At 73.9% G+C, this 57,671-nt stretch carries 42 protein-coding genes, 1 tRNA gene, 4 pseudogenes and 1 riboswitch (1 of these 48 running past the window's edge); of the genes and pseudogenes, 20 read left to right on the plus strand and 27 right to left on the minus strand.

Annotated features, from left to right (window positions below):
- Window positions 1-71: 71 nt before the first annotated feature.
- Window positions 72-1,103 carry an L-glyceraldehyde 3-phosphate reductase gene (mgrA, locus tag ACUN9U_RS15010; RefSeq protein ID WP_445485816.1) on the minus strand — a complete coding sequence of 344 codons (1,032 nt, stop codon included), beginning with the start codon at window positions 1,101-1,103 and terminating at the stop codon, window positions 72-74.
- Window positions 1,104-1,214: 111 nt separating this feature from the next.
- Between mgrA and ACUN9U_RS15015 the strand changes: the two genes are divergently transcribed.
- From ACUN9U_RS15015 to ACUN9U_RS15030, 4 genes are all read left to right on the plus strand, one after another.
- Window positions 1,215-2,213 carry an alpha/beta fold hydrolase gene (locus tag ACUN9U_RS15015; protein ID WP_445485817.1) on the plus strand — a complete coding sequence of 333 codons (999 nt, stop codon included), beginning with the start codon at window positions 1,215-1,217 and terminating at the stop codon, window positions 2,211-2,213.
- Window positions 2,210-3,283 (plus strand): alpha/beta fold hydrolase, encoded by a 1,074-nt coding sequence (locus ACUN9U_RS15020; RefSeq protein WP_445485818.1) that lies wholly within the window; start codon window positions 2,210-2,212, stop codon window positions 3,281-3,283. Before ACUN9U_RS15015 ends, ACUN9U_RS15020 begins: the two co-directional genes overlap by 4 nt.
- The gene (locus ACUN9U_RS15025) at window positions 3,276-4,058 is read left to right on the plus strand and encodes a 3-hydroxybutyrate dehydrogenase (protein WP_445485819.1); all 783 of its coding nucleotides are present in this window, start codon (window positions 3,276-3,278) and stop codon (window positions 4,056-4,058) included. Before ACUN9U_RS15020 ends, ACUN9U_RS15025 begins: the two co-directional genes overlap by 8 nt.
- Window positions 4,059-4,278: 220 nt before the next feature.
- Window positions 4,279-4,602: a DUF4333 domain-containing protein gene (locus tag ACUN9U_RS15030; RefSeq protein ID WP_445485820.1), complete on the plus strand. Its 324-nt coding sequence runs from the start codon at window positions 4,279-4,281 to the stop codon at window positions 4,600-4,602.
- A gap of 49 nt (window positions 4,603-4,651) precedes the next feature.
- On the opposite strand, the gene ACUN9U_RS15035 is transcribed toward ACUN9U_RS15030, so the two are convergent.
- Both ACUN9U_RS15035 and ACUN9U_RS15040 read right to left on the minus strand, forming a co-directional pair.
- Window positions 4,652-5,572, minus strand: a complete 921-nt coding sequence (locus tag ACUN9U_RS15035; RefSeq protein ID WP_445485821.1) for an oxidoreductase — start codon at window positions 5,570-5,572, stop codon at window positions 4,652-4,654.
- Window positions 5,573-5,582: 10 nt separating this feature from the next.
- Entirely contained in the window at window positions 5,583-7,487 is a 1,905-nt protein-coding gene (locus ACUN9U_RS15040) for a Na+/H+ antiporter (protein ID WP_445485822.1), read from the minus strand.
- A gap of 170 nt (window positions 7,488-7,657) precedes the next feature.
- Here ACUN9U_RS15040 and ACUN9U_RS15045 point away from each other — a divergent pair.
- Window positions 7,658-7,730: transfer RNA gene (locus ACUN9U_RS15045), tRNA-Lys, on the plus strand.
- 70 nt (window positions 7,731-7,800) lie between these two features.
- The gene (locus ACUN9U_RS15050; protein WP_445485823.1) at window positions 7,801-8,025 is read left to right on the plus strand and encodes a hypothetical protein; all 225 of its coding nucleotides are present in this window, start codon (window positions 7,801-7,803) and stop codon (window positions 8,023-8,025) included.
- Here the strand turns inward: ACUN9U_RS15050 and ACUN9U_RS15055 are convergent.
- Window positions 7,939-8,952 (minus strand): annotated as a pseudogene (locus tag ACUN9U_RS15055) (tyrosine-type recombinase/integrase); the annotation flags it as partial. The gene ACUN9U_RS15050 and the pseudogene ACUN9U_RS15055 overlap by 87 nt on opposite strands.
- A 1,581-nt stretch (window positions 8,953-10,533) precedes the next feature.
- Between ACUN9U_RS15055 and ACUN9U_RS15060 the strand changes: the two are divergent.
- The 8 genes and pseudogenes from ACUN9U_RS15060 to ACUN9U_RS15095 all read left to right on the plus strand — a co-directional run bounded on the left by ACUN9U_RS15060 (window position 10,534) and on the right by ACUN9U_RS15095 (window position 18,906).
- Window positions 10,534-11,664, plus strand: coding sequence for a glutathione-independent formaldehyde dehydrogenase (locus ACUN9U_RS15060; RefSeq protein ID WP_445485824.1), 1,131 nt, complete (start codon window positions 10,534-10,536; stop codon window positions 11,662-11,664).
- A gap of 77 nt (window positions 11,665-11,741) precedes the next feature.
- The gene (locus ACUN9U_RS15065; protein WP_445485825.1) at window positions 11,742-12,314 is read left to right on the plus strand and encodes an ester cyclase; all 573 of its coding nucleotides are present in this window, start codon (window positions 11,742-11,744) and stop codon (window positions 12,312-12,314) included.
- Window positions 12,315-12,628: 314 nt separating this feature from the next.
- A pseudogene (locus ACUN9U_RS15070) lies at window positions 12,629-12,838 on the plus strand (DJ-1/PfpI family protein); the annotation flags it as partial.
- Between the two features lie 97 nt (window positions 12,839-12,935).
- Window positions 12,936-13,421, plus strand: a complete 486-nt coding sequence (locus ACUN9U_RS15075; RefSeq protein WP_445485826.1) for a helix-turn-helix domain-containing protein — start codon at window positions 12,936-12,938, stop codon at window positions 13,419-13,421.
- A gap of 315 nt (window positions 13,422-13,736) precedes the next feature.
- Window positions 13,737-14,624 (plus strand): annotated as a pseudogene (locus tag ACUN9U_RS15080) (dihydrodipicolinate synthase family protein).
- Between the two features lie 342 nt (window positions 14,625-14,966).
- Window positions 14,967-17,801 carry a GAF domain-containing protein gene (locus tag ACUN9U_RS15085; protein WP_445485827.1) on the plus strand — a complete coding sequence of 945 codons (2,835 nt, stop codon included), beginning with the start codon at window positions 14,967-14,969 and terminating at the stop codon, window positions 17,799-17,801.
- Window positions 17,802-17,951: 150 nt separating this feature from the next.
- Window positions 17,952-18,479 (plus strand): STAS domain-containing protein, encoded by a 528-nt coding sequence (locus ACUN9U_RS15090; protein WP_445485828.1) that lies wholly within the window; start codon window positions 17,952-17,954, stop codon window positions 18,477-18,479.
- A 199-nt stretch (window positions 18,480-18,678) separates the two neighbouring features.
- On the plus strand, window positions 18,679-18,906 hold the full coding sequence (locus tag ACUN9U_RS15095) for a hypothetical protein (protein ID WP_445485829.1): 228 nt from the start codon (window positions 18,679-18,681) through the stop codon (window positions 18,904-18,906).
- A 214-nt stretch (window positions 18,907-19,120) separates the two neighbouring features.
- On the opposite strand, the gene ACUN9U_RS15100 is transcribed toward ACUN9U_RS15095, so the two are convergent.
- From ACUN9U_RS15100 to ACUN9U_RS15110, 3 genes are all read right to left on the minus strand, one after another.
- Window positions 19,121-20,044 carry a GGDEF domain-containing protein gene (locus ACUN9U_RS15100; protein WP_445485872.1) on the minus strand — a complete coding sequence of 308 codons (924 nt, stop codon included), beginning with the start codon at window positions 20,042-20,044 and terminating at the stop codon, window positions 19,121-19,123.
- A 1,371-nt stretch (window positions 20,045-21,415) separates the two neighbouring features.
- Complete coding sequence (locus ACUN9U_RS15105; protein WP_445485830.1) at window positions 21,416-22,660, minus strand: hypothetical protein; 1,245 nt, start codon at window positions 22,658-22,660, stop codon at window positions 21,416-21,418.
- An 84-nt stretch (window positions 22,661-22,744) separates the two neighbouring features.
- The gene (locus ACUN9U_RS15110; RefSeq protein WP_445485831.1) at window positions 22,745-23,923 is read right to left on the minus strand and encodes a type III PLP-dependent enzyme; all 1,179 of its coding nucleotides are present in this window, start codon (window positions 23,921-23,923) and stop codon (window positions 22,745-22,747) included.
- A 263-nt stretch (window positions 23,924-24,186) separates the two neighbouring features.
- Here ACUN9U_RS15110 and ACUN9U_RS15115 point away from each other — a divergent pair, with 263 nt between their 5' ends.
- Entirely contained in the window at window positions 24,187-26,940 is a 2,754-nt protein-coding gene (locus tag ACUN9U_RS15115) for a putative bifunctional diguanylate cyclase/phosphodiesterase (RefSeq protein WP_445485832.1), read from the plus strand.
- A 282-nt stretch (window positions 26,941-27,222) separates the two neighbouring features.
- On the opposite strand, the gene ACUN9U_RS15120 is transcribed toward ACUN9U_RS15115, so the two are convergent.
- Window positions 27,223-28,185, minus strand: coding sequence for a manganese catalase family protein (locus ACUN9U_RS15120; RefSeq protein WP_445485833.1), 963 nt, complete (start codon window positions 28,183-28,185; stop codon window positions 27,223-27,225).
- 705 nt (window positions 28,186-28,890) lie between these two features.
- Here ACUN9U_RS15120 and ACUN9U_RS15125 point away from each other — a divergent pair.
- The 3 genes and pseudogenes from ACUN9U_RS15125 to ACUN9U_RS15135 all read left to right on the plus strand — a co-directional run bounded on the left by ACUN9U_RS15125 (window position 28,891) and on the right by ACUN9U_RS15135 (window position 30,915).
- Window positions 28,891-29,232 (plus strand): annotated as a pseudogene (locus ACUN9U_RS15125) (YciI family protein).
- A gap of 145 nt (window positions 29,233-29,377) precedes the next feature.
- The gene (locus ACUN9U_RS15130; RefSeq protein WP_445485834.1) at window positions 29,378-30,613 is read left to right on the plus strand and encodes an EAL domain-containing protein; all 1,236 of its coding nucleotides are present in this window, start codon (window positions 29,378-29,380) and stop codon (window positions 30,611-30,613) included.
- 131 nt (window positions 30,614-30,744) lie between these two features.
- Entirely contained in the window at window positions 30,745-30,915 is a 171-nt protein-coding gene (locus ACUN9U_RS15135; protein WP_445485835.1) for a DUF1059 domain-containing protein, read from the plus strand.
- 107 nt (window positions 30,916-31,022) lie between these two features.
- On the opposite strand, the gene ACUN9U_RS15140 is transcribed toward ACUN9U_RS15135, so the two are convergent.
- The 8 genes from ACUN9U_RS15140 to ACUN9U_RS15175 all read right to left on the minus strand — a co-directional run bounded on the left by ACUN9U_RS15140 (window position 31,023) and on the right by ACUN9U_RS15175 (window position 40,995).
- Complete coding sequence (locus tag ACUN9U_RS15140; RefSeq protein WP_445485874.1) at window positions 31,023-33,485, minus strand: SpoIIE family protein phosphatase; 2,463 nt, start codon at window positions 33,483-33,485, stop codon at window positions 31,023-31,025.
- Window positions 33,486-33,971: 486 nt separating this feature from the next.
- On the minus strand, window positions 33,972-35,030 hold the full coding sequence (locus tag ACUN9U_RS15145; RefSeq protein WP_445485836.1) for an ATP-binding protein: 1,059 nt from the start codon (window positions 35,028-35,030) through the stop codon (window positions 33,972-33,974).
- Between the two features lie 939 nt (window positions 35,031-35,969).
- A complete protein-coding gene (locus tag ACUN9U_RS15150) occupies window positions 35,970-36,863 on the minus strand; it encodes a hypothetical protein (protein WP_445485837.1) in 894 nt (297 codons plus the stop codon).
- Complete coding sequence (locus ACUN9U_RS15155; protein ID WP_445485838.1) at window positions 36,860-37,216, minus strand: STAS domain-containing protein; 357 nt, start codon at window positions 37,214-37,216, stop codon at window positions 36,860-36,862. The genes ACUN9U_RS15150 and ACUN9U_RS15155 overlap by 4 nt, the downstream gene beginning before the upstream one ends.
- A 427-nt stretch (window positions 37,217-37,643) precedes the next feature.
- Window positions 37,644-38,000, minus strand: coding sequence for a hypothetical protein (locus ACUN9U_RS15160; RefSeq protein WP_445485839.1), 357 nt, complete (start codon window positions 37,998-38,000; stop codon window positions 37,644-37,646).
- Between the two features lie 191 nt (window positions 38,001-38,191).
- Window positions 38,192-39,082: an NAD(P)H-hydrate dehydratase gene (locus tag ACUN9U_RS15165; protein WP_445485840.1), complete on the minus strand. Its 891-nt coding sequence runs from the start codon at window positions 39,080-39,082 to the stop codon at window positions 38,192-38,194.
- The gene (locus ACUN9U_RS15170; protein ID WP_445485841.1) at window positions 39,069-39,842 is read right to left on the minus strand and encodes a histidine phosphatase family protein; all 774 of its coding nucleotides are present in this window, start codon (window positions 39,840-39,842) and stop codon (window positions 39,069-39,071) included. Before ACUN9U_RS15170 ends, ACUN9U_RS15165 begins: the two co-directional genes overlap by 14 nt.
- A gap of 97 nt (window positions 39,843-39,939) precedes the next feature.
- Window positions 39,940-40,995 (minus strand): ATP-binding protein, encoded by a 1,056-nt coding sequence (locus ACUN9U_RS15175; RefSeq protein WP_445485842.1) that lies wholly within the window; start codon window positions 40,993-40,995, stop codon window positions 39,940-39,942.
- Window positions 40,996-41,243: 248 nt separating this feature from the next.
- Between ACUN9U_RS15175 and ACUN9U_RS15180 the strand changes: the two genes are divergently transcribed.
- Entirely contained in the window at window positions 41,244-43,862 is a 2,619-nt protein-coding gene (locus ACUN9U_RS15180) for a SpoIIE family protein phosphatase (protein WP_445485844.1), read from the plus strand.
- A 21-nt stretch (window positions 43,863-43,883) separates the two neighbouring features.
- Here ACUN9U_RS15180 and ACUN9U_RS15185 read toward each other — a convergent pair whose 3' ends face one another.
- From ACUN9U_RS15185 to ACUN9U_RS15225, 9 genes are all read right to left on the minus strand, one after another.
- The gene (locus ACUN9U_RS15185; protein ID WP_445485845.1) at window positions 43,884-44,903 is read right to left on the minus strand and encodes an iron-containing redox enzyme family protein; all 1,020 of its coding nucleotides are present in this window, start codon (window positions 44,901-44,903) and stop codon (window positions 43,884-43,886) included.
- The gene (locus ACUN9U_RS15190; RefSeq protein ID WP_445485846.1) at window positions 44,900-45,109 is read right to left on the minus strand and encodes a CDGSH iron-sulfur domain-containing protein; all 210 of its coding nucleotides are present in this window, start codon (window positions 45,107-45,109) and stop codon (window positions 44,900-44,902) included. Before ACUN9U_RS15190 ends, ACUN9U_RS15185 begins: the two co-directional genes overlap by 4 nt.
- A gap of 149 nt (window positions 45,110-45,258) precedes the next feature.
- The gene (eat, locus tag ACUN9U_RS15195) at window positions 45,259-46,668 is read right to left on the minus strand and encodes an ethanolamine permease (RefSeq protein WP_445485847.1); all 1,410 of its coding nucleotides are present in this window, start codon (window positions 46,666-46,668) and stop codon (window positions 45,259-45,261) included.
- 127 nt (window positions 46,669-46,795) lie between these two features.
- Window positions 46,796-47,896 carry a glycine cleavage system aminomethyltransferase GcvT gene (gcvT, locus tag ACUN9U_RS15200; RefSeq protein ID WP_445485848.1) on the minus strand — a complete coding sequence of 367 codons (1,101 nt, stop codon included), beginning with the start codon at window positions 47,894-47,896 and terminating at the stop codon, window positions 46,796-46,798.
- A 40-nt stretch (window positions 47,897-47,936) separates the two neighbouring features.
- A complete protein-coding gene (locus tag ACUN9U_RS15205) occupies window positions 47,937-48,665 on the minus strand; it encodes a gamma-glutamyl-gamma-aminobutyrate hydrolase family protein (RefSeq protein ID WP_445485849.1) in 729 nt (242 codons plus the stop codon).
- On the minus strand, window positions 48,662-49,441 hold the full coding sequence (locus ACUN9U_RS15210; RefSeq protein ID WP_445485850.1) for a 3-oxoacyl-ACP reductase: 780 nt from the start codon (window positions 49,439-49,441) through the stop codon (window positions 48,662-48,664). The genes ACUN9U_RS15205 and ACUN9U_RS15210 overlap by 4 nt, the downstream gene beginning before the upstream one ends.
- A 29-nt stretch (window positions 49,442-49,470) precedes the next feature.
- Window positions 49,471-50,844 (minus strand): aldehyde dehydrogenase family protein, encoded by a 1,374-nt coding sequence (locus ACUN9U_RS15215; RefSeq protein WP_445485851.1) that lies wholly within the window; start codon window positions 50,842-50,844, stop codon window positions 49,471-49,473.
- 10 nt (window positions 50,845-50,854) lie between these two features.
- Entirely contained in the window at window positions 50,855-52,219 is a 1,365-nt protein-coding gene (locus ACUN9U_RS15220; RefSeq protein WP_445485852.1) for a glutamine synthetase family protein, read from the minus strand.
- A 45-nt stretch (window positions 52,220-52,264) separates the two neighbouring features.
- Entirely contained in the window at window positions 52,265-53,035 is a 771-nt protein-coding gene (locus tag ACUN9U_RS15225; RefSeq protein WP_445485853.1) for a FadR/GntR family transcriptional regulator, read from the minus strand.
- Between the two features lie 142 nt (window positions 53,036-53,177).
- Window positions 53,178-53,276: riboswitch (glycine riboswitch) on the plus strand.
- Between the two features lie 66 nt (window positions 53,277-53,342).
- On the opposite strand from ACUN9U_RS15225, the gene gcvP reads away from it, so the two are divergent.
- Window positions 53,343-56,252: an aminomethyl-transferring glycine dehydrogenase gene (gcvP, locus tag ACUN9U_RS15230; protein ID WP_445485854.1), complete on the plus strand. Its 2,910-nt coding sequence runs from the start codon at window positions 53,343-53,345 to the stop codon at window positions 56,250-56,252.
- Window positions 56,253-56,328: 76 nt separating this feature from the next.
- Here the strand turns inward: gcvP and ACUN9U_RS15235 are convergent, their stop codons facing one another.
- Together ACUN9U_RS15235 and ACUN9U_RS15240 are read right to left on the minus strand one after the other, a co-directional pair.
- On the minus strand, window positions 56,329-56,997 hold the full coding sequence (locus ACUN9U_RS15235; protein ID WP_445485855.1) for a methionine ABC transporter permease: 669 nt from the start codon (window positions 56,995-56,997) through the stop codon (window positions 56,329-56,331).
- On the minus strand, window positions 56,997-57,671 hold the 3' portion of the coding sequence (locus tag ACUN9U_RS15240) for a methionine ABC transporter ATP-binding protein (RefSeq protein WP_445485856.1). Its footprint extends 381 nt past the window's final position; 675 of the gene's 1,056 nt are visible here — the last part of the coding sequence; its start codon lies beyond the right edge, outside the window; it ends in the stop codon at window positions 56,997-56,999. Before ACUN9U_RS15240 ends, ACUN9U_RS15235 begins: the two co-directional genes overlap by 1 nt.

Consider the following 57,671-nt stretch of genomic DNA (forward strand, 5'->3'; position numbering starts at 1 on the left):
CCGGGCCCCCCCCGGCGCCGCCCGCCCCCCGGCGCCCCCCCCCCCCCCCCCCCCCCCCACGGGAGGAGGGGTCAGTCGCCGGCCTCGCGGGCGCCGGCCCACAGGTCGACTCCGGACTCCACGGCGTGCTCGTCGATGGCGGCCAGCTCGTCGTCGCTGAACTCGACCTTGGCCGCGGCCGCGACGTTGTCCTCGACCTGCTGCACGCTGGAGGCGCCGAACAGCGCCGTGGTGATGCGCCGGTCGCGCAGCACCCACGAGAGCGCCATCTGCGCGAGCGTCTGCCCGCGCCCGGCGGCGATCTCGTGGAGCGCCCGCACGCGGGCGAGGTTCTCCTCGCTGAGCATGTCCATGCCGAGGGAGGACCCGCGCGAGGCGCGCGAGCCCTCGGGCACCCCGCCGAGGTACTTGTCGGTGAGCAGCCCCTGGGCGAGCACGGTGAAGGGGATGCAGCCGACGCCCTCGCGCTCGAGCACGTCGAGCAGCTCGGACTCCACCCAGCGGTTGAGCATCGAGTAGGAGGGCTGGTGGATGAGCAGCGGCGTGCCGAGCTCGCGAAGCAGCGCCGCCGCCTGCGCGGTGCGCTCGGGCCCGTAGCTGGAGATGCCCACGTAGAGGGCCTTGCCGGCGCGGACGGCGTCCGCGAGCGCCGTCATGGTCTCCTCCAGCGGCGTCTCGGGGTCGGGCCGGTGGTGGTAGTAGATGTCGACGTAGTCCAGGCCCATGCGCTCCAGGGAGGCGTCCAGGCTGGCGCGCAGGTACTTGCGCGAGCCGTGGTCGCCGTAGGGGCCCGGCCACATGTCCCAGCCGGCCTTGGTGGAGATGACCAGCTCGTCGCGGTAGGGCCTGAGGTCGGTCCTCATGAGCTCGCCGAAGTTCTTCTCCGCCGAGCCGTAGGGGGGCCCGTAGTTGTTGGCGAGGTCCATGTGGGTCACGCCGAGGTCGAAGGCGCGCCGCACGATGGCCCGCTGGCCCTCCAGCGACCTGTCGTCGCCGAAGTTGTGCCAGAACCCCAGGCTGACCAGCGGCAGGTCGAGGCCGCTGCGCCCGCAGCGGCGGTAGGTCATCGTCTCGTAGCGGTCGTCGGCGGCGGTGTGCGGCATGCCTTTCATCGTTGCAGAGGCCGTCCGGCCGGCGCCCCCGCGTACCGCGCCGGGCACCCGGTCGCGCGAGGGGGGTGCCGCCAGGCGCACCGGGCGCGCCAGACTGCGCCCGTGCTCACCGGTGCGCGCACCCCCCGCCCCTGGCAGGGCCTCGCCCTGGGCGGCCTGTCCTGGGCCGACGACGACGACGGCGGGGGCGGCGGCCTCGTGGTGGCCGTGCACGGCATCACCGCCAGCGCCGCGGCGTGGACGGCGGTGGCGCCGCGGCTCCTCGCCGCCCCGGGCGCCGCGGCCGTGTCCGCCGTCGTCGCCCCCGAGCTGCGCGGCCGCGGCGCGAGCCGCCACCTGCCCGGTCCCTGGGGCCTGGCGCGCCACGCCGACGACCTCGCCGCCGAGGTCGCCGCGCTGCTGGACGCCGCCGGCGGCCGCCGCGCCGCGCTGGTGGGGCACTCCATGGGCGCCTTCACCCTCGCCGCGCTGGCGACGCGCCACCCCGGCCTGCTGGACCGGCTGGCCGGGACCGTCCTGGTCGACGGGGCGCTGCCGCTGGAGGCCCCGGCGGGCAGCAGCCCCGCGGCAGCGGCGTCCGCAGCGCTCGGCCCGGCGCTCGCCCGGCTCCAGCGGACCTTCGCCGACCCCGCCGAGCACCGCGCGCTGTGGGCGGCCCACCCCGCGCTGCAGAGGGTGCCGGTGGACGTCGTCGACGCCTACGCGGCCCGGGACCTCGTCGAGGTCGACGGCGGCGGCTGGCGGGTGCCGGTCGTGAGTGACGCCGTCACTCAGGACATGGCCGACCTGTACGAGCCCGACCTCGTCGTCCCCGGGCTGGAGCGCCTCGCCGCCCGCGGTGCACCGCTGCTGACGTGCCCCCGCGGCCTCGACGACGGCGCCCCCCTGTACTCCGCCGGCCTCCTGGCCCGCTGGCGCGAGCGGCTGCCGGGCCTGCGCGTCACCGAGGTGGCGGGCACCAACCACTACTCGGTGCTCTTCGCCGACGCGGCCGCCGGCGCCGTCGCCGCCGCCGTGCTGTCCACCCTCACCGACCACCCCGACCACACCGGCTCCACCGACCAGCACGCCGCCGCGCCCGCCCACCAGGAGGTCCGATGACCAGCTCCCCGCGCGCCGTGCACCCGCTCGACGCCACCACCTCCCGGCTGCGGGTGCGCGGCCTGGACACCGGCCCCGCCGACCAGGTCGACCGCGTGGTGGTGCTCGTGCACGGCAACCTCTCCAGCTCGGAGTTCTTCCGCCGCCAGCTCGAGGCCCTGCCCGAGGGGTGGCGCGGGCTCGCGCCCGACCTGCGGGGGTTCGGCGGCACCGACCCCGAGCCCGTCGACGCCACGCGCGGCGTGCGCGACTACAGCGACGACGTGCTGTCCCTCCTGGACGCCCTGGGCGTCGGGCGCGCCCACCTGCTCGGCTGGAGCCTGGGCGGCGGTGTGGTGGCCCAGGCCGCGCTCGACAGGCCGGGCGCCGTCGCCTCCCTCGTGCTCGTCGACCCGGTCTCCCCCTACGGCTACGGCGCCACCCGCGCTGACGGCTCCCGGCTGGGGGAGGACGACCCCGGAGCCGGCGCGGGCCTGGCCAACCCCCGGCTCGTGGAGCTGCTGGCCGCCGGAGAGCGCGGCGCGGAGGACCCCAGCTCACCGCGCAACGTCATGAACGGCCTCTACTTCGCCCACGGCTTCCGCAGCCCCGACGAGGAGGCGCTGCTCACCGCGCTGCTCTCCACGCGCACCGGCCCCGACCACTACCCCGGCGACGCCGCCCCCGCCGGCAGCTGGCCCGGCACCGGCCCCGGCGCGCGCGGGGTGCTCAACACCCTGGCCCCCCGGCACTTCGACGTCTCGGGCCTGTCCTCGCTGGCCGACGACGACGGCCGCCGCCCCCCGGTGCTGTGGGTCCGCGGGGAGCACGACGCGATCGTCAGCGACGCCGCCGCGCTCGACCTCGCCGTCCTCGGGGGAGCCGGTGTGGTGCCCGGCTGGCCCGGGGCGGACGCCTACCCGGTCCAGCCCATGGTCAGCCAGACCCGCGCGGTGCTGGACGCCTACGCCGCCAGCGGCGGCTCCTACCGCGAGGTGGTGCTGGACGCCGGCCACAGCCCGCACGTGGAGCGGCCGGAGGACTTCGCCGCCGCGCTCCACGAGCACCTGCGGGCCAGCGACCGTGCCTGACGCCGCCGCTGGCGCCGAGCGGCACCTGGAGGGCCAGCGCGCCGTGGTCACCGGCGCCGCCAGCGGCATCGGTGCGGCCTGCGCCCGGTCCCTGGCCGCCGCGGGCGCGTCCGTCGTCCTGCTCGACAGGGCCGAGGAGGCCCTGCGCGCGCTCGCGGAGGAGCTGGGCGGGCGGGCCGTCGTCGTCGACCTCTCCGACACCGCGGCGCTCCCGGGCGTGCTGGAGCGCGCCGAGCTGGACTGCGACGTGCTGGTCAACAACGCCGGCGTCCAGCACGTGGCGCGGGTGGAGGACTTCCCGCCCGAGCAGCTCTCGCTCATGCTCCGGCTGATGCTGGAGGCGCCGTTCCTCCTGGCCCGGGCTGTCCTGCCCGGCATGTACTCGCGCGGACGGGGACGGCTCGTGCACATCGGCTCGGTGCACGGCCACCGCGCCTCGCCGTTCAAGGCGGCGTACGTGGCGGCCAAGCACGGGCTGGAGGGCCTGTCCAAGACCATCGCGCTGGAGGGCGGCGACCGCGGCGTCACCTCGGTGGTGGTGTGCCCCGGCTTCGTGAGGACGCCGCTGGTGGAGGCGCAGATCGCCGCCCAGGCCCGTGAGACCGGGGTGCCGGAGGACCGGGTGGTCGAGGACGTGCTGCTGCACATGGCGGCGGTCAAGAGGCTGCTGGAGCCGGAGGAGGTCGGGGCGACCGTGGCGTGGCTGTGCCGGCCCGAGGCGGCCTCCATGACCGGCACGTCGGTGCTCATGGACGGCGGCTGGTCGGCGCGCTGAGGAGGCCGCCGGGGACCGCCGCCGGGGACCGCCGCCGGGGACCGCCGCCGGGGACCGCCGCCGGGGACCGCCGCCGGGGACCGCGGCGCTGGCCGGCGGAGGTCGCGGACGGCTGCAGGTGGCTCGCAAGCCGGGTGCAAGCCGGTGGGGACAGCCTCTGGTCACCACCCGGGGGCGACCGCCCACCGGAACGGCCCACCGCAGACCCGGAGGACCCGTCATGTCCCGCACCGCCACCCGCCGCGCCCTGGTCACCACCGCCGCCGCCCTGGGGGCCACCGCCCTGCTGGGCGCCTGCTCGTTCAGCGCCAGCGTCGGCACCCCTGACTACGCCGGCTCGGACCTGGCCACCGACGTCACCAGCACCCTGCAGGCGCAGTACCCCGAGTCGACCTTCGACGGCATCAGCTGCGAGGACACGCCCACCGTCGAGGAGGGGGAGACCACCGCCTGCCACGGCGTGGTCGACGGCGCTGACATGGACTTCACCGTCAACTGGAAGGACTCCGAGGGCACCTTCGCCATCGACGCCGTCGCGGCCTGAGCGCGCCGGGCGGCGCACCGCCGAGCACCGCACCGCCGAGCAGCGCGGGTCACCGGGCTGCTGCGCGCTCCAGCGCGTCGACCCCCGTCAGGCGCGCGCTCAGGGCCCACAGGTCGGCCGCGAGGTCCAGGTCGCTGGCGAGCGCGGTGCGACCGACCAGCCGCGGGGCGCCGCGCACCTCGCCCGGGCCCGACGGGCCGGTGAAGGAGCCTCCCGGCAGGTCCGCGGTGGCCGCCAGCAGGGTCGGCAGCGCGCCCGCGGCGGCGCTCTGGGCGAACAGGCGGTTGCCCACCCCGGCGAGCCGGTCGCCCAGGGGGTTGCCGCTGCGGCCCTGCAGGTTCGTGGCGGCCCAGCCGGGGTGGGCGGCGAGCACGCGCTGCAGCGACCCGGTGGCGGTGAGCCGGCGCTGCAGCTCCAGCGCGAACAGCAGGTTGGCCAGCTTGCTCTGCGCGTAGGCCGCCTGGGCGCGGTAGGGGCGGCGCTCCCAGTTGAGGTCGTCCAGGTCCACCCTCCCGGCCTTGTGCACCAGGGAGCTCAGGACGACGACGCGACCGTCCGGCGCCAGGTGCGGCAGGAGCCGGCACACGAGCGCGTGGTGGCCGAGGTGGTTGGTGCCCACCTGGCTCTCGAAGCCGTCAGCGGTGCGCGAGAACGGCACCAGCATGATCCCGGCGTTGGCCACGAGGACGTCGATGCGGCGCTGCGCCTCGTCCTGCTGGCCCCACTCCTGCGCGAAGTCGGCGGTGCTGGCGAGGTCGGCCAGGTCGAGGCGGCGCACCTCGGTGGTGCCCGGCAGGCCCGCGGCCACCCGCTCGCCCTTGGCGGTGTCGCGCACCGCCAGCACCACCCTGGCGCCGCGGGCGGCGAGCTCGCGGGCCGTCTCCACCCCCAGACCGCTGCTGGCGCCGGTGATCACCACCGTGCGTCCGCTCTGGTCGGGGATCTGCGCTGCGCTCCAGGGCGTGGTCACACCGCAGACGCTAGTCCGCCAGCTCGTCGGCGTAGCACCAGCGCCAGGCCTCGCCGGCCTCCACGCTGCGCATCACGGGGTGCCCGGTCCGCTGCCAGTGGGACTGCGCGTGCTGCTGCGGCGAGGAGTCGCAGCACGAGACCGCGCCGCACTCCAGGCAGCCCCGCAGGTGCACCCAGGAGGTGCCCTCGCGCACGCAGTCCCCGCACACCGCGGTGTCCTCGAAGCGGCGCGTGCGCGGGGCGCGCCGCAGGTGCTCGCAGCCCGGGGTCGGCACGGCGGCGCCCACCAGCGGCTCGGCCCGCTGCTGCGGCGGCACCGCCGGGCCGTGCTCGGTGGTGCGGCTGACCCTGTCGACCAGGGACTCCTCCAGGTCGAGCTGGGCCAGCGCGGCGCGCAGGACGTGGTCGTCGTAGCCGCCGGTGCGGCGGGCGTCGAGGATGGCCCCGCGCTCGGCGGCGAGCATGAGCAGGCGCAGCCGGCGGTACTCCGCGGAGGGCGTCGCGCGCTCCTCCTCGGCCGGGCCCAGCCGCTCCCACGCCGCGTCGACCCGGCCCCTGGCACGCCGGCGCAGCTGCTCGGCGACCGGCGCCGAGGGGCCCTCCCCCGAGGCGACCACCTCGTCCAGCCGCGCCAGCCCGGCGCGCGCCGCACCCTCCAGCAGCACCGCCTCCGCGAGGGCGTCCTCGGCGGGGTCCGGACCGCGCAGCCCGAGCCGGCGCACCAGCAGCGGCAGCGTCAGGCCCTGCACCAGCAGCGTGCCGGCCACCACGGTGAAGGCGGCCAGCTGCAGCAGCGGCAGCTCCGGCGCCGCGGCGGGGACGGCGAAGGCGGCGGCGAGGGTGACCACGCCGCGCATGCCCGCCCACCCGACCACGAGCGCCTCGGCGCTGCTCCAGCGCGTGCCGCCGGATGCCAGGCGCGGCGCGACCCGGGAGACGGCGGCGGCCGCCAGCAGCAGCAGCACGCGCACCACCACGGTGACCGCGAGGACCAGCAGGCACACGCCGACGGCCGAGCCCGCCGACCTGCCGCTGCCGGCCACGGCGCGCAGCAGGCCCGGCAGCTGCAGCCCGATGAGGAGGAAGACGCCGTTCTCCAGGAGGAAGGCGATGGTCTTCCAGGTGGTCGTCTCCACCACCCGGGTGGTGGCGCTGCGCAGGCGCGCCGAGCTGCGGGCCAGCAGCAGCCCGGTGGTGACCACCCCGAGCACCCCCGAGCCGTGCACCTCCTCGGCGGCGAGGTAGGCCGCGAAGGGCGCGACGAGGGAGACGACCGTCACCATGACCGGGTCGTCGAGGTGCGCGCGCACCCACGACAGCACCAGGCCGACGACGGCGCCGGCGCCCACGCCCCCCACCACGAGCACGAGGAAGTCGAGGGCGACGCCGCCCGTGCTCACGCTGCCCGCCAGGGCGCCGCTGGCCGCGGCGAGCAGCGCCAGCGCCGTGGCGTCGTTGACCAGGCTCTCGCCCTCCAGCAGCCGCGTCAGCCGGCGCGGCATGCCGATGCGCCGCGCCACGGCCGTGGCGGCGACCGCGTCGGGCGGGGCGACCACGGCCCCCAGGGCGAACGCCGCGGCCAGCCCGACGGCCGGCAGCACGAGGGCCACCGCGGCACCGACGGCGGCGGTGGTGACCACCACGGCGCCCACCGACAGCAGCAGGACGCCGGTGACGTCGCGGCGCAGGTCGACCAGCGACAGCTGCACCGCGGCCGCGTACAGCAGCGGAGGCAGCAACCCGGTGAGCACCAGCTCCGGCTCCAGCCGCAGCTCCGGGACGCCGGGGACGGCACCCAGCACGGCTCCCACGACGACCAGCACCAGCGGCGTCGACCAGCCCAGGCGCTCGCACAGGCGCGCCACCGCCAGCACCACCGCCACGACGCCCAGCAGCACCGCTGCTGTGATCACTCGGCCTCCTCCGTGGTCCCCCGGCCGCAGCGGCACCACGTCCCGCTGCGCGCCGGCCACGGCTGTTGCCCGCGGCCACCGCACAGGCTGCACGCCGCACGCCCCGGCTGCACAGGCCCCCGGGCCGACGACGTGCTGCGGAGCCTCGCCGTGGGAGCATCGAGGGGCCAGGGCCTCTAGCTCAACTGGCAGAGCAGCGGACTTTTAATCCGCGGGTTGTGGGTTCGAGCCCCACGGGGCCCACCGTCTGACCAGCACTTTCGCGCCCCCTGGGCTGCCGCGAGCCTCCGGGGACGGGCGATGTGGTCACACGATGGTCACGATCTTGGTCACGGCGGCGCGGGACCAGCGCCGCGGCGCGCTCGGCGGCGTCGCGCCCGACGCCAGGCAGCAGGTGGCTGTACGTGTCGGACGTGAGGGTGATCGAGGAGTGCCCGAGCCGCTTGGAGACCACGGCGATCGGCACGCCCGCGGCGAGCATCAGCGAGGCCTGACCGTGGCGGAGGTCGTGCAGTCGGATGCGGCGAAGGCCGGCTGACGCGGTCAGCTCCGCGAAGCGCGTCGTGACGTGGTTGGGCAGCACCGGGGTGCCGTCCTCCCGGGCGAAGACGAGCCCGTGGTCGTTGTACGCGTCGGCCCACAGCGCCTTCTCGGCGTCCTGGCGCAGACGGTGCTCGAGCAGTAGGCCGAGGGTGGCGGAGTCGAGGTCGACCAGGCGGTGATCGCCACTGGCGGTCTTGGGAGGGCCGAAGGCGATGCCGCGGTGCCCTTGCTCGCAGGAGGGACAGGGGTGCTGCCGCCCGTCCTCGACCTGCAGCACCTGCTGGCGGACCGTGATGACGCCACGCGGGGTGTCGAGGTCGGTCCACCGCAGCCCGAGCGCCTCACCGCGGCGCAGGCCCGTCGCGGCCATCACCTCGAACAGCACGCCAAGACGGTCGTGCGTGGCGTGGTCGAGGAAGGCCCCGAGCTCAATCGGGTTCCACGGGACGACGCGGGGCCGGGTGACCTTGGGCAGCTCGAGGTCAGTGGCGGCGTTGAAAGCGACCAGCCGCCTGCGCTTGGCGCTGGCCAGGGCCGAGCGCAGGGTGGCGCGCACGCGCTGCACGGTGGCCGGCCCGGCCGGCGGGCGTCCGGAGCCGGTTGGTCGCATCACCAGGGCCAGGGCTTCCTCGACGTGGACGTGCCGCAGCTCGCCGAGGCGGAGGTGCCCGATGGTGGGGATGAGGTGGGTTCTGACGTGCTGCCGGTAGGAGCGCAGGGTGGTGGGCCGCAAGCCGCTGGCTTCCTTCGCCTCCAGCCAGCGCAGGAGGTAGGCCTCGACCGTCAGGCCTGTGTCGTGGGTAGCCGTTCCTCCGGCCACCCCGTCGACGAGAGCGGCGAGCGCGGCCTCGGCCTCTCGGCGCGTCGCGAAGCCGCCGCGCTTGACCTGGCGCCGCAGCTGCCAGCGACCGCCCGAACCCATTCCGGGGCCGAGGTCTGCGACGAAGCACCAGGAGCCGTGGTCAATGCGGCACGACTTTTTCCGGCCCCGAGCATCTAATTCTTGAGGACAGGCACAGCGCTTGAAAACAGAACCCTTCACACCGCCCCCTCTGTGCTTTGCACATGGACGCCCATGCCCCTGATCAGCGATGACCCACCTTGACGAAGTCCCCGCTGATTTGCAAGGTGTTCTCGTGACATCTTCGAGTGAGATATCCCGAGCGTCCTTGTCCGCCGAGTTCTTTTTCGTGTCGCCTCGTCTTGCGTCGTTACTCCTCGTCTCAGCCAGTCCGGCCTCGTCTCACCCTGTCCGGCTGGTCCGTCCGTGAGCCGCCACGTGGCGCGCCTGCCGCGACCGCGCGATGCAGGCCGTCGTGGGCTGTTCACGGGCTCCGCGCAGTCCCGCGGCCGCCCTGAGCGCTTCGCGATGGTTCCCGAGAAACTGCTCGAAGCCGACCTGTCAGCCACCGCCGTCCGGCTGTACGGACTCCTGCTGCGGTGCCCTGTGGTCGACGGCGCTCATGTGCAGTCCCGGATGCGTCTTGCTGAGCGGCTCCACCGCTCGCTCGACACGGTCGACCGCGCGGTCAGTGCTCTGGTCGACGCGGGGTGGATACAGGTGGCTCACCGGTTCTCGGACGGACAGCAGATCGCCAACGCCTACGTCGTGATGCCGACGCCCGCAGACGGCCACGAACAGGTTGTCGCACCGCAGCGCTCGACCGGCGCCTCGGTCTCGGCATCTGTGGACGACTGGCCGCTCGTGACTGGAGACGTCGTGCCTGTGGGTGGGTGCGCGGCCGTCCATGACAGCAGCGCGCCGCTAGGGGGTGGCCGCACATCTGCGGCCCGGGGGGCCGCACTGCTGCGGCACGGAAGAGAGTCCTTGACCGAAAGAACCTCCTCCCCCTCCCCTCCTCGTCGTCCGCACCCGGGCCCCGGCGACCCCTCGGGCAGGTCACAATCGCCTCAGCGGCCGGCGCAACCGGGGCGAGCGGCGGTCCTTGGAGGCGACGGCCTGATGCAGCACCTCGTGCGCGAGCAGGCTCGCAATGAGCTGGCAGCCCGCGGGTTGCCACTGACGCGCGCGGCGATCACTCGTCGAGCCTGCGAGCTGCTCGGCGCCCGCCTGTCACGCCCGTGAGGTACGCCAGTCATGGCCTCCGAGCGCTTCTCAGCGAACCGGAAAGGGGGGAGCAAGATATGCATCTGGTACCCAGATGCGCCGCCGCGCGATGCGACATCGGCTCTGCGCGATGTCTTGGACCGAGCGCGGTCTAGGCCTACGGCGATATCGACGGTCGTCTCGAACGGAGAACGCGACGGCAGCATCGGTGACGGACGACGTTGCCTGGCAGGTCGACCAAGGTTCCTATGAGGGCACGTTGACCGGGCCGAAAGAGCGGGCGGGCCGGATGAGACTTGCGCACTCCCTGCGACGGACCGCCTGGCACAGGCCAGGGCGAGCTCGGTAAGCGGTCGTCGAGCGGGCAGCTGAGCGGAGTGCGGTCATCGGACCAGCACAGCGGTTGCATCGAACACGACGGGGTACGGATGACCCATGAAGGCACTCGTCTACAACGGCCCCCGCGACGTCCAGGTCACGGACGTCCCCGACGCCCGCATCGAGGCGCCCACCGACGTCATCGTCAAGATCACCTCCACGAACATCTGCGGGTCGGACCTGCACATGTACGAGGGGCGCACCGACGTGGAGCAGGGCAAGACCCTGGGTCACGAGAACATGGGGGTCGTCGCCGAGGTCGGCTCAGGCGTCACCCGCCTGAAGGAGGGCGACCGGGTCTCCCTGCCCTTCAACATCGCCTGCGGCCACTGCCGCAACTGCGGCCGCGGCAAGACGGCCTTCTGCCTCGAGGTGAACCCCGGCATGGCCGGCGGCGCCTTCGGCTACGCCGACATGGGGCCGTACCAGGGCGGGCAGGCGGAGTACCTGCGCGTGCCGTTCGCCGACTTCAACGCGCTGCGCCTGCCCGGCGGCACCGAGCACGAGCTCGACTACACGATGCTCTCGGACATCTTCCCCACCGGCTGGCACGGCACGCGGCTGTCGGGCCTGGAGCCCGGTGAGTCGGTGGTGGTCATGGGCGCCGGTCCGGTGGGCATCATGGCGGCGCTGTCAGCGCGGATCCAGGGCGCCGACCAGGTCTACGTGGTCGACCAGCACGCCGACCGCCTGGCCCTGGCCGAGGAGGCCGGCGCCACCCCCGTCGACTTCAGCAAGGGCGACCCGGTCGAGCAGATCATGGAGGCCACCGGCGGCGTCGGCACCGACCGGGGCGTGGAGGCCGTGGGCTGGCAGGCGCACGACCACTCCGGCGAGGAGCACCCGGCCGGCACCCTGGACACCCTCGTCCAGGTGGTGCGCGCGACCGGCGGCATCGGCGTCGTGGGCGTCTTCCCGCCGCAGGACCCGAACGGGCCGGACCCGCTCATGCAGGAGGGGCGCATGGCGTTCCCCTTCGGCGCCTTCTTCACGAAGGGCCTCACCATGGGCACCGGCCAGGCCGACGTGAAGCGGTACAACCGCCAGCTGCGCGACCTCATCACCCAGGGCAAGGCCTCCCCCGGCTTCATCGTCAGCCACGAGCTCGACCTGGCCCAGGCCGCCGAGGGCTACCAGCACTTCGACGCCCGCGAGGACGGCTGGACCAAGGTCGTGCTGCACCCCTGAGCCCCTCGGTCCACCCGCCTGACCCGTCTGACCCCTGTCAGCGCCCTACCCTTCCGCTTCGACTGGAGGACCACGCCATGGCTTCGACCCGAGAGACCAACACAGCCGCCCAGCAGCACCTGGGCGAGCTGCTGAACGCCGGTGAGATCGACCGCATCGACGAGGTCTTCGCCGCCGACGTCCTCGACCACGACAAGGCGCCCGACCAGGGCGAGGGAGTGGAGGGCACCAAGGGCTTCTTCCGCACCTTGACCGCAGCCTTTCCTGATGCCCACCTCGAGGTCGACCAGCTGGTCGCCGACGAGGACAACGTCGTGATCGCCTACCGCCTCAGCGGCACCCACCAGGGTGACTTCCAGGGGGTGCCCGCCACCGGCAAGCGCGTGGAGGCCCGCGGGGTGCAGGTGGGGCGCTTCGCCGACGGCAAGATCGTGGAGCGGTGGGGGGCGACCGACGAGCTCGGCATCCTGCGCCAGCTCGGAGCGCAAATCAGCGCGCCGGAGACGGTGCACTCCATCGCCCAGGGCGACCAGCCGGTCATGACCGAACGTCAGGACGGGTTCGACGACGACATCCGCGACACTGCCACCGCGGCTACTGGCAGCGGGCGGGCCAACGATTCCGAGTACCAGGCCGGCGCCCACCGCTGAGCGCTCATCCCACGCACAAGGGTCCCGGCGCCACCGGCGCCGGGACCCTTTGCCAGGAGACTCAGCAGTCATTGTGTACAGCGGCGATGACCTCATGCAGGTCGGTCTTTGGCACCGCGCGGTGGCCCACCCGCGCAGCTCCCACGCTCAACAGGTTGCCCGTGACAGCGAGCCCTTGCGCGGCCAGCACCGCGCGCGCATACGGTCGTCAAGGTCGGCGCGGGCGGTGAGTGTCCGCCTGAATAGCGATGATCAGCGAGACGCTGACCGGGCAGCGATCGACCAGCGTACGGTGATGACCGGGGGGGGCGCGGATGCTCCTGGGGGCCGACGCCGACCTGCAGGACCTGCGCGCCGCCGACACCGTGCTCGTGCCCGCGCTGCCCTCCTACGACGCGGAGTTCCCCCCGGCCCTGGTCGATGCGCTGCGGGACGCAGTCGAGAGGGGCGCGCGGGTGGCGGCGCTGTGCACCGGTGCCTTCGCGTTGGCCACAGCGGGCCTGCTGGACGGACGACGGGCGACGACGCACTGGCTTCGCGCTTCCCCGCCGTGCGCGTCGACCGTGGGTGCTCTACGTCGTGGACGGACCTGTCGCGACCTCCGCAGGAACCGCCGCCGGAATGGACCTGTGCTTGGAGCTGCTGCGCGCCGACCACGGCACCGCCGCTGCCGCGGAGGTGGCACGCCGGCTCGTGGTGCCCCCGCACCGCTCGGGCGGTCAGGCCCAGTACGTGTCCACACCCATGCCCCAGGCACCCGGGGCCTCCCTGGCGCCCCTGCTGGACTGGGCACGGGAGCACCTGGACCAGCCGCTCACCCTGCGCCTGCTAGCCCGACAGGCCGGTACCACCACCCGGACCCTGACCCGTCGGTTCACCGCCGAGCTCGGAGCGCCGCCGCTGCAGTGGCTAACTGCTGAACGGGTCCGGCGGGTACGGCAGCTGCTCGAGGAGACGACCCTGAGCATGGAGGAGATCGCCCGGCGCTGCGGATTGGGAACGGCAGCCAACCTGCGTGTGCACTTCGCCCGCGAGACGAGCACGACACCCAGCGCCTACCGCACCACCTTTGGAACAGGTCAGGAGAACCGCTCGGGCGCCTCCTGACCACGGCACTGCCGCACCCGGGCGGCCCCGCGATGACGCCGACGGCTCTCGGGACGCTGACGGCCCTGGAGCCGGCGATCGGGGTGCTGCTGGGGTTGCTCGTGCTGGCCCAGCAACCCCCTGCTACCTAGGTGGCCGGGGTCGTGCTGGGGGTCAGCGCTGGTGCCGCCGCCCAGCGCGGTGGGCGACGCCAGCGCCTCGTGCCCGCAGCGACCGGCGCCCTCCCCGCAGCAGCCGGCACCCCACCGGCCACCACCCGCCGTCCACCACCAAGGAGTGATCATCATGGCCGACAGCACCGACTCCCGCAGGCCTCTGTTCACCGGGCTCAGCGCCTTCCCCCTGACACCGGTGGATGAACAGCACATCGACGAGGCCGCCTACGCGCTCCTGGTCCAGCGCTGCGCGGCGGCCGGCGCTGACTCCATCACCGCCTTGGGCTCGACCGGCTCCTACGCCTACCTCACCCGCGCTGAACGGGCCCGCGTCGCCCAGCTGACCGTCCAGCACGCCGACGACGTTCCCGTCATCGTCGGGATCGGCGCGCTGCGCACGCAGCACGTGCTGCAGCACGCCGAGGACGCCCAAGCCGCGGGCGCATCCGGGGTGCTGCTGGCCCCGGTCTCCTACCAACCCCTGACCTGTCAGGACGTCTACGGCTTATTCGAGGACGTCACCGCCCAGCTGTCCGTGCCTGTGGTCGTCTACGACAACCCGGGCACCACCCGGTTCGCCTTCACCGACGACCTCTACCAGGCCGTGGCGTCTCTGCCCGGCGTCGCCTCCATCAAGATCCCCGGGATCGCCGAGCACCCCGCGGCCGCCGCCGCACGGGTCGAGCAGCTGCGGGAGCTGCTGCCCGCGCACGTCACCGTCGGCATCTCCGGAGACGCCCACGCCGCCCTCGGCCTGAGCGCTGGGTGCCAGGCCTGGTACCCCGTCATCGGCGGAACGCTGCCCGAGCTCGCTGTGGCCCTGACCTAAGCGGCGCTGCGCGGGGACGTCGGAGGCACCGAGCAGCTGTCGATGCGCCTGCGCCCGCTGTGGGACCTGTTCTTCCGGTACGGCAGCTACCGGGTCACCGCCGCCGTCGCTGAGCACCTCGGGCTCGCCCGCCGCTCGAGCCTGCCGCTGCCAATCCAGCAATTAGATGGTGCTGCTCGCACCGAGGTGGCAGGCGTCGTGGACGCCCTCGATGTGTGACAGCGACCGGTCGGTCATCGTCAGCGTCCCGCTGACCGGAGCGGAATCCTTTCTGCGACGAACAGTGGTCTCGCCCGTCGGCGCATCACGACGAACGCCGCGGCGGGGCGGTCCGCGTGGTCGAGCGACACGTAGATGCGCGCCTCGATGAGCCGTGATCGGCGTGCGCGGATCTTTCATTCGAGTTTGACTGAAGGCGCAGTGAAAACGCCGCTGCCGCGGTGGGCGGCGGTCGATGGAACGGCCGGCGTCCACCGTCGTGGCCAGTGATGGGCGCGTACCTGCCTCGATGAGCACTCGGGTGGGTCACGCCGTCGCTGGCTTACAGGTGAAGATGTCCCGGTGCTGACCCCTGCCGACCCACCGACGGAGCCGCCGGCCCCGGTGAGCCAGCCGTTCCAGCTCCCCGCGCAGCTGCCCGCCGAGGTCGCCGGCATCGCGGTGCCCGATGAGGTCTTCGACCGCTACGCCCACCTCGTGCGCGCCACCCTCGGCGTCCCCGTGGCCCTGGTCAGCCTCGTCACCACCGCCGGGCAGGTCTTCCCCGGCGCCGAGGGCCTGCCCTCGCCCTGGCAGCAGACGCGCTGCACCGGGCTGTCGCACTCCTTCTGCCAGTACGTCGTCGCCCGCGACGCCCCTCTGGTCATCACCGACGCCCGCGAAGACCCCGAGATGGCCGGCAACCTCGCCATCAGCGACATCGGGGTCATCGCCTACGCCGGGTTCCCCCTGCACGCCGCTGACGGCACCACGGTCGGCTCGTTGTGCGCCATCGACACCTCCCCCCGGGTCTGGTCCGAGCACGAGCTGGACGTGCTGGCCCACCTGGCTGCCACCGCCTCCAGCGAGCTGGCGATGCGCGCAGCGTCCGTGCTCGCCCAAGACGCCGTCCGCGCCGAACGCGCCGCCGCTGTCCGCATCGCCCAGGTGACCGAGTCGATGGCGGTGGCCTACCTGGCCATGGACGTCGACTGGGTCATCACCTACGTCAACGCCGCCGCTGAGCAGATCGCCGCCGCACCACGGACCCAGCTGGTCGGGCGCAGCTTCTGGGAGGCCTTTCCCGCCGCCGTCGACACCGACTTCGAGCGCCACTACCGCCGCGCGGTGGCCACCGGTGAGACGGTCACCTTCGACGCCTTCTACCCCGCACCGCTGCAGGTGTGGGTGCAGGTGCGCGCCGTCCCCGAAGGCGAGGGGCTGGCGCTGTACTTCTCCGACGTCACCGACCGTTACGACGCGGTGGCCGCCGCCGAGCACGCCAGCGCCCAGCTCGCGGCCCTGGGCTCCATCGCCCTGTCCCTGGCCGACGCCGAAGAGATCTCCGACCTGGTCGCCACCATCGCCGAGCAGGGCCTTGCCGCCCTGGGCGCCGACGGCGGCTCGGTGGCCGTCCCCGACCCCGACGACGACACCCAGCTGCTGTCCTACATCACCGCCAACTTCGGGGAGGGCACCCGCGCCGACTTCGGACGCCTACCGATGTCGGCGCAGCTTCCGGTGGCGCTGGCCGCCCGCAGCGGGCAACGGGTGCTGTTGGAGGACCAGGCGGCGTGCGTGGCGATGTCGGCGCACGTGCTGGCCGCCAACGAGGCCACCGGCTGCCAGGCGTGGGCCTCGGTCCCGCTGCGCGCCGGCGCCCAGGTGATCGGTGTGCTGACCGCCGGGTGGGCCCAGCCGCAGACCTTCGGTCCCGCGCAGGTGGCGCTGCTGGAGACCTTCGCCGCCCAGTGCGCCCAGGCCCTGCGCCGGCTGCAGTCCCGCGACGCCGAACGCCTCTCCGCCGCAGCTGAGCTGCGCGCCGGTGACCTCGCGCGCACCTCCGCGGCGCGCCAGGGCGCGCTGGTGACCATCGCCCAGGCGCTGGCCGACGCCGACACCCAAGATGAGGTCCTCAACGTTCTGGCCGGTCAGGGCGCGGACCTCCTGGGCGCCAACGGCTGCGGGATCTGCCTGCGCACCGATGACGGCGCCCACGTCGACACCGTGGTCACCGACTCCTACGCCGACGTCCGCCCCACCGTCCAGCGCACCCCCGCCGACTTTCCCATGCCCGCCGTCCGCGCCGCGGCCACCGGGCAGGCCTTCTACTTGTCCGACCGCGAGCAGACCGAGCAGACCTTCCCCGGGTCCGAAGCCATCTACATCGGCGCCGGCGTGCAGGCCTCGGCTGCAGTGCCGCTGCGCACCCGGGGCCGGTTGCTGGGGTGCCTGTCGGTGGGCTTCGCCGACCCCCGGGTGTTCAGCAGCGAGGAGCGCGAGCTGCTGACGGCGTTCGCGGCGCTGACCGCGCAAGCGCTGGGCCGCATCGCCGCCCACGAGGCCGAGCAGGCCGCCCTGGCGGCTGCCTCCAGCACCGCCCAGATACTGCAGCGCTCCATGCTCACCGCCCCACCCGAGCCAGACCACCTGCAGATCGCGGTGCGCTACGCCGCCTCCGCAGCCCACGCCGAGGTCGGCGGGGACTGGTACGACGCGTTCATCACCGCCGACGGAGTGACCAGCCTGGTCATCGGTGACGTCACCGGCCACGACATGCGCGCCGCCTCGATGATGGGCCAGCTGCGCAACCTGGTCCGCGGTGTCGCCTTCACCCTCGGTGAGTCTCCAGCACGGGTGCTGGCGGCGGTCGATCGCGCGGCGGCGGGTCTGGGCATCGACACCGTCGCCACCGCGATCCTCGCTCAAATCGAGGTCGATGAGGCCCACCGCGCCGCAGGGACCCGGCTGGTGCGGTGGTCCAACGCTGGGCACCTGCCCCCGTTGCTCCTGGAGGCCGACGGCACCGCGCGCTTCTTGGAGGCCGACTCAGATCTGGTGCTGGGCTGGGACCCGGCCGTGGACCGCCACGACCACGAGCACGTCCTGAAACCGGGCTCGACGGTGCTGCTGTACACCGACGGCCTGGTCGAGCGCCGCGGCATCAGCGTGGAGCAGGGGCTGGCATGGCTGGCCCACGCGGCCGGTGAGCTCGCCAGCTCACCGGGGGGCACGGTGGAGCAGCTGTGCGACGGGCTGGTGGGGCTGGTGGGTGACCACCTCGATGATGACGTGGCGCTGCTGGCGCTGCGGGCCCACCCCGAGGACGCCCCCCGCCCACCCGAGGCGGGTCCGGTGCGGGTGCCCGCGCGGCTGGAGGAGGCTCAGGCGGCTGCCGCGGCGGAGGCGGACTCGTGAATGGACAGCGCTGCGCGCAGGAGCTGGTGCATCGGAGCGGTGATCCCGGCGTGCTGGCCTGCCCGGTGGGTAGCACTCTGAGGTGAGCCGGGCTGCAGCGCTCGTGCCGCACCACCCTGCGACTGCGGGGACCGCAGCCGGGGGAACTCCATGAACATCACCACCATCGCCGCCCACCAGGTCGTGCCCCCTTCCTCGCCGCAGGGCGCCGGGCCGCCGGTTGACGCCCGCGGGGTGATGGTGATCACCGTCGACGGTGACATCGACCTGTACAGCGGCCCGGACCTGAAAAGGGCACTTGCGGAGGTGTTGGCCTCAGCCGGTCCAGGCACCGATGATCCCGGGAGGTCCACCACCTCGGACACAGCACCGGACCGAGACGGTCTAGACGGGTCGATGTGGGCGGTCGTCGTCGACCTGAGCGAAGTGGAGTTCATCGACTCCTACGCGGTGGGTGTGCTGGTCCAGGGCCACCACCTGGCCCGCCGCAGCGGACGTGCCTACGCACTGGTCGCGACCCACCCGATGATCCACACACTGTTCGAGATCACCGGGCTCGCTCGGGTGCTGCCGCTACACGCCGACGTGGCGTCAGCGGTGGCGAGCCTGCACGTCGCGCAGGCGGCGACGTTGACAGCTACGCGGCCGGCGGAGACGGCTGACGAGGCTCCCGGCTGAGAAGACGACTAGAACGACGATGAGTCGTTCCAGCAGGTGGTGCTGTGCGGAAGACCCCCAGGACCGTCCTACGGCTGCTCCGCGGGCCGGGTGCATCCTCGTCGGAGGTCGCCCAGCACAGCTTCGTAGCGCGCGACATCGACATGCCGTTCCCCGTAGATCGAGACAGCACGCCCCGCAGTAGCGCGTGCGGACAGCGATGCCTGACCGTGACGACATCGCGGACCACAACGCCGCCGTGTCCGAGCACCCGGGCACCGGGTCGGCGGTGCTGGGAATGCTGCAGTGGGGCACCGCCGGCCTCGCCGCGCCGCTGGCCGGGATCGGCGGGGAGCACACCTCCGTGCCGGTGGCCGTGCTCATGACGGCCGGTGCCGCCGTCTCCCTGGTGGCACTGCTCGTCCTGGCCCAATCACCGCGCCCCTGACCGACGGCGTAGAGCCACCTGCACGGGTAGGGATCCCATCTGCGACGGCCTGGCGGCAGCGGCCGCCAGCGTTCATGCGGATCGCCGCGGCGTGCGGGCAAGATCGGTCAGCGCACGATCCGGCTCTCACGTGAAAGTAGGGCTTGGGGAGTAAGGCTCCAACTGTTCACCTCTTGTGCGAAGGAGAGCCCTGCAGGCTGGGCTGTGAGGCTGCTCAACCAGCCAAGCTGGCTGGCACGGTTTCGGCGACGTCGCGGTTGCGGCCGCTGCGCTTCGCCTCGTACAGCGCGGCGTCGGCCGCAGCTAGGGACTCCCAGATCGTGCGCTGGTCGGAGTGCACCGCCCAGCCGCAGGAGAACGTCGTGCCGGTCCTGGACAGTGCCCAGGCCTGGTGCAGCCGGTTCAACACCTGAGGCACGGCCGCCTCACGCAGCCGCAGTACCAGCAGGAACTCTTCTCCGCCGTAGCGCACGGCGTGGTCCCCATCGCGCACCGCCTGGCGCAGCAGCCTGGCGAACTCGGCCAGCACCCAGTCACCGCGGGCGTGGCCGTGGGTGTCATTGACCTTCTTGAAGTGGTCGATGTCGCACACCACCAGCACCGTGCCCGCCGACGCGGACTGCAGATGCCCTTCCAAGGCCCGCCTGTTGTCCAGGCGGGTCAGGGCGTCGGTGCGTGAGGCCACCTGCAGCGCCTCGAGGGCTGCACGGTGCTTGGCGGTCAGGAAGGCCAGGGCCTCGGCGATCACTAGCCACACCAGGGCGACCACCACCAGGCGCAGCACGATCTCTCGGCTCCAGCCGCCCATGGTCGGCCCGTAGAGCACCACCGCCACCGGCAGCAGCAGCCAGCAACTGTGGGCCGGCAGGTACAGACCCACGTAGACGAAGGCCAGCACGAAGATGCCGATGTAGGCGGCCCCCAGACCACTGCCGTGCGCGCTCAGCGCCGACAGCGCCAGCAGCGTCGCCAGGGGGAAGACCAGGTGGGTGTGGTCAGGCCAGCGCCGCCAAGGCAGCACCGCGCTGAGCAGCACCAGAGCGCTCATCACCAGGCACAGCAGGAGAACTTGGCGCCACTCGGCGTCATCGGGAACGTGGAAGGGGGAGGTGAGGAGGACGATGGCGCCGGTGGCCATCAGCAGCACCGATCCACAGGCCGCCGGCAGGCCGGTCCGGGTGACCACGGCCTGCCACAGGACACGTGAGCGAGCGAAGCGCTGCACTGACACCGCACGCGCGTCGACACCCGGGCGCGCTGGGACGCTACCGCCCGCACCCGTCGACGTAGTCCTCACACCACCTGATCGGCGAGGATGGCCTTCCCCATGAGCGGCCCATCACCCTGTAATCCGCTCGCCGGGGTCCTCAGTGCGGCAGACAGCCTCCAGGCGAGGTCCTGACCCGGTGGTGTGGCTCTGACCGTGTGCGGCTGACACCGGCGATGCCTGGGCGACACGAGGTGGCCGTAGGCGCCTGGTCAGCGGTTAATCCATGGAGTTCACGCGCGGCCCTCGCCCAGGTGCAGCCAGCAGACCACGACCGCTGCGGTCATCTCGCGGGAACCGCACTGACGGCGGGCCGGTGGCAACGTCGACATCAGCCCGAACCTGGGCACCTCCCTCGGCCTGCTCGGCGGAGACGCCGACACACCCGGAGCCAGTCCGCGGAGCAGCAGGCCATCGGCGGCGCCGATGGTGACGCCGGGTCCGGCGGCGACGATGCAGAAGGTGACGGCACCGGGAGCGACGCCGGCGCGGTGACCGGCAGCGGCACGGCCAGCGGCGCCGAGACCAGGACGCAGGCGCGGGGAGTCTCCTGCGACCGCTCCTCGGACTTGAGCGCAGACAGCTCCGCGGACGGCTCGGCTACGGGCTCCTCGACCGCGGGTGCCGGCACCGGTGGTGATGGCGGTGACGGCGGCGCCGGGGCAGCTCCGGGAACACCAACATCAGCCCGAACCCCCGCCGCCTCCCTGAGCCTGCTCGACGGCACGGGCAGCAGCACCCAGAGCCAGGACGTCCTGGGCGCCGACGGCGGTGCTGGCGGTGACGTGGCATCCGGTGGTGACGCGACAGGCGGTGCCGGTACCGGTGGCGACGCGCTGACGGGCACGCTGTCCGGAGCGCACTCGGGCACCAGTTCCGACTGACGTCGTCCAACGCGAGCCTCCGCCGCTCGCGACCGCACCCCCTGGCCTCCCTGGCCGGGGGTGCGGTCGTCGGGATGCGACGAACACCGAGGTCGAGCCGCGCCACAGCCTCCACAGCGCTGAATGCACTTGCGGTGACCGCTTCATCTTCTCACCCCGCCACATCCGCGCTGACCCAACGTGTCCCACCCAGGGGCGCGTCACCCGCGCCGTCATCGAGCGCTCACCCGATGCGCTGGTAGTCGACACCTGTGCCGCCAGCTGGAAGAGGATCGGCTACCGAAACCGCAGGCGATGCGGACTCCCTCGACGTTGCGACCCTGCTCAGCGATGTCCGGGCTTCCAGGGGCGTTGTTGCTCATCTGGAGGAGGTCGCCCACGGGCGTCGCCCGCCACCGGAGGCCGCTGGCACCGAAGGGAGTGCAGCGACCTGGGTGATGACTGGTGAGGAGCGCCTGGCACCACCGCCGAAGAGCGTGTGGCGTCCCCGAAGACGCCGCGGGAAGACTGCGGCGGCCGCCACGAGCAGCACCGCAGCGCAGACGCCCGAGACAGTCGTGATGCTGCTGGTCGCGACCAGCGGTGGAAGGCTGGCCGTGGCGGCCGCGGAGCCCAGGGCTCGTGCTGCCGTGGCTCCTGCGAGGGCCTGCGTGACTCGACTTCCACCCGAGAGGCGGGCCGCGTCGTCGAACAGGCCTTCGGCCGCGGCCGAGGCGGCTCCGCCCAGAGCAGCCGCAGCACACAGCGCCACCACCGAGAACGGTGCGACCGCCCACCCGGCCACCATCGCCGTCCCGCACAGCAGCCACGCGGCGGACCGGTTTCCGACGCGTCGCTCGAGCAGACGCGCCAACGCCGGGCCAGCCAGCGTCCCCACTGTCAGGGCTGTGCCCACCAGCGCCACGCTCACCCGGCCGTGCAGCTCCTGGGCCAGGGGAACCGCCAGGAGCAGAGGTCCGGAGCTCAGGAGCGTCACCGCGGCGCCAGCTGTGGTGACCAGGGGCAGCCGCAACCGGCTCCGCCGAGGTCGCCCCCACCGAGCCAGATCGGCGCCTGATGCTGGCGCTCGCGGCACCCTCGCGCCGAGGGCAATGAGCAGCTGCGGAGTCAGGGCCAGGACGTAGGCGGTGGCTGCGATCCAGGTGAAGCTCTCGTGGTGGCGGTTAGGCAGCACGAGGGGGACCACCGCGGCGACCGCGACGCCGGCTGCCTCCACGGCCCCCACTCCGGCGGCGTACCACGACAGACCGCTCGCACCCTTGGTGACCGCGGCCACCTCGGCGCGCATCGCTGCGTAACCGGACCAGGTCAGGACGTTCAGCACCACCACAGCCAGCACCAGCACCGGCAGGGGCACTCGTGCACCACCGACGAGCACGAGCACCGCGACCACGGCCCGCGAAGTCGCCTCTCCTGCAGCCGTTAGCGCCAGCACCCCGCGCCCCGAGAACCGCTGCGCCAGCCAGCTCGAGGCCGGCGCCGATGCCGCGACGCCGACCAGCGCTGCGGCCGTCAGAAGACCGACGACGGCCAGGCCGCGCTGGTCCTGCACGCGCAGGACCAGCAGCGTCCACCCCAGCGAGAGCAGGAAGGAGTCCAGCACGCCGGCCGCCAGCAGGTTCCGGGATCGTCGTGTGCGGCCACGGCTGGCCCTGGCTGTCGTGGTGCGTGCGGGAGCGCGCACCACTCAGCCCACGCGGCGAGGCACTGCCGCGCGCGGCGGCTGCGGCACTCCCTCGCTCGCCGTCGTCACAGTGGCACTGGCGGCGTAGCGCGCCTGCGGCGGGGGGAACCCGTTGAAGGAAGAGGCGTAGCTGAGCGTGTAGGCACCCGCGCTGGCGATGTAGAGGCGGTCCCCCTCGGCCATCGTGGCCGGCAGCAGCGCACGGTCGAGGAAGGTGTCAGCGGAGTCGCAGGTCGGTCCGGTGACCACGTACGCCAGCGATGGTGCGGTGGCGTGGTCGCTGCGGGAGGTCCACAGCGGGTAGGGCCACCCAGACGGGCTCTGCTGGGTCTCGATGAGGCCGTGGTACGCGCCGACGTCGGTGTGCAGCCAGTCCTGGCCACCTCGCCGCTCCCGCCCCAGCACGCTGGCGACCATCACGGCGCTCTCCGCCGCGAGGTGCCTGCCCGGCTCAGCCGCGAGGAGCTCGGGCTCGTAGGGCAGGCTGGCCAGACCGCAGGTGATGGCAGCGCCGATCTCCTCGATCTCGGGCACCGGGGTGCCGTACCACGCGGGGAACCCTCCCCCGATGTCCACCATGTCCAGGCGGATGCCGATGTCGAGCAGCTCGGCGGCGACCAGCGCTGCTCGGCGCAGGGCCGTGGTCCAGGCTGCAGGCGCCGTGCTCTGTGACCCGACGTGGAAGGTCAGCCCGTAGGGGCGCAGCCCCCGGTCGCGGGCCTCGAGCAGCAGGGCCACGGCCTTGCCGCCGTCGACGCCGAACTTCCGGGACAGCGGGAAGGCGCTCTGGTCGTCGTCGACGGCCAGGCGCACGTACACCGCCGACCCCGGCGCCTCTCTGGCGATCTTGGCGACCTCGCCGACGGAGTCCACGGCGAAGCGCCACAAACCGAGCTCAGCGGCCCCCCTGACGTGGGAGGCGGGCTTGACGGTGTTGCTGTAGAGGACGTCGGCGGCCCGCACCCCGAGACCCACCAGCAGCTCCAGCTCGCCCAGGGACGCCACCTCGAAGCGGCACCCCTCGGCGGCCAGAGCGTCGAGCACGGCGACGTCCGGGTTGCACTTGACCGCGTAGAAGGGCTGCACCTCCGGGATGGCGCTGCGGAACCGGCGGAGCTTGGAGGTGACCAGGTCGGTGCTGCCCAGCAGGAAGGGCGTCGGACCGGCAGCTTCCGTCAGCACTTCCGGGCGCAAGAGGGACGGCCACCGGGTCGGCAGCGCCAGGTCCTGCCCGGCGCGCGTGCTGGGCCCACTCACATCCGCCGCGGACGTGCTCATTCGGTGTCTCCTGTCTGAGGGCTGCGGGAGTCCCGCAGCCGTGCTTCCCTGCTCTGACTCGGCGCTGCAGAGCAGCCCTTGAGGCGCGCGGGCCCGCCTTGGGCCGGAAGGGCGAGAGGCAGGCCGGCTGCGCTCAAGGCGCGCCCTCCGGGACCGATCAGACGTCCATGACCAGTCCAGACCACGGCCGGTGGCGTGCGGCGGCCACCGCGGGCCCCACGCTCGGCGCCCTCGCTGTGTGGAGCGCCGGTCTGGCTGTCACCGCCGGCGCTCCTGCCGCGCAGCACTTCTCGAACGGCGCCTTGATGGCAGTCGCCGTGGCGGCTGGTGCGGCCGCCCTGCTGCGGGCCCGGCGCGAGCACGGTCACGTCCGCCGCTTCTGGCTGCTGCTCGGGTTCGGAGTCCTGTCGTGGGGTGCCGGCCAGGCGGTGTGGACGTGGTACGAGTCCGTGCTGGGTCTGGAGGTGCCCTTCCCCTCCGCCGCTGACGTCGGCTACCTCGGTTTTCCGGTGCTGGCCGCTGCAGGGCTGGCTGCTGTGCTCCTGCGCCGCCGCAGCCGGGCCGGCCGGCTGCGCGACCTCGTCGACGGTCTGCTCGTCGCGACCGCGCTGCTCGTGGTGAGCTGGCTGCTGGTGCTGCGTCCCATCGTCAGCAGCGGTGACCGCCCGCTACTGACCGTGATCTCCCTCGCCTACCCGGTGGCGGACATCGTCGTCATGACCGCGCTGGTGCACGCGCTGGCTCGGGCGCGGCAGCTGCGCGAGTCTCTGCCAGTGCCCCTGGGGGTCGTCGGGGCTGGGCTGGCGGCCTTCGCCATCTCCGACGTCAGCTTCGTCTACCTGACCAACACCGGGCTGTACAGCTCCGGCAGTCCGACCGACTCCGGCTGGTTCGTGGGCTTCGCGCTCCTGCTCCTGGCCGCCCGGCTCGACGCACCGGCCATCGTGCGCGAAGGTGTGGAGAGCCACCGAATCCTGAGCAACGCGCTGCCCTACACCGCCGTGGTCGTCGCGCTGGTCACCTCAGTCACCGAGGTCGTCCTGCGCGACCACAGCAGCGACCTGGTCACGTTCTGGTTGCGCAGCCTGATGATCGTCCTGCTGGTCGCACGCCAGGTGCTGACCCTGGTGGAGGTGCACTCCCTGACCGGCGGACTCGAGCGGCGGGTGGCTGCCCGCACGCAAGAAGTGGTCGCCAGCCAGCAGCGCTTCGCGTCCCTGGTCGCCCACAGCTCCGACCTCGTCACCGTGGTCGACGCGGCTGGGCTCATCACCTACCAGAGCCCGTCCAGCGCTCGGGTGCTCGGTCGAGAGGCAGGAGAACTGGTGGGCCACCCGCTGACGGACGTCCTCGACGGGCGCCGGGACCAGTCGCTGCGCGAGCTGCTCTCCGTGCTGGCCGACGACGGGCTGCGCAGTCGCCACCTGCGCAGCGCCTGGAGGCACGCCTCAGGGCGCCGCCTCCTCCTCGACGTCACGGTGACGAACCTGCTGGCTGATCCTCACGTGCAGGGCTTCGTCCTCAACGGGCGGGACGTCACCGACCGCGTCCGGTTGGAGGAGGAGCTGACCCAGCAAGCCTTCACCGACGCGCTGACCGGTCTGCCCAACCGGGCGCTGTTCAAAGACCGCCTGGAGCAGGCCCTCCGCCGGCGCACCACCGAGGACGAGCTCGTGGTGGTCTGCTACTTCGACCTCGACGGCTTCAAGGCCGTCAACGACACCCTGGGGCACAGCGCGGGTGATGAGCTGCTGGCGCAGGTGGCCGACCGCGTCCGCGACGTCGTGCGCGAAGGCGACACCGTCGCCCGGCTCGGCGGGGACGAGTTCGCCGTCCTGGTGCAACAGGGACCGGGATCCGGCCCCGCGGAGGTGGAGGCGGACGGCAGGCGCCTGGCCTCGCGGGTGTGCGAGGCCATCCGCCGACCGTTCCAGCTGCGCGGCGGTGAGGTGCACGTGGCCGCCAGCGCTGGTCTGGCCACCTCAGCGACGACGGGCCGGGATGCCGAGCAGCTGCTGCGCAGCGCCGACCTGGCGATGTACCAGGCCAAGGCGGAGGGTGCAGGGGGCTACGCCGTCTACCACCCGAGCATGCACGAGCAGCTGGTCGACCGGGTGCGTCTGGAGGCCGACCTGCGACGGGCCGTGGCCGAGGAGCAGTTCCGCGTCGTCTACCAGCCTCTGATCGACATGGGCAGCGGCCGGGTCACCGGCGTGGAGGCGCTGGTGCGCTGGGCCCACCCCGAGCGGGGCACCGTCAGCCCCCTCGACTTCATCCCCCTGGCGGAGTCCACCGGACTGATCATCCCGATCGGTGCGTACGTGCTCCGGGAAGCGTGCCGCCAGACAGCGCACTGGCGCAGCGGGACCGTGGGGTGCGAGGACATGCGGGTGAGCGTCAACCTGTCCGGTCACCAGGTCAGGCTCCCCGGCCTGGCCGACGACGTCGCCGAGGTGCTCGCCGCCACAGGACTGCCCGCCACCGCCCTGGTCCTGGAGATGACCGAGAGCGTCCTGATCGACAAGGCCGAAGAGACGCTCGCAACGCTCCACTCCCTGCGAGCGATGGGCATCCGCCTGGCGATCGACGACTTCGGGACCGGTTACTCCTCGCTGAGCTACCTGCACCGGCTGCCCGTGGACATCCTGAAGATCGACAAGAGCTTCGTCGACCGCATGACGACCGGAGGCGACACGTCCCTCGTGGACACCATCCTCGGGCTGGCCGGTCACCTCCAGCTGACGACCGTGGCCGAAGGCATCGAGCACGAGCACCAGCGGGCCGCGCTCGCAGCACAGGGCTGCGACACGGGGCAGGGGTACCACTTCTCACCGCCCGTCCCAGCCGACGTCTTCCCTGAGCTGGTCGCGGGGGCCCTGAGGCCGCTCGTTCCGGCTGAGGACGTGATGTCGGTCGAGTAGCGGCCCGCCCGTCCGCGGCGGGACACAACCACCGTTGCTACGGGAACCCTAGCCCAGCGACTCGACCGGACAGCGGACTCACCGCCCGGACCGCCCTGAGCATCCCTATCGCGTGCAACAACCACCGGTAGCGGTTGCAGCGGCACATCCAGAAGGCGGTTGCCTGCAACCGTTGGAGGGACGAGAGACCTCCCCGAGCCCCGGGGTGGTGTGGGACCGCCTCGGCCAACACGACTCGACGCTCCCCGCACCACCCCGTGCTCGGTCCCCGCTGAGAGGGTGTCAGCCCTTGGCGACGGCTTCGAAGCTGTTCTCGATGTCGGCCACCTCGAGCTCAGCGGTCGCGGCGATGAGGTCCAGCAGCTCGGTGTCCACTCCGGGCGCGTACTCCTCGAAGCGCGGCGGGGCCACCGTGATCGGCTCACCGCCCTCGGGCAGCTGGCGCGGCACCGACAGGTCGGTGCCGTCCCCGGACGGCGAGGGGCCGCGGAGGATCTTGCTGGCCTCGCTGAGCCCGGTGAGGTCGAAGGTGTAGTTGACGCTCTGCAGGCCCTTGTCGACGAGCTCCTTCACCTCGGGGAAGCGCTCGGCGTTCGTCTTCGGGATCGGCAGCGTCTTCTTCCAGTCGACCCCGAGCGTCTCGAGCGCCCTGGCGTAGGCGTTCTCGTGGGCCTGGTCGCGCACGATGAGGTACGCCACCGTGGAACGGGCCGTCTTGTTGGCCGTCATCTCGTAGATGCGGCTCTTCTGGAGCCGGCCGGTCGACTCGAGCATGAGGTTGTAGAGCAGGTCGAGCACGAGGTTGCCCGAGTTGTAGACGTAGCTGCCGCTCCACGGGTTGCCCGCCGAGTCGACCGGCAGGGCGCCCTGCGCACCCACGAGGTAGTGGTGGATGTTGCCCTCGGTGAGGGCGCTGGCCAGCGGCGTGGCGCCGCCGGCGCCGGGCACGTCGAGGTCGTCGGACTGCTTCCCCTGGTAGCGGGGAGAGCCGTCGGTGAGCCGGGCGATGGTGGTGCCGATCAGCTCGACGTGGCTGATCTCCTCGGTGCCGATGCCCTGCATGAGGTCCTTGTACGGCTTGGACCTCGGATCGCCGCGGAAGTTCATGGACTGGAACAGGTACTGCATCATCGTGCGCATCTCGCCGAACTGGCCCCCGAGGCCCTCCTGCAGGGCGTTGGCGGCCGCGGGGTCCGGCTCGTCCTGGGCGATCTCGTTGATGAGCTGCTGGACGTGGAGGTACACGGTGTACTCCTCATGAGACATCGGATCCGGTCGACCCGCCCACCACGTGGCTACCCGCCCCACGCCACTCCATGCCTGAGCGTCGACAGGGCGAGCTTGTCGCTGGCAGGCGGGACGAGGCTCGCGCTGACGCTCTGGTAGCGACTCGGAGCCGGGCTGAGCCGCCGAAGGCATCCACGGAGTGAGTAGACGGCGGCGGCGTTCGAGAAGCCTCATCTGGTGGTGGGTCAGCACCGGCGCTGGGCATCCCGGTGCTGAGACCTGCCCGCACACCGGCCCGTCGCGGCTCCGGAGCAGGGTGGCGCCGGTGCGGCGACGCGCTCCGCGACGCTCCCACCGAGCTGGGCGGGCTGGTCGCCGCGAAGGGAAGACCCGATGATGGAGCCCGCGGCCATCGCGTGACGCTTCTTCGCAGGTACGGTGAGAGGTCTTCCGGGAGGCGCGCGCGGTGGCCGCCCGCACGCTCAAGGCGCGTCACCGAGCACCTCATCGAGGGTTGCTGGCTCCCTCCACGTCATCCCTGGGTCGCCGTCCGGACTCCGCTGATGACTCGTCCGATCACCTGTGACCAGCTCACATCAAGGCGTCGATAAGTCTGACGATTCAGCCGAGTCCCTCCGTTCACGCGTCGGAAGCCGCGGCAGGACCCGCGGGACCCTCGGTGGAGGAGCACGCGGTACCCCACGGGATCCCGGGAGGTTGACGATGACGAAGTACTTGGTCTCCTTCGACGATGGAGCCATGGACCACATCGGTGACGAGGACTGGCCAGCGGTCGCTGAGGCTTCGCACGCAGTGGTCCGCGAGGCCAAGGCGGCCGGCGTGTAGGTCTTCGGTGGAGGCCTGCAGCGACAACGAGCCACCGTGGTTCGAGTCGACGGGACCCGCGGCGAAGATGTGGAGCCGGGAGCGAAAGCGATGATCGGGGGCTTCTCGGTGCTGGACCTCCCCTCTCACGACCAGGCGCTGCTATGGGCAGCCCGCATCGCCGCCGGTTGCCGATGCGCACAGGAGGTCCGCGAGATCATGGACGACCCTCAGTCCTGACGCGACGCTCACGCCCCTGCCGCAACCACCTCGCCCGCTCCTGCGCAGGATCAGGTCGGTTCCTGCCTGACCATGGTCAGCGGAACATCCCGGCTCGGTGAGGTGAGCGCTTGAGGTGCCCCTCGCCTGCACCGATGAAGGAAGGATGAGCGTCCCGTCCTCCACGGAGCCTCCCAGGGGCCCGAAGACCCCGAAGAACGCGGTCCGAGGGCCGATCGGCGGGGTCCCAGCCGCGGTGGCGCACAACTCCACACACCCCACGGCCCCCGCCGACGTGCACGACCCCCTGTGGCGCACCGCTCTCGATGCGGTCATCGCCGAGCCGCACCGGTTGGAGCTGCACGTGCAGCCCGTGGTGGACACCGCGCACGGCAGCGTGGCGGGGTACGAGGCCCTTTCCCGCTTCTCCGGCCCCTTCACCGCCACTCCCGACCGCTGGTTCAACGCCGCCGAGACGTGGGGCGTCAACGCCCAGCTGCAGGGCCGCGTCGTCGCCGCCGCCCTCGGGCTGCGCCGCAGACTGCCGCCGGACACCTTCCTCACCGTGAACATCGACCCCCACCTCCTGCCGGTGGTGTACGACGAGGTGCTCGCGCCGGCCGGCGACCTCGGACGCCTGGTGCTGGAGCTGACCGAGCACACCCAGCCGGCGGTGCAGTCACATTTCGACGCCGCTCTGCGCGCGGCCCGCCAGCAGGGTGCACTGATCGCCATCGACGACGCCGGCACCGGCTACTCCGGGCTGGCGCAGCTGCTGTCGGTGCGCCCCGACATCGTCAAGCTCGACCGCGAGCTGGTCAGCGGCATCGATGCCGACCCGGTCAAGGCAGCCATGGTCGCCACCATCGGCGACCTCGTGGGGCGCATGGACGCCTGGGTGCTCGCCGAGGGCGCGGAAACGCTGGCCGAGCTCGACGCCCTGGTGGGCCTGGGAGTGCCCCTGGTGCAGGGCTACGTACTCGCCCGTCCGGCCGCCGACTTCGTGGTCGAGCTGCCCGAGAAGCTCGTCACCCACCTGCGCGCCACCTCGGCTCGCTGTGGCCTGGGCGAGCACGTCGCGAGCCTCGTGCGCCCGGCCGCTGCCACCCACGACCCCCAGCACCCCGACGCCCCGGTCCTGCTGGGTGAGGACGGCCGCATCAAGGCGGTCCGGCTGGTGGTCTCAGCCCACGCGAGCGAGGTGCCGCACGCCGGGGCGTGGACGCCCGCGGTCGTGGTCGCCCCGGCTGACAGCATCACCGACGTAGCACGGCGCTGTGCCACGCGACCAGCGCGCGACGGAGCGACGCCGCTGGTGTGCACCAACGGTCAGGGACACCTCCTCGGCGTGGTCAGCCCGGCCGACCTGCTGCTGGCGCTAGCGGCGGGGCACGCACGGTGAGTCGGCCATCGGGTGACGTCGGCGGATCCGGCTGCAGCCCGGTTCACAGGCGACCGATGACGATTCCAGGACCGACGCCTGCTGCAGGCAGCGTTCCAACGATGATCCGACATCAAGTGCGAGGAGCTGACGTGAAGAGCTTCCGGTGTGGTGACGTGGTGGCTGGGTGCACCCGGTCCTTCCAGGGATCTGAGCCCCAGATCCTGGGACAGGTCGCAGCCCATGCCCGCGACGACCACGGGCTGGTCGACATCCCCGCAGAGATGGTGGCACAAGTGCGCGCTGCGATGGTCACCATCTGAGGAGGGGGCAGTCCCGTACGGGCTCTCGCTGGCTCGTGCGTCGGACACCGAGCACCCTCGCGTCTCTGCGCTAGCCCGTCAGGTCACCGTCATGTGGTGGCGTCAGGTCACGTCCTCGCGCCGGCCCGGGTGGGGCGGGGGGCGTCCTCGGCGTGCAGGCGCAGAGCGACGAGAGCCACGTCGTCCTCAGGGCGCTGCGGCAGCATGCGGGCCAGCACCTGGTCGCACAGCGTCTCCAGGTCATCGCCTGCGAGCTCGGTGAGGACCTCTTCGAGGCGCTGGAGACCGACGTCCAGGGACTGTCCGCGGCGCTCGACGAGACCGTCGGTGTAGAACAGCACCACCGCACCAGGTTCAAGAGTGACCTCGTGCTCGTGGCGGCGGACGCTCGGTATGACGCCGAGCAGGAGGTCAGCGCCCTTGCCGCTGAGAGGTGCGACGGTGGCGTCGGGGTAGATGACCATCACGGGTGGATGACCAGCGTTGGACCAGCGCAGGCGCCCGACGCCGCGCCGTCCCTCCTCCTCAGTCTGCTCGACGCGAGCGACGACCGCCGTGGCGGTGGTGCCCACGCGCAAGGTCTGCATGACCGCGTCGACGTTGGCGAGCAGCTCGGCTGGTCCTGCGCCGTCCTGCGCGCCCAGCCCGCGCAGCAGGGTCCGCACCTGGCTCATGGCTGCAGCAGCCTGGGTGTCGTGACCGACGACATCACCGATGACGAGCACCGTGGCGCCGTCCGGCTGCAGGAAGGCGTCATACCAGTCCCCGCCCACCTGCGCCGTCTCGGCGGCCGGGGTGTACCGCACCACGACGTGCATGTTGGGGGACTCGGGCGGCTCGGTGAGCAGGGAGCGCTGCAGGGCCTCGGCCAGGTCGCGCTGCTGGCGGTACAGGCGGGCGTTGTCCAGCACGATACCGGCCCGGGCCGCGACGTGGAGAGCCACTGCGCGGTCCTCCCCGCTGAAGGGTCCGCGTGAGGCCGCCCGGCACAGGCTGAGGATCCCGACGGTGCCGTTGCGTCCGGTCAAGGGGTGGACGGCGACGTGCTCGGGCGCCAGCGCGGCCATCGCGTCGTAGGCGGGCCCGGGGTCCAGCATGGCCAACAGCGCCGGTGTCGCGCCGGACTCGATGTACTCAGCCTGCGCGGTCTGCATGGTCCGCACGACCACGCTGTCGTCGTGCATCTGCTGCAGGCGGTTGCTGGCGTAGGTCTCCACGAGCTGCTGGGATGCAGGATCGACGTGGGCTGCCCCCGCGGTCTGCAGGCCCCGGCGGCTCCCCGTGCCAGCGCTGTCCTCGGCGAGTGTGACCACCGCCCAGTCGGCGAGCACCGGCACCACCAGCTTCGCCAGGCGCTCAGCGGCCTGCGTCGGCTCATCGGCGCGCAGGAGCTCCTCGGTGATGGACCCGAGCAGGCGCGCCCGCTCAGCTGCGGCCTGGGCGCGGTCGTGAGCGAGCCGGCGGTCGGTGATGTTGAGGAAGTACACCGAGAGACCGTCAGCGGTGGGGACAGCGCGCACCTCGTACCAAGCGTCCAGAGGAGCGGGGTAGTACGCGTCGAAACGAGCCGGTACCTGCGTGGCCATCGCAGACCGGTAGTGCGTCTCGAACGGGGAGCCGATCGCCGCAGGGAACTGCTCCCACACGTTGCGACCGACCAGCTCCTCGCGGGAGCGCTCGAGCAACAGCTCCGCCTCAGCGTTGACCTGGGTGAAGTTCCAGGCGCGGTCTAGGGCGAAGAATCCGACGGCGAGGTCCTCGACCACGGCCGCGACCTCCGCGACGGCTTCGTGGCTGGCAGTGGCGTCCCAAGCTGCCCCGAGCAAGCGCGCGGCGGCGCCCGAGGGATCGCGCAGCGCCCGGCCGCGTGCCGCTACCCAACGGGGACGACGCCCGGGGATGACGACTCGGTAGGTCGCCTCGTACGTCCCACCGGAGGCGATGGCTGTCTGCAGCAACCCACTGACGTGAGGCAGGTCATCGGGATGCACGCGAGCGTTGAAGTCCTCGATGGACTCCCCGAACTCCCCACGCCGGTATCCGAAGAGCTCCACCAGGCGGTCGTCCCACGCCAGGCGCCCGGTGGTGAGGTCCCAGTCGAAGGTGCCCACGCCGGCCGCGGCGACCGAGAGTTCGTGCAGGACGCGCCGGGCGTCGTCGTCGGTGGCCGCGGTCGGCTCCAGCGCGAGGACCGCGAACTCGGCGAGCTGAACCAGCACGGCGACGTCGTCCTCGCTCCACTGGCGAGGTCGGTGGTCGAAGACGCACAGTGCTCCGACGACCTCCCCCGATGACCAGGACAAGGCGACACCGAGACAGGCACCGACGACACCAGCCCTGACCGGCTCGAGGTCGGCGACGCGCGAGTCTCGGGCCGCGTCACAGACGACTACCGGGCCGTCATCGACGACCACGAGGGTGCTAACCGCCTCGGTCAGCGCCGTCGGCTCCGCCACGCTGGGCTCGGCGGCTCCGCTGGCGGCTGCGGCGGTCTGGACCTCACCGAGGTAGACCACCTGGGCCGAGGCGGTGCGCAGCGAAGAGGTCGCCAGGGCCGCCAACCGGCGCAGGAGCCCGTCAGGCGCCGGGGTCGGCGCCGGGCCATGCGCGGCCTCCGCGCGCGAGGCGCCTCTCCCGGCGACGGGAACGGCCTCGGTGACGAGGTCTCCAGGGCCCTGGGCGGCGTCCAAGGTCCCCGCGCCGTCCGGATGGGCGCGGCGCGGGTCGTCCTGGTGCCTTGCTGGCTCGCCCACGTGCTCCCTCTCCAGGCCCGCGCTGCAGGTGCGGCCTGAGCGTCCTCCAGTGCACATCCTGCCTGTCAGGACAGCTACGCCGACACACCGTCGGGCGGGCTGCATCCTGCAAGCCGTTCCGAGACGCCTCCGTGCCGCTCACGGCCGGCTGACCCGGTCCAGCAACCGAGGCAGCGTCACCGAGGACCGAGGAGCTGCAGCAGCCGCCGACTGCACGGATCATCGGTGATGGGAGCAGTGGCGGGCCCAATCCTCCAGCCCGTCGAAGAGCGAGCTGCGGCACCGATGCGGATGTGCTGCAGATCACGAGTCCGCAGCCGCGATGACCTCTCCGAGGTAGGCCCGGCGCACCGCTCGGTACCGCCGCAACGCCCTCGCGCCGGCGCTCAGCAGGCCCCCGCGATCGGCGAGGGCCTCCGCCGCCTCGACAGCCGCCATGAACTCCATGGCCGCCGGCCGGGTGCCGGCGGGCAGTACGAGCCTAAGCCGCACCACTGCCTCACCGGACGCCACCGCCAGGCTCACCTGCTGACGCACCTGTCGGCGCACAGCGTCGAAGCGGCGCGCCGCCGTATCCAGACGGTGGGCCAGGTCCAAGCCGTCTGCCGCAGGTCCGGCATCGACGCGGTCGTCCGCGGCGCGGGAGGAGGCTGAGCCATCTCGAGGATCCAAGAGCACCAGCTGCAGCTCACGCAGCATGTCGTCCATGCTCTCCTTGGCGGCCAGCAGGTCAGCGGCGTCCAACGCGGGCAGGACCACCTCGCGCTCGCCCTTCACGCCGGGCTCCGCGACATGACGCACGGTCGCAGGACCCCCGCCGATGCTGAGCCCCGTCGGCACGGGCGCGACCGGGGCTGGATCGCCCTCGCTCCAGGCAGCCAACAGGTCCTCGACGCTGGGCTCCGGCCCACCAAGGCGAGAGGCAGGACCGTCTGCCGGAAACAGGTTGGCCGCTGCTGCCGCATCGTCGTGGCCGCCCATCAGCTCCAACTCGAACCACACGCCCTTACGAGCGCTGGAGCTGGGTCCCGCTCCCCAACGCGAGGCCAGGGTCTGCACCAGGGCCAGCCCGCGTCCGCTCATGGCCGTCGCGCTAGGCGCTGTCACCGTGGGCAGCGCCGCGACGTCATCACGCACCGTCACGCGCACTCCGGAGGAGTCGTGCAGGGCGGAGACAGCCACGTCGAAGTCGGTGCGGGCGTGCAGGACGGCGTTAGCCGCCAGCTCGCTCACCAGGAGTCCGGCATCATCGGCGAGGGCACCCAGCGACGTGCTCGCCAGGCACTGCTGGACGAAGCGGCGAGCAGCTCGCACGGACGCCGTCCCCGGCGAAAAGCTCTGCAGCCCGAGCAGCTCCCGCACCACCGGCAAGCTGCCCGTAGGCGCACCCCAGTCCTGCACCGCGCGTCCCTCCCCCGGCGACCTCCACCACTGCTGCAGACCGGCCGCTCGCACGAGTCACCTCTCGTGCTCGGGCGACAGTAGTCGTGCTGCGGCTCAGCACCGCTCTCGGTCGCGACGTCGCGTCCTTGCTCGTGTCCGAGCGTGGTTCCAGCAGCAACTAGCGGGCGGCTGGTCCCGTCTCAGGAGGAGGGGGCCCCGTCTCCTGTGCGCCAGACGAGTAGTGGCGGGTGCGCCGTTCATCGGAGCGGTGAGTCGTACCCGTCACCCTCGTCTTGAGCAGCAGGGAGGCGCCGATCCGAGGTGTTGTCGACGACGGTCGAGAAGTCGGCGAGGAGGCACGGGCCGGAGGCGCGCTGGCCGCGCGGCCCCCTGGGGACGGTTTCGTCGAGAGGTGGGCACGGTCACTGCATGTCACTGCTCGGGTGACTCGACAGCCGCCTTCGAGCAGCCTGGACAGCAGTCGAAGTGGTCACACGATGGTCACAGACGCAGGACAACGGGGTGATACCAGCCGGGACTCCGCGGACCTCCGTGAGACATCAGCCCTGCTCAGCGGACTGAGCGGCATCAGACGACACGGGGCCGCACGCCTCGGGCCCGTCTTTTAATCCGCGGGTTGTGGGTTCGAGCCCCACGGGGCCCACCGTCTGACTGCGTTGGTTCGCGACGTGCTTGACGGACGTCAGTCGGCAGGTCCTTGACACACCTCCGGGACGTCCTTGACGGCTGCTCCGGGTCCTGCTCGACGCTCCCTACCGCACCTGGGCGGCGGTGCACCTGCGCGCGAGGGGCGAGGCCCGCGCCGGGACGAGCACAGCGACTGCGTCAGCGCCGGGGTGAGCGCCTTGTCCCAGGCGCGGTCGGAGGCAGGACCCTTGCGGACCCAGCCCCACGAGCTCACTGCCCCAGGACGGCCGCGGGGGTGAGACGTCCGCCCACCACCGCCTCAGCGACCTCGTCCACGGTTCCGCCGTGCACGGCGCAGTAGGTGCGCATCGCGTTCAGCGCCCCATCGACGTCCATCCCCGGGTGGGCCCGCACGAGCAGCTCCTCGGCCACCCACACCTGCGACCGCCGCCGAGTGGAGGAGGAGTCCAGCCACTCCCTCCCAGGCGCTCCGCTCCCGCCGGTACCGCTCAGCACGTCCCCCACGCCGCGGGCCAGCAGCGTCAGCGCCCCAGCGTCGGTGGCCCGCCCGGACAGCCGCGCACGGCTGTAGAGGTTCAAGACCACGGGCACCCCCAGCCGCACGCGCAGCGGCAGTGACACCACGCCGCGGAACGGCGTGGACTGCAGCATCGCTGCGGTGTAGGCCGGCCACTGGCGGTGCACCGCCGACCGCTCCCCGCCCCTGCCGGGCGAGGGAGGAGCCGTGGAGCCGCCGGTCTGAGCGGTCGGGAGGGCTCCGCCTTCCCCGGACGCCCCGGCGAGGTCGTCGACGAGCATGGCGATCCCGGTCTGGTACGCCGCCCAGCACGGCCCTTCGCCCACGCTGAACTGGACCCGCTCGGCCATCTCCGCGCCCGCGTCACTGACCCCGACCGGTACCGACATCTGCGGGGCCAGCAGCACGCTCACCCCACCTGCATCCACCCCCAGCAGTCCGGCGGCAGCCCCTGCCAGCCGGTCGGCCCGACGCTCGGCCGGGGCGCGGTCCACCGACCGGAGCAGGACCTCCCGCGCCTGCACGGCGAAGGCGTCGGGGCCTTCGGCGGGTGCACCCCCCAGGCCGCCGTCGTCGTCGTGGCCGTGCTGCGCGCCGTCGTGTCCGCAGTCGTCGTGGCGGGTCACCAGCCGGGCAGCCCGGTCAGCGCCAACGACCCCGGCGGGTCGGCGAGCGCCTCCACGCGCACTCCAGCGTCCACGCCGCCCACCAGCTGCAGCAGCCGCAGGACCGCCTCGCTGGGGCGCCGCACCACGACCGGGGCACCTGGTCCGCTCAGCGCCAGCACCGCGCGCAAGCCGCAGACGTCCACGAACGCCACCCCTGCCGCATCCGTGAGGACGGGGTGCGGCCAGTGCCGCAACAGCCTGCCGACCGCACCGAGCTGCCCGGTCATGCTCATGTCGAGGTCCCCGGACAGCACCACCACCGGCTGGTGACCCGCCCAGCGCACCAGCGCAGAACCGGCGTGACCAGCCACCGCCTCGTGCCCCGGGAGCAGTGGCGCTCCCGGGGGCTGGGAGCGCTCCTGACCATCGGGGGGGGGGCAGGCGGTGTCGAGGACGCTGTGGCGCGCCGCGCCGGTGCGTCGTGGAGCAGGGACGGTGGAGCCGGCCTGGTGCACCGCGGCCTCGCAGGGGAAGGCGTCAGCCGCATCGTCGACTCCCACCACCGTAGGCCGCTCGACGGGTGACAGGCAAGGCTGACAGCCACCACGCGCCACCCCCGGTCACCCTCGGCGACGCGCAGGAAGGTGGAGGCGCCTGCCAGGGCGGCGCGGAGGACGCTTCAGCCATCGCTGCCCCGTTCGGACAGGCGGGTCGGGGGAACGAGGAGGACGTCGCCCGGTCGACCGGTCCAGCGCGTCGCTGAGGCAGCAGCCTTGCTCAGAGCCGGGACACCACTCCTCAGCCGAGCCCGAGCTCGGACGGTGCAGGACAGCCCGGACCGGTCACGCCGATGTAGCCGTCCACCGCCGAGGGGTCGGCAGCAGCCGCCGCGGTGATCGTCGCCTCGTCCGGTGGAGGCTGCGAGGCCGGGTCGAGGTCGCCGCTGTCCCCGGCGAAGCCGACGGCGCCGATGGCGACCCCGTCGGCGAGCACGGCGGTCGGGGCGGACGGGACCAGCAGGGCGACCACGGAGCCGTACTGGCTGTGTGCGCTGGCCACCTCTCGCCCGCCCTGGCGCAGGCTGATCTCGACCGGGGTCCCCGAGGGGTGGGCCTCGTCGGGGCCGGCGCAGACGACGACGCGCCCGACGGACACGCTCGGAGCGTCCGATCCGCAGCCCGCCAGGACGGCAGCCAGCGCCGTCGCCCCTACCGCGAGCAGCGCCGACGCCGACGTCCTGGACACAGCCACGGCGGATCAGACCACGACCCGCTGCCCTGGTCCAGGAGTCGGGCACGTGTCGCGAGAGGGGTCGCCAGGGCAGGCGCTGGGTGGCGGAGGAGGCCTCAGGCCTCGATCTCGGTGAGCACGCGCGGCACCTCCGCGCCCAGCTCGCGGGCGAGGAACCCGAGGCGCCCGACGCTCGCCGCGAGGCGGTCGCCGGCCCGCCCGTGCAGGTGCACCCCCCACACCGCCGCCTGCGCCGGGCTGGCGCCGCGGGCCGCGAGCCCGGTGACCAGCCCCGCCTGCACGTCGCCGCTGCCGGAGGCGCCCAGGCCCGCGCCGCCGGACTGGTCGACCCACAGCCGGCCCTCGGCGTCGGAGATCCACGACTCCTCCCCGCCCGCGAGGACGACGACGCCCTCGCTGGTGGCCAGCTCGCGGGCGTGACCCGCCGGGTCGGCCGTGACCGCGTCCCGCTCGGCGCCCAGGGTGAGCGCGAGCTCGGTGGGGTTCGGGGTCAGCAGCGCCCGCGCGCCGGTGCGGCGCAGCACGCCGCGCGAGCCGCCCACCCAGGCGTGCGCCGCGGCGTCCAGCACGAGCACCCCCACGTCGTCGAGGCGCGGCACCACGCGCTCGCACAACTCCCGGGCGACGTCCACGTCGCGGATGCCGGGGCCGACCAGGACCGCCGCCGCGCCGCTCGCGGTGGAGACGACCTCGTCGGCCGCGTCCGGGTCGACGTCGCCGCCGGGGCCCTGCGGCAGCCCGACGACGAGGGCCTCGGGCAGCGCCACAGCGAGCACGGGGGCGACGGAGGCGGCCGTGACGACCTGCAGCTTGCCGGCGCCCGAGCGCAGCGCGGCCTCCGCGGCCAGCAGCACCGCCCCGGGCGTCTGGTCGCTGCCACCGACGATGACGACCCGCCCGCGCGCGTCCTTGCCCCCGCCGGCGGCCGGCAGGGGCCACTCGCGCAGGACGGCGGAGGTGATGGTGGTGGCCTCAGTGGGGGACATCGGCGCCGGGCTCCTCGGTGACGGCCGCCCTCGAGGCCTCGACGGCGGCGGTGTCGGCGTAGCGGACGAGCCGGACGCCGTCGGGCCCCGCCGCGTAGCGGGTCAGGGCGCAGTTGGGCTGGGGGTCGTCGCTGTCGATGCGGACCGCGTCCTCCGGGTCCAGCCCCTCCAGGACGATGCGGAAGGCCATGACCACGGCCTGGTGGGTCACGAGCAGGAGGCGCTCCCCGTCGTGGCGGGGCAGGGCGGTGGCGACCACGGCGCGCACCCGGCCGACGACGTCCGCCCAGCTCTCCCCGCCGGGCGGGCGGTACCAGACCTTGCCGAGGCGACGGCGGCGCTCGGCCTCCTCGGGGTAGCGGGCGCGGATGCCGTGGCCGGTCAGCCCGTCCAGGACGCCGAGGTCGCGCTCGCGCAGCCGCTCGTCCCCCGTGACGGGAAGGTCGAGGCCCCCGGCGGCCAGCGCGGTCGCGAGGGTCTCGCGCGCGCGGCGGTAGGGCGAGACCAGGACGCGCGTGGGGCGCTCGGCCTCCGGCAGGCCCGCGAGCCAGCGGCCCACGGCACCCGCCTGGTCGCGCCCGCGGGCGCTCAGCGGCACCCGGGCGTCGGGGGTGTCCAGGTCCAGGGCCTCCGCGCCGGCGGCCCACGCCGCCTCGCTGGCGAGGTTGCCCTCGCTCTCGCCGTGGCGGAGCAGCCAGAGGCTGGCGGGGAACGGGTCCCCGGGGCTCACCGCCGGCTCGGCGGGCACGGCAGGAAGCACCCCGCGACGCTATCCGGGGCCGAGCGGGGGCGCCCGGTGACCACCGGCGCCGGGGGAGCCACCGCGGGAGCGCACCCGTCACCGGCGCGCCCGGGGCTCACGCGCCCGCGGCGGCGATGACCTCCCCCAGGTAGGCGCCCCGCACGGCGCGGTGGCGCCGCAGCGCCCGGGCGCCCGTGCTGAGGAGGACCCCGCGGTCGGCGAGGGCCGCGGCCGACTCCACCGCCGAGCGGTACTCCACGGCCGCCGCCCGGGTGCCGGCCGGCAGGACGAGGCGCAGCTGCACCCGGGCCTCGCCCGCGGCCACCGCGAGGCTGACCTGCTGGCGGACCTGGCGGCGCACGACGTCGAAGGCGCGCGCCGCAGCGTCCAGGCGACGGGCCAGCGCCAGGCCCTCGGCGGCGGCGCCGCCGTCCACGGCGCCAGGCGCCCCGCCGGCGGGAGCCGGCCGGTCCCGCGGGTCCAGCAGCACCAGCTGCAGCTCGCGGAGGAGGTCGTCCATGCTCTCCTTGGCGGCCAGCAGGTCGGCGGCGTCCAGCGCGGGTAGCAGCACCTCGCGCGCGCCCGCCGCGGCGGGCGGCGCCACCTCGTGCGCCGCGGTCGGGTGCTCGACGCGGCCGGCGCGCCCCGCCGGCGCGGTCACGGCCGGCGCCGGCCTGCCGTCGCTCCAGGCGGCGAGCAGGTCCTCGACGCTGGGGTCCGGCTCGTCCCGGGGGTGCGCAGGGCCGTCCTGGGGCAGGAGGGGGTCCGTCGGCGCCGCGTCAGCGGGCACGAGGTCGAGCTCGAACCAGACGCCCTTGCGGGCGCTGGAGCTGGGGCCCGCCCCCCAGCGCGTGGCCAGCGTCTGCACCAGCGCCAGCCCCCGTCCGCTCATCGCCGTCGCGCTGGGGGCGGTCACCGTGGGCAGCGCTGCGGCGTCGTCGCGGACCGTCACCCGCACGCCCGCGCGGTCGTCCAGCTCGGAGACGGTGACGTCGAAGTCCGTGCGGGCGTGCAGGACGGCGTTGGCGGCCAGCTCGCAGACCAGCAGCCCGGCGTCGTCGCCGAGGGCCTCCAGCGCGCTGCCCGCCAGGCACCCCTGGACGAAGCGGCGGGCGTCGCGCACCGACACCGCCTGCGGCGGGAAGCTCTGCAGACCCAGCACCTCCCGCACCACCGGCAGACTGCCCGTGGGCGCACCCCAGTCCGGCAACGCGCACCCTCTCCCCCCGTCGACCGCCCGCCGCTGCTGGAGGCCAGCCGCTCGTGCGGGACCAGCCCGCACCCGGGCGACAGTAGCCGCGCTCCGCGGGCGGGGCCGCTCCAGCGGGATCCGGAGTGCGCGAGGATGGGCCACCGGCCCGCGAGGGCCGGCCCAGGGCGTCGAACAGGTGCGTCGGGCGTCGAGGAGGCGATGACGTCATGACACCCGCGGACGAGCCCGCCGTCGTCGGCGTCCCCGCGCCCCCGCAGGCCGCGGGCGCTGCGGCGTCGCCGGTGCTGCAGCACCTCGTCGACCTGACGATGCAGCTGCTGCGCACCGCCGCCGCCCACGTGTCGCTGCTCACCGAGGTGCAGACGGTCGCCGCGGCGGCCGGCCTGTCGCGCGGCCTGGCCGAGCGCACGCCGCTGGACGAGGCGCTGTGCACCCTGACCGCGGTCGAGCGCGGGCCGGTCCTGGTCACCGACGCGGCCGGTGACCCGCGGGTGGCCGGCCTCCCGCCCGTGACCTCCGGCGTGGTCGGCGCCTACCTGGCTGCGCCCATGACGGCCCGCGACGGACGCGTCCTGGGTGCCCTGTGCGTCTTCGACCCGCTGCCGCGCGAGTGGACCTCCGCCGAGCAGCGCACGCTGGTGCAGCTGGCCGCCTTCGCCGCCACCGCGGTGGAGCTGGCGGCCTCGAGGGCGGCCCCCGTGCAGGAGGAGGCCCGCAAGCTGCTGTGGGACCTGTCCATCGCCTCGGCGGGGGTCGGCTCCTTCGACTACGACCTCACCACCGGGGAGCTGCACTGGGACGAGCGGCTCGTGGAGCAGTTCGGCTACGACGCGGCCACCTTCGACCAGACCATCGACGCCTTCAACGCCAGGGTCCACCCCGACGACCTGCGGCGCGTCAGCGAGACGCTGGCGGCCTCCGTGGAGCACGGCACCGACTTCGAGGCGGAGTACCGCATCCTCCTGCCCGACGGGCGCACCCGCTGGATCAGCGCCAAGGGCCGGCCCCTGCGGGGCCAGGACGGCGCGGTCGAGCGCCTCCTGGGCGCCACCCTGGACATCACGGGGACCCGCGCCGGCGAGGCGGCGGTCGCCGCGGTCCACGAGGCCATGAACGCCGCCTTCTTCGCCCTGGACCGCTCCTGGCGCTTCACCTACGTCAACACCCACGCCGAGCGGCTGCTGCAGATGAGCCGCGGCGAGCTGCTGGGCGCCAGCATCTGGGAGCTCTTCCCCGCCTCGGTCTCCTCCGACTTCGAGCGCCACTACCGCGCAGCGGTGCGGACCGGGGAGCCGGTGACCTTCGAGGCCCACTACCCCGCCCCCCTGGACGCCTGGTACGAGGTGCGCGCGGTGCCCACCGCCGAGGGCCTGTCGGTCTACTTCCTCGACGTCACCGAGCGCCGCCGCGCCCAGGACGCGGCAGCCGCGGCGGCGCGCCGCACCGCGCTCATCGCCGACGTGACCACCGCCCTCGTGGAGCACCTGGACGCCGAGCAGGCCGTCACCGAGCTCGCCCGCCTCGTCGTCCCGCAGCTGGGCGACTGGAGCCTGGTCACGCTCGTCGACGACGACCACCAGGAGGCCGGCCGCTCCGGGTCGGTGGGCCCGCGCGGGCTGCGTGACGTGGGAGGCGCCCACGTCGACCCCGCCCAGCAGCACCTGGTGGACCACTACGCCCGGCTCAGGCTCCAGGCCCTCGGGAGGAACGCCTTCCTCTTCCGGGCGCTGGCCTCGGCCCGGCCCGTGGTCGTGCCCGGGGACGCGACGGCCGCCATCACCGCCGCCCTGGGCACGCCCGAGGCCGTCGACGCGCTGCGCCGCCTCGCCCCCGCGCACGGCGTGGTGGTCCCGCTGCGCGCCCGCGGCCGCACGCTCGGCGCCCTGAGCCTGTTCTCCGGGGCGCAGCGCGACCCCCTGGGCCCGGAGGACCTGGCCACCGCGGTGGACGTCGCCGGCCGGGCCGGCCTGGCGCTCGACAACGCCCGCCTGTACCGCCAGCAGACCGAGATCGCCTCGGAGCTGCAGCGCTCGCTGCTCACAGCGCCTCCCGAGCCCGACCACACCCACGTGGTGGTGCGCTACGCCCCTGCGGCGGAGGCGGCGCAGGTGGGCGGCGACTGGTACGACGCCTTCCTCCAGCCCGGCGGCGCGACAGTGCTGGTCATCGGTGACGTCGTCGGCCACGACACGCAGGCCGCGGCCGCGATGAGCCAGGTGCGCACCCTGCTGCGCGGGCTCGGCGCCGTCGGGGACACGAGACCGGCGGCGCTGCTGAGCCAGGTCGACGGGGTGATGCGCACCCTCGCCGTGCGCACCACCGCCACCGCCGTGGTTGCGCGCCTGGAGCAGACCGACGACGACGCCGACGCCGCCCGGACGGTGCTGCGCTGGTCCAACGCCGGGCACCCGCCGCCCATGGTGGTGCTGCCCGACGGGAGCGTCACCGAGCTGACCGGCCCGTCGGCGGACCTCCTGCTCGGGGTGCTGCCCGACACCGAGCGCCAGGAGCTGGTGCGGGTGCTGCCGCGGGGGTCGACGGTGCTGCTGTACACCGACGGGCTGGTGGAGCGCCGCGGGCAGTCGCTGGAGGAGGGCCTCGAGCGCCTGCGGCACCTCCTGGCCGAGCTCGCCGCGCGGGACCTCGACGCCGGCGCGCTGTGCGACGCCGTGCTGCGCCGGATGCTGCCCGAGCGGGCCGAGGACGACGTCGCGCTGGTCGCGGTGCGCCTGTACCCGCAGGACGGGCCGCGTCCGCCGGAGGCCGGGCCTGAGGTCCTGCCCGGCGACGCCGACGACGCGCCCGAGGTGCTCGGCCTGCCCTGAGCGGTCCGCGCTCGGCGCGCCTCAGGCGGCGTCGAGCGGAGCCCGCAGCCCCGAGCGGTCCTGCGACCACGCCCCCAGCAGGTGCTGGGTCAGCAGGCCGTCGAGGTGCCCGGCTGCCTGGATGCCCAGGACGACGTCGGCGGCGAGCTCGGGCTCGGCGGCCAGCAGCGGCGCGATGATGCCGCGGCGCACCACCTGCTCGTGCACGGCGTCGGCCTCGACGTGCTCGGCGTAGAAGCCCACGGTCGCCGGGCCGCACCCGAGTCGCTCCGCGGCCCGCACCAGCCGCGCCGAGCCCGGTGAGGAGGTCAGCTCCACCGCCGCGAACTGCCCGACCAGCGCTCCGCGCAGCGCGCGGTGCAGCCCGAACAGCGACATGAGGTTGACCTCGGCCAGCACGGCAGCCGGTGCGGCGTCGACGTAGGCGCCGTAGCGGTCGCTCAGCCCGAGCTCGAGCATCATGTCGGCGAAGAGGCGGGCGTGCATGCGCTCGGGGCGGCCCGCGCCGTACTCGTCGTGCTCCACCGTCACGAGCGCGGCCTTCGCGGCCCCGTCCAGCCGGGGGATGACCCACGCCTGCGGGTCGGCCTCCTTCAGGTGGTAGGCCGAGCGCAGGGCGATGTACTCGCGCAGCTGCCACAGCTCACCGCGCCGCTTGAGGTGGGCGGAGACGCCGACGGCGTCGACGTCCTCGACGAGCAGCGCCTCGACCTCGGCCGCCACGTCGTCGCCGCCGGCGACGTCGGCGCGCACCGCCGCGAGGAAGCGGTCCTCCAGGCGCCGCCGCAGGGCGAGCAGCGCCGGGTCCCACTCGAGCTCCTCGCTGACGCCGTCGAAGCCGCGGTAGTGCAGCTCGTAGCAGGCGTACAGCGCCAGCTGCAGGTCGTCGCCGTAGGGGTCGGCCGCCTCGGCGTCGGCCCGCGCGAGCTCCACGGCGTCGCCGCGCAGGTGCGCCAGGACCGCCGAGGACAGCGGTCCCCTCGCGGCGGGCAGCGGCGGCGCGCTGGGGCGGGCGGTGGTGGCGATGCTGGTGGTGGTCATGACGGCTCCTGCCGTGAGCGGACGCGGCGGCGGTGGCTGGTGTCGCAGAAGGGGTAGCGGCGGCTGTTGCCGCACGCGCACAGCGCCACGACCGGGCGGCCGGAGCGCACGCGGGCGCCGTCGGGCAGCTCCACCTCGACGGGGCCGTCGACGAGGAGCGGTCCCTCGCCGGTCACGACCACCCTGGTCGGCGGGTCAGGCGGCATGCGCGGGCGCCTCCGCTGCGGCGCGGCGGGCGGGCGTCATCCTCCGAGTGTGGGCGGCGCCGGCGCAGCGCGCCCGCCGACCGCCGCCGGGACCTCGCCCGGCGGTCCGGCGTGCACCAGGACGGCCAGCAGAGGCCGACCGGACAGCCTCAGGCGAGGTCCTTCTCGGCCTCGGCGAGAGCCGCGAACTCCTCGTCGGGGGAGTTGGCCACCACCCTCTTGCGGCTGTAGACGGCGAAGTAGGCCATGAACGCGAGGAAGGCGACCAGGCACCACAGCGCGGCGGTGCTGTCCACCAGGAAGGTGGCGATGACCGCCAGCACGGCGACCACCAGGGCGAAGCCGGTGGTGGCCACCCCGCCGGGGGTGCGGTAGGGGCGCGGCATGTCGGGCTCGCGCACGCGCAGCACGATGTGGCTGACCATCATCAGCACGTAGCTCAGCGCCGCGCCGAAGACCGCCATGTTGAGCAGCAGGGCGCCCTGGCCGGTCAGGGAGAGCAGGAACCCGACCAGGCCCGGCACGACGAGGGCCAGCGTGGGCGTCTTGCGGCGGTTGGTCACCGACAGCGCCCGCGGCAGGTAGCCCGCGCGGGAGAGGGCGAACAGCTGGCGCGAGTAGGCGTAGATGATCGAGAAGAAGCTGGCCACGAGGCCGGCCAGGCCGATGTAGTTGACCACCGTGGCCGCCGCCGAGCCCCCGAGGGCCTCGACCAGCGGGTTGCCCGAGTCGCTCATCGCCTCGGCTCCCCCCGCTCCCGGGACCAGCACGAGGGTGAGCGCGCAGGTGGCCAGGAGCACCAGCATCGCGGCGATGATGCCGCGGGGGACGTTGCGGCCGGGGTCCTTCGTCTCCTCCGCGGCCAGCGGCACGCCCTCGATGGCCAGGAAGAACCAGATGGCGAACGGGATGGCCGCCCACACCCCGAGGTAGCCGAACGGCAGCAGCTCCGAGGCGCCCGCGGCGTCGGTGGGGGCGATGTCGGTGAGGTTGGCGGCGTCGAAGCGCGGCAGCGCCGCCAGGCCGAAGACGAGCAGGCCCACCAGCGCCACCGCGGTGACCGCGAACATCACCTTGAGGGCCTCGCCGACGCCGACGAGGTGGATGCCGACGAACAGCGCGTACGCCGCCAGGTAGACCCACCACCCGTCGGTGATGCCGAACAGCCCGAGGGACTCCACGTAGGCCCCGATGAAGGTAGCGATGGCCGCGGGGGCGATGGCGTACTCGATGAGGATGGCGGTGCCGGTGGCGAAGCCGCCCCAGGGGCCCAGGGCCCGGCGCGCGAAGGTGTAGCCGCCGCCCGCGGTCGGCAGCGCCGAGCTCAGCTCCGCCATCCCCAGCACCAGCGCCAGGTACATGCCGGCCACCACGACGGTGGCGATGGCCAGCCCCCCGAAGCCGCCCTCGGCCAGCCCGAAGTTCCAGCCGGAGTAGTCCCCGGAGATGACGTAGCTGACGCCCAGCCCGGCGAGGAGCACCCACCCGGCGCTGCCCGTCTTCAGCTGGCGGCGCGCCAGGTAGTCGTCGGTCTCGACGCGCTCGCTCACACCCGACATGCGAAGGCTCCCTCGTCCCGGCGGTCGTCTTCGCCGGACCGTAGACCCGGTGCCTGACCTGCGTCTACGGGGTGGGCCGACATCGCCTGCGGAAAGGTCTGTCGTCAGGCCGATCGGGCCGCCGCGCTCACCGCGCGCGGGTGTAGAACGGCAGCGCCACCACCTCGACCGGCTCGTGGCTGCCGCGCACGTCCACCGCCAGGCGCGTGCCCACCTCGGCGCTGCCGGGGCGCACGAGGGCCATGGCCACCGGGCGCCCGAGGGTCGGTGACGGCGAGCCGCTGGTCACCTCCCCGACGGCCTCGCCGGAGGCCGGGTCCACCACGGCCTGCCCGGCCCGCGGGGAGCGCTTGCCGCTCGCCACCAGGCCGACCAGCACGGAGGCCGGGCCCTCGTCGCGCCGGCGCGCCAGGGCCTCCTCCCCGACGAAGCCGTCGGGCTTGCCGAAGACCACCACCCGCCCCAGCCCCACCTCGAACGGGGTGGTCGCCCGGGTCAGCTCGTGGCCGTACAGCGGCATGCCCGCCTCCAGCCGCAGCGTGTCCCGGCTGGACAGCCCCGCCGGCACCAGGCCGAGCGGCTGCCCGGCGGCGCTCGCGGCGCGCCAGACCGCCTCGGCGTCCGCGGGGCGGCAGAAGACCTCGAAGCCGTCCTCGCCGGTGTAGCCCGTGCGGGCCAGCAGCACCTCGTGCCCGGCCACGCGCGCCGGGACGGCGGCGTAGTACTTCAGCGCGGCGACGTCGGCGTCGCTGACCGCCTCGAGGACCTCCGCCGAGCGCGGGCCCTGCACCGCCACCAGCGCCCACTGGTGCGAGGCGTCGTGCACCACGGCGTCGAAGCCGTCCGCGCGGGCGGTGATCTCGGCGGCGACCTCCTCGGCGTTGGCCGCGTTGGCCACCACGAGGTACTCCTCCTCCCCGAGGCGGTAGACGACGAGGTCGTCGATGACGCCGCCGTCCTCGGCGCACAGCATCGAGTACCGCGCGCGGCCCACGCCGATGGCCGAGGCCCGCCCCACGAGGGCCCTGTCGAGAGCGCGGCCGGCCTCCGGGCCCCGGACCTCGACCTCCCCCATGTGGCTGAGGTCGAACAGCCCGGCGGCGCTGCGCACGGCGAGGTGCTCGGCGGTCTCCGAGCCGTACCGCACCGGCATCGACCACCCGGCGAAGTCGACGAGCTTGGCGCCGAGCTCGCGGTGCACCGCCGCGAGGGGCGTCTCCTGGGCCACGGGTCCTCCTGGGGGTCGGGACGGGTCGTGCTGCGCGGTGTCAGGCCCGGGCCGCGGCCACCAGGCCGCGGAACAGGCCGGTGTCGGCCACCACCTCCGGGTGCCACTGCACCCCGAGGTGGAACGGTCCGGCGCCGGTGCGCTCGATGGCCTCGAGCGTGCCATCCGCCGCCCACGCCACCGGCGCGTACCCGGGCGCCGAGCGCACCGCCTGGTGGTGGTGGCAGCGGACCTCGGCGTGCTCGCCGACCAGGGCGGCCAGGCGGCTGCCGGGGGCGGTGCGCACGCTGACCTCCCCGAAGCCGTCACCGCCGGGGTCGTGCAGGTCGTGGTCGACGACGTCGGGCAGGTGCTGCTCCAGCGCCCCGCCCGCGTGCACGGCCATGACCTGCATGCCGCGGCACACGCCGAGCACCGGCAGCAGCCGCGCGGCGGCGGCGTCGAGCAGCGCTAGCTCCCACGCGTCGCGGTCGGCCCGGGGGGCGCCGGTGCGCGGGTGCGCGGGCTCGCCGTAGGCCGCGGGGTCGACGTCGGCGCCGCCGGCGACGACGAGGGCGTCCAGGCGGGCCACCACGTCGGCCGCGAGCGCCGGCTCGGCCGGCGGGAGCAGCACGGGCGCGCCGCCGGCCAGGCGGACGGCGTCGGCGTAGGTGGCCGGCAGCAGGTCGGCGCGCTGGCGCCACACGCCCCAGGCCGCCTCCTCCCGGTAGGTGCTGATGCCCACCAGCGGCCTGGCCGGCGGCCGGGCCGGCGGCTCGGGGGCGCTCACAGGGGCGTGACGTAGGCGGCGGAGATGCCGCCGTCCACGAGGAAGGTCGAGGCGGTCACGAAGCTGGCGTCGTCGGAGGCCAGGAAGAGGACGGCGCTGGCCAGCTCCTCCGGCTCGGCGAACCGGCCCATGGGCACGTGCACGAGGCGCCGGGCGGCCCGCTCGGCGTCCTTGGCGAACAGCTCCCGCAGCAGCGGGGTGTTCACCGGGCCGGGGCACAGCGCGTTGACGCGGATCCCCTGGCGGGCGAACTGCACGCCGAGCTCGCGGGTCATGCTCAGCACCCCGCCCTTGGAGGCGGAGTAGGAGATCTGGCTGGTGGCCGCGCCCATCACCGCCACGAAGGAGGCGGTGTTGATGATCGAGCCGCGGCCCTGCTCGAGCATGTGCGGCAGCACCGCCTTGCAGCACAGGTAGACGCTGGTGAGGTTGACCTCCTGAACCCGCCGCCAGGCGTCCAGGTCGGTGGTGAGGATCGAGTCGTCCTCGGGCGGGCTGATGCCGGCGTTGTTGAAGGCGACGTCCACGGAGCCGAAGCGCTCCTTCGCCCCGGCGAAGAGGGCGTCGACCTCCTCCTTGCTCGTCACGTCGACGCGGGTGAACGCCGCGACGCCCTCACCGCCGAGCTCGGCGACCACGCGGGCCCCGGAGGCCTCGTCGATGTCGCCGACGACCACCTTGGCGCCCTCGGCGACGAAGCGCCGCGCCGTCGCCAGCCCGATGCCCGAGCACCCCCCGGTGATGACGGCCACCCTGTCCTGGAGCCTGCCTGCCACGCCGCTGCTCTCCTCGCCTCTGGTCCTGGTCATTCGCTGCTGATGAAGACGTTCTTCTCCTCGGTGAACGCGTCGGGCGCGTCGGGCCCGAGCTCGCGCCCGAGGCCGGACTGCTTGTAGCCGCCGAACGGCGTCCAGTACCGGACCGAGGAGTGGGAGTTGACCGAGAGGTTGCCGGCCTCCACCCCGCGGGCCACGCGCAGCGCACGGCCCACGTCGCGGGTGAAGATCGAGCCCGACAGCCCGTACTCGGTGTCGTTGGCCTTCGCGACGGCGTCGGCCTCGTCGTCGAAGGGCATCACGGCGACGACGGGGCCGAAGACCTCCTCGCGCCAGAGCCTGTCGCGCGCGTCGTCGACCAGGGCGACCGTGGGCGGCACCCAGAAGCCGGGCAGGTCGGGCGCGGAGCCGGTGAAGGCGACGTCGGCCCCGGAGACGTAGCCCTGCACGCGGTCGCGCTGGGCGGCGGAGATGAGCGGGCCCATCTCCGCGTCGGGGTCCTGGCCCGGGTGCGCCACCCGCAGCCCCTCCACCGCGGGCTGCAGGAGCTCCAGGAACCTGTCGTGGACCGAGCGCTCGACGAGGATGCGCGAGCGGGCGCAGCAGTCCTGCCCGGCGTTGTCGAAGACGGCGCCCGGCGCAGAGGCGGCGGCGCGCTCGAGGTCGGCGTCGGCGAAGACGATGTTGGCGCTCTTGCCGCCCAGCTCCAGCGTCACGCGCTTGACCTGCTCCGCGCAGCCCGCCATGACGCGCTTGCCCACGGCGGTGGATCCGGTGAAGACCACCTTGCGCACCGCGGGGTGGGTGACGAAGCGCTCGCCGACCACCGAGCCCTTCCCCGGCAGCACCGTGAGGACGCCCTCGGGGAGGCCGGCCTCCAGGGCCAGCTCCCCCAGCCGCACGGCGGTCAGGGGTGTGAGCTCGGCCGGCTTGAGGACCACGGTGCACCCCGCGGCCAGCGCGGGCGCGAAGCCCCACGCGGCGATGGGCATGGGGAAGTTCCACGGGACGATGACGCCGACCACGCCGACCGGCTCGCGGAAGGTGATGTCGACGCCGCCGGGGACGGGCACCTGCCGGCCGAAGAGCCGCTCGGGGGCCGCGGCGTAGTAGTCCAGGCAGTCGCGGACGTTGCCGGCCTCCCACCGGGCGTTGCCCAGGGTGTGGCCGGAGTTGCGGACCTCCAGCGCCGCGAGCTCGTCCACGTGGTCGTCGACCACCCGCGCGAAGCGCCGCAGCAGGCGGGCGCGGTCGGCGGGGGCGACCTCGCGCCAGGCGGGGAAGGCGGCGGCCGCGCGCGCGATGGCGGCGTCGGCCTCCTCCGGGGTCGCCAGGTGGACGTCGGTGACGGGCTCGGCGGTGGCCGGGTCCAGGACGGTGAAGGTGCTGGTCGTGCTGCTCACGGGGCGCCCCTCACATCCGCTCGAAGCTGCGGCGGCGCTCCCAGTCGGTCACGGCCGACTCGAAGGCGGCCAGCTCGACGTCGGCGGCGTTGGTGTAGTGGTCGACCACCTCGTCGCCGAAGGCCGCGCGGGCCACGGCGGAGGCGGCGAAGGCGTCGCGCGCGCGGCGCAGGGTGGTGGGCACCTTCGGCTTCCCCGAGGCGTAGGCGTTGCCCTCGGTGGCGGGCTCGAGCTCCAGCTGCTGCTCCACGCCGTGCAGACCGCCGGCCAGCATCGCCGCCAGCGCCAGGTACGGGTTGACGTCACCGCCGGGCACGCGGTTCTCCATCCGGGCGCCGGCGCCGCGGCCGACCAGGCGCACCGCGCAGGTGCGGTTGTCCTCGCCCCAGGCGATCGCGGTGGGCGCGAAGGAGCCGTCGGCGAAGCGCTTGTAGGAGTTGATGTTGGGGGCGTACAGCAGCGTGAGCTCCTCCATCGTGGCCAGCACACCCGCGACGAAGGAGTCGTACAGCGGCGTACGCCGCCCGCCGTCGGCGTCGTCCCAGAAGACGACCTGGTCGTCCAGGCCGCGCAGGCTCAGGTGCACGTGGCAGGAGCTGCCCTCGCGCTCGTCGAACTTGGCCATGAAGGTCAGCGACTTGCCGTGCTGCGCCGCGACCTCCTTGGCCACCGTCTTGTAGACGGCGTGGTTGTCGGCGGTGACCACGACGTCGTTGAAGAGGAAGCCGATCTCGTGCTGGCCGAGGTTGCACTCGCCCTTGGCGCACTCCACGTCGAGCCCGGCGGCGTAGGTGGTGTTGCGGATGTCGCGCAGGAGGGGCTCCACGCGCGAGGTGCCGATGACGGAGTAGTCGACGTTGTACTGGTTGGCGGGCGTGAGGTGCTGGTAGCCGGCGCGGTGGGCGGCCTCGTAGGTGTCCTCGAAGACGATGAACTCCAGCTCGGTGCCGGCCACCGCCCGGTAGCCCAGGGCCGCGGCGCGCTCGACCTGGCGGGCGAGCACCTGCCGCGGGCTCTGCACGACCGGGGAGCCGTCGGTCCAGGCGAGGTCGCACTGCACCATCGCCGTGCCGGGCAGGTGCGGCAGCAGGCGGGCGGTCTCCAGGTCCAGCACGAGCTCCATGTCGCCGTAGCCGCGCTCCCAGGAGGTGATGGCGTACCCGGCCACGGTGTTCATCTCGACGTCGACGCCGAGCAGGTAGTTGCAGCCCTCGGTGCCGTGGTCGAGCACGTGGTCGCGGAAGTACGCGCCGTGGAACCGCTTGCCCTGCAGGCGGCCCTGCATGTCGGTGAAGGCGACGACGACGGTGTCGAGCTCGCCGGAGTCGATCCTGGCGACCAGGTCGTCGCGGCTCAGGTGCCTGTCGTTGCGCACGCGGGTCTCCTCCGTCAGCGGTGCAGGGGCGTGGTGGCGGCCGGGTCAGTCGAGCAGTCCGCGCAGGAGCGCGGCCGTGTCGTCGCAGTGCTCCTCCATCGCCCGGCGGGCGCGGGGGCCGTCGCCCTCCAGCACCGCGGCGGCGATGCGGGCGTGCTGGGCGTCGGAGTGGTCGATGTTGGTGGGCAGCACGGGGATGGCGCTGAGCATCTCGTGCAGGCCGGCCTGCACCGCGGTGACCGCCTCGATGGTGTGCGGGGAGCCGGTGAGGCTGGCCACGGTGAGGTGGAAGCGGGAGTCGGCCTGGCGGTGGGTGGCCGGCTGCGCGGCCGAGACCACCGCGGCGTGCGCGGTGCGCAGCCGCTGGCGCTGGGTCTCGGTCAGGTCCCTCGAGGCCGCCAGCGCCGCCGCGCCGGGCTCGACGATGCGGCGGAAGTCGAGGACGTCGAGCCAGGCGCTGCGGCGGGCGGCGCGCTGGGCGGCGCTGGTGCGCTGGGGCAGGGTGGGCCGCTGGACCACCACCGTGCCGCCGCCCCGGCCCCGGCGGGTCTGCACGACGCCGGCGGCGCGCAGGGCCGCGATGGCCTCGCGCAGGGTGGCGCGCGAGACGCCCATCCGCTCGGCCAGCTCGCGCTCGGCGGGCAGCAGCGAGCCGCGCGGGTAGAGGCCGAGGCGGACGGCGGTGCCCAGCTGCTCGACGCACGCCTCGAAGGCGTGCAGGCCCCGCACCGGGCGCAGGACCTCCGCGGCCAGGTCCGCCCCGGCGTCCGGGCCGGCGTCGGCGCGCAGGGCGGCGGCGCCCTCGCCCGTGGTCATGGCCGGAGTCTGCCGACCGCCCCCGGCGCCGTCAATGGTCTGGTGTCGTGCCAATGCGGCCCGTTGGGGCGCGCCCGACGGGCGCAGCCGGCGGGCCGCGGCTTCCGGTCCGGCCCGCGGCGGGTTACCGTGGGAACGCCGTTCATCCCGCGCGGGAGAGCCCTGACGGCCACCGTCGAGCAGGGCGCCGAAGGGGCAACCCTCCCCGGAACCTCTCAGGCACCAGGACCGCGCAGGCGAGGCGACTCAGGAGCCCACCGAGGGCGACTGAGGGGGAGGCACCGCTGCGTCGTGCCAGGGAGCCCCAGTGTCCGACCACTCCACCCTCGCCGAGCTCGGCGAGGACGCCTTCGCCCCGCGCCACATCGGCCCGGACGCCGACCAGGTGGCCGCCATGCTCGCCGTGCTCGGCCACGCCTCCCTCGAGGAGCTCGTCGACGCCGCCGTCCCCGCCGGCATCCGCACCGCAGGCCCGTTGGACCTCTTCGAGGCCCGCACCGAGCGGCAGGTCGCCGCCGAGCTCGGTGAGCTCGCCGCCGCCAACCGGCCGCTGGAGCCGATGATCGGGCTGGGCTACCACGGCACCACCACGCCGCCGGTCATCCGCCGCGGCGTGCTGGAGGACCCCTCCTGGTACACCGCCTACACCCCCTACCAGCCCGAGATCTCCCAGGGGCGCCTGGAGGCGCTGCTGAACTTCCAGACCCTCGTCGCGGACCTGACGGGCCTGCCCACCGCGGGGGCGTCCCTGCTGGACGAGGGCACCGCGGCCGCCGAGGCGATGACGCTGGTGCGGCGCGCCGACAAGGGCGCCACCGGTCCTTTCGTCGTCGACGCCGACGCGCTGCCGCAGACCGTGGAGGTCGTGCGCACCCGGGCCGCCGCCATGGGCGTCGACGTGCTCGTCGCCGACCTGTCCGGCGCCGCGGACACCGCGCTGGACGGGCTGCCCGAGCGGGTCAGCGGCGTGCTGGTGCAGTACCCGGGGGCCTCCGGGCGCGTCCCGGCCCTGCGCGGGCTGGCCGACGCCGTCCACGCCCGCGGCGGGCGCCTGGTCGTCGCCGCCGACGTCCTGGCCCTCACCGTGCTCGAGGCGCCCGGCGCCCTCGGCGCCGACGTGGTGGTGGGCAGCACCCAGCGCTTCGGGGTGCCGCTGTTCTACGGCGGCCCGCACGCCGCCTACATGGCCGTGGCCAAGGGCCTGGAGCGCAACCTGCCCGGGCGCCTCGTGGGCGTCTCGGTGGACTCCTCCGGGAAGCGGGCCTACCGCCTGGCGCTGCAGACCCGCGAGCAGCACATCCGCCGGGACCGCGCCACCAGCAACATCTGCACCGCGCAGGTGCTGCTGGCCGTGGTGGCCTCCATGTACGCCGTCTTCCACGGCCCCGAGGGCCTGCGCGCCATCGCCCGGCGCACGCACCGCACCGCCGCGGTGCTGGCCGCGGCGCTGCGCGAGGGCGGCGCGGAGGTGGTGCACGAGCAGTTCTTCGACACCGTCCTGGTCCGCGTGCCGGGCCGCGCCGCCGCCGTGGTCGCAGCCGCCCGCGAGGCGGGGGTGCACCTGCGCCTGGCCGACGCCGACCACGTGGGGGTCTCCTGCTCCGAGCGCACCGACCTGGAGGTGGTCGGCCGCGTGCTGGGCGCCTTCGGCCTGGAGGAGCAGGCGACCTCGGAGCGCGCCCTGGCCGACCTCGACGTCCGCACCCCCGACGTCCTCCCCCGCGACCTGCTGCGGACCACGCCGTACCTGCAGCACCCGGTCTTCCACCAGCACCGCTCGGAGACCTCGCTGCTGCGCTACGTCAACCGCCTCGCGCGCCGCGACTACGCGCTGGACCGCGGCATGATCCCGCTGGGCTCCTGCACGATGAAGCTCAACGCCACCGCCGAGATGGAGCCGATCAGCCTGCCCGGCTTCGCCGACCTGCACCCCTTCGCCCCCGCGGAGGACGCCGAGGGCTACCGCGTGCTGGTCGAGCGGCTGGAGGCCTGGCTGGCCGAGGTGACCGGGTACGACAGCGTCTCGGTGCAGCCCAACGCCGGGTCCCAGGGCGAGCTGGCCGGCCTGGTGGCCATCCGCGCCTACCACCGCTCGCGCGGCGAGGAGCGGCGCGACGTCTGCCTCATCCCCAGCTCGGCGCACGGCACCAACGCCGCCTCCGCGGTGATGGCGGGCATGCGGGTGGTGGTGGTCGGGTCCGCCGCCGACGGCTCGGTGGACCTCGACGACCTGCGCGCCAAGTGCGACCAGCACGCCGACGACCTCGCCGCGATCATGGTGACGTACCCCTCCACCCACGGGGTCTACGAGGCCGGCATCACCGAGGTCTGCGACCTCGTGCACGCCGCCGGCGGCCAGGTGTACGTCGACGGCGCCAACTTCAACGCGCTGCTCGGGTACGCCAAGCCCGGGGAGTTCGGCGGCGACGTCTCGCACCTGAACCTGCACAAGACCTTCTGCATCCCCCACGGCGGGGGCGGTCCGGGCGTGGGCCCGGTGGCGGTGCGCCAGCACCTGGCGCCCTTCCTGCCCACCCACGCGGCGCACCCGGACCCGGCCCGCCGCTCGCGGGAGGGCTCCACCGGGCCGGTCGCCGCGGCGCCGCACGGCTCGGCGGGCATCCTGCCCATCTCCTACGCCTACCTGCGCCTCATGGGCGGGGCCGGCCTGGCGCGAGCGACCGCCACCGCGGTGCTGTCGGCCAACTACGTGGCGGCGCGCCTGCGCGAGGCCTACCCGGTGCTCTACACCGGCGAGGGCGGGCTCGTGGCCCACGAGTGCATCCTCGACCTGCGCCCGCTCACGAAGGCCACGGGGGTGACCGTGGACGACGTGGCCAAGCGGCTCATCGACTACGGCTTCCACGCCCCCACCACGAGCTTCCCGGTGGCCGGCACCCTCATGGTGGAGCCGACCGAGAGCGAGGACCTCACCGAGGTCGACAGGTTCGTCGACGCGATGCTGGCGATCCGCGCCGAGGCCCAGGAGGTCGCCGACGGCGTGCGCGCCCTGGAGGCCTCACCGCTGCGGGGAGCGCCGCACACCGCTGAGCGGGCCATGTCGGGGGAGCTGCCCTACAGCGCCCAGCTGGCGGCCTTCCCCGCCGGCCCCGACCCCGACAAGTACTGGCCGCCGGTCGGCCGCATCGACGGCAGCTTCGGGGACCGCAACCTCGTGTGCTCCTGCCCGCCGCTGGAGGAGCTCGCGGAGGGCTGAGCCGACCGACCGGTGCCGGCGCCCCGGCCAGCTCCCGAGGGGGCTGGTCGGGGCGCGCCGGCCACCGCGGCTGCTCTCAGCGGCGCATGACCGCCCGCGCCAGGCGGTTGCCCAAGGCCTGGCCGGCGATGACGATCGCGACGATGACGACGAGGGCGGCGTAGACGACGCCCCAGTCGTACTGCTGCGACCCGTAGGTGATGGCGTAGTTGCCCAGGCCCCCGCCGCCCACCAGGCCGGCCTGGGCCGACATGTCGACGATGCCCACGAAGATGAAGGTGTAGCCGAGCACCAGCGGGCCCAGCCCCTCGCGGACGACGACGCCGAAGAGGATCGCCGAGCGGGAGGCGCCCATCGCGCGCGCCGCCTCCACCACGCCGGGGTCGACCCCGACCAGGGACTGCTCCACGATGCGCGCCACCGCGAAGCCCGCGGCGATCGCGATGGCGAAGGTCACCGCCCCGGTCCCCAGGAAGGTGCCGAGGACGAGGATCTGCAGCGGCCCGATGGCCAGCAGGAAGATGACGAACGGGATCGGCCGGATGACGTTGATGAGCAGGCCGAGCACCGCGAAGACGAGCCGGTTGGCGAAGAGGTTGCCGGGCCGGGTGGCGTACAGGGCCACGCCGAGCCCGAGGCCGACGACGCCGGAGACCGCCATCGAGACGAGCACGATGAACAGCGTCTGCCCGATGGCCTCGACGAAGACGTCGGGGCGGGAGGTGACCCCCTCGAAGAACCCCATCAGCGCTCCTCCTCCACGGCGACGTCCTGCGCCCGCAGCGCGGCCAGCGCCCGCTCGGCCGCGGCGTCCTCACCGGTCAGCTCGTAGGTGAGCGACCCGGCGCGGCGCTCCTTGATCTCCCCCACCCCGCCGAAGACCAGCTCGGCGGTGAGGCCGGCGTCGCGGAAGGCGCCGTCGATGACCTGCTGCAGCCGGGGCCGGTCGTCCACGCGCACCGTGACCAGGCGCCCGGGGTGGTGCGCGCGCAGCCGCGCAAGCACCTCGGCGGAGGGGCGGTCGTGGGTGGCCGAGCGCACGAAGCGCCGGGCCGCCGCGGTCTGCGGGTCGGTGAAGACGTCGTAGACGTCCCCCACCTCCACCACGCGCCCGGACTCCATCACCGCGACCCGGTCGGCGACGCGGCGCACCGCCTCCATCTCGTGGGTGATGAGCATGACGGTGACGCCCAGCTCGGTGTTGACGCGCCGCAGCAGCCCCAGCACCTCCTCGGTGGTCTCCGGGTCGAGGGCGCTGGTGGCCTCGTCGGCCAGCAGCAGCGGCGGGCTGGTCGCCAGCGCTCGGGCGATGCCCACGCGCTGCTTCTGCCCGCCGGAGAGCTGCTCGGGGTGGGCGTGAGCGCGCTCGAGCAGGCCCACGAAGTCGAGCAGCTCGGCCGTGCGCCGGTCCCGCTCCGC

It is taken from the genome of Quadrisphaera sp. KR29 (assembly GCF_052644995.1).

Coding starts and splice junctions, on each gene's coding strand:
- ACUN9U_RS15075 (WP_445485826.1), top strand. CDS start 12,936: ATGGACCTGTGCTTGGAGCTGCTGCGCGCCGACCACGGCACCGCCGCT.
- mgrA (WP_445485816.1), bottom strand. CDS start 1,103: ATGCCGCACACCGCCGCCGACGACCGCTACGAGACGATGACCTACCGC.
- ACUN9U_RS15100 (WP_445485872.1), bottom strand. CDS start 20,044: ATGGCCACCGGCGCCATCGTCCTCCTCACCTCCCCCTTCCACGTTCCC.
- ACUN9U_RS15130 (WP_445485834.1), top strand. CDS start 29,378: ATGAGCGTCCCGTCCTCCACGGAGCCTCCCAGGGGCCCGAAGACCCCG.
- ACUN9U_RS15165 (WP_445485840.1), bottom strand. CDS start 39,082: ATGTCCCCCACTGAGGCCACCACCATCACCTCCGCCGTCCTGCGCGAG.
- ACUN9U_RS15020 (WP_445485818.1), top strand. CDS start 2,210: ATGACCAGCTCCCCGCGCGCCGTGCACCCGCTCGACGCCACCACCTCC.
- ACUN9U_RS15050 (WP_445485823.1), top strand. CDS start 7,801: ATGGTCACGATCTTGGTCACGGCGGCGCGGGACCAGCGCCGCGGCGCG.
- ACUN9U_RS15180 (WP_445485844.1), top strand. CDS start 41,244: ATGACACCCGCGGACGAGCCCGCCGTCGTCGGCGTCCCCGCGCCCCCG.
- ACUN9U_RS15065 (WP_445485825.1), top strand. CDS start 11,742: ATGGCTTCGACCCGAGAGACCAACACAGCCGCCCAGCAGCACCTGGGC.
- ACUN9U_RS15225 (WP_445485853.1), bottom strand. CDS start 53,035: ATGACCACGGGCGAGGGCGCCGCCGCCCTGCGCGCCGACGCCGGCCCG.
- ACUN9U_RS15185 (WP_445485845.1), bottom strand. CDS start 44,903: ATGACCACCACCAGCATCGCCACCACCGCCCGCCCCAGCGCGCCGCCG.
- ACUN9U_RS15090 (WP_445485828.1), top strand. CDS start 17,952: ATGAACATCACCACCATCGCCGCCCACCAGGTCGTGCCCCCTTCCTCG.
- ACUN9U_RS15060 (WP_445485824.1), top strand. CDS start 10,534: ATGAAGGCACTCGTCTACAACGGCCCCCGCGACGTCCAGGTCACGGAC.
- ACUN9U_RS15095 (WP_445485829.1), top strand. CDS start 18,679: ATGCCTGACCGTGACGACATCGCGGACCACAACGCCGCCGTGTCCGAG.
- ACUN9U_RS15030 (WP_445485820.1), top strand. CDS start 4,279: ATGTCCCGCACCGCCACCCGCCGCGCCCTGGTCACCACCGCCGCCGCC.
- eat (WP_445485847.1), bottom strand. CDS start 46,668: ATGTCGGGTGTGAGCGAGCGCGTCGAGACCGACGACTACCTGGCGCGC.
- ACUN9U_RS15190 (WP_445485846.1), bottom strand. CDS start 45,109: ATGCCGCCTGACCCGCCGACCAGGGTGGTCGTGACCGGCGAGGGACCG.
- ACUN9U_RS15115 (WP_445485832.1), top strand. CDS start 24,187: ATGACCAGTCCAGACCACGGCCGGTGGCGTGCGGCGGCCACCGCGGGC.
- ACUN9U_RS15235 (WP_445485855.1), bottom strand. CDS start 56,997: ATGGGGTTCTTCGAGGGGGTCACCTCCCGCCCCGACGTCTTCGTCGAG.